This window comes from Pseudoalteromonas sp. SWXJZ10B (assembly GCF_015864475.1).
Taxonomy (GTDB): domain Bacteria; phylum Pseudomonadota; class Gammaproteobacteria; order Enterobacterales; family Alteromonadaceae; genus Pseudoalteromonas; species Pseudoalteromonas arctica.
Genome location: NZ_JADYXD010000024.1, coordinates 1 through 57671 on the forward strand (window position 1 = coordinate 1; position 57671 = coordinate 57671).

The following is a 57671-nucleotide window of genomic DNA, read 5'->3' on the forward strand; positions in this document are numbered from 1 at the left end:
CTGTGAAAGTGTTATGGCAAGGATGGCTTAAGTTACAAGCCATCCTGGAAGGCTACGATTTAGCAAAATCTCTTGAGCCAGACTTGTGATCAAGAGACAGCTTTATAGCGGCTTTTTATTTTCTGTATTTTCATGCAGTTCGAGTTTTGGTGCACTCATACCTTTGAGTAACCGACCAAATATATCAGCGCCGGTAATAATGCGCTTCACATCACTCCACACTAACACCACATCGTGATCAATGGCCCCATCAAACGATTTATCTAAAGAATGACTAGCCCGTATTTTTAAAATAACTTCACTCAGGCGCATCGCCTCATCAGCAACAATAATAGGTCTGTGACAATAATGATAAGGGTCGAACGTCTCTGGTTCAAACAAGGCTGAACGTAAAAAGCCGTCAGCATCTACCACTAATAAAGGCCAACCGTCTTCATTGGTAATGATCACCCAGTTATAACCTGACTTATGTAGTTTTCGTAAAAACTCATTATCAGTCGTTAATGTAAGGTCTGGGAAAATAGGCAAATCAAGCTTAGTAGGCAAAGCAATAATAGAGTCTGGATCAATTACCTCACCCTCTTTGGTTACGCTTATTTCATCTAAGCTAAAAAAGTTAAGCGCGCCTATTCCCTCAACGTGCTGAACATCAGCCTCTTCTGCTTCTATGTGTTTGCGAATAATACCTCTGAGCTCACTTTCAGCAAAGTACGTAATCCCCTCTTTACCTAACCATGCATCGAGAATTAAAGCCGTTGGCTTAGCAACTACATAAAACAGAATCTGATAAAACTTAATTAGCGGCGAAAGTAGGCTCGCCATTTTTAGCGCATTACGCGAAAAATAAGCCTGCGGTGTTATTTCACCAATAATAGTAATTGCGATAGTTGAGAATAAAAACGAACTTGCGCCCATTAATACCGAATCAGAAAGTAGTGTAAGTAGTACGTTAATACCTACGTTGCCCCACAAAATAGTCGATAATAAAAAGTTAGAGTCGTTTCGAAGGGCCATCACTTTTATGGCCGCCTCGTTCCCTTTTGCACTTTCCATTTCGAGCTGAAGCCTACTTAGTGAAAAAAACGCTAAGTTTAAGCCCGAAAATATTGCCGATTGTGAAATACACAAAGCAATTGCACACCAAATCATGACTTCAAAGGTCATTGTATTTTCCTGTTAGTAATACCAATTCACTTAATTAAGCGAATTGGTATAAGGCTTATAAAAGCAATAAACTGCCTAAACCTAAAAAGGTAACAAACCCAACAATATCGGTAACGGTAGTTAAAATTACCGAGCCAGATAACGCAGGATCAATTTTCATTTTGTCTAAAATAGACGGAATAACAACACCAGCTAGTGACGCGGCCACTAAATTCAATAATATGGCTACCGTAATCGTAATACTGAGCATTAAATCGTTAAACCATAAGAAGGTAAGCAGGCCTATTACAAACGCCCATACCAAGCCATTTACAGCGCCAACACGTAGCTCTTTTTTAAGTAACGCATTGCGGTTTGAATCTGTAACCTGTCCGAGCGCTAAACCACGCACAATAACGGTTAATGTTTGACTACCTGCGATCCCGCCCATAGAAGCAACCACTGGCATTAATACAGCGAGTGCTACAACCTGTTCTATAGTTGCGCCAAATAAACCGATGAACCAGGACGCTAAAAAGGCAGTAGCTAAGTTAATACCTAACCATATACCACGGTTTTTAGCACTTTTTCGCACACTTGCGAACAGGTCTTCGTCTTCACGTAAACCACCGGCTTTAGCGGCTGCTTCATCAGCAATTTCTTGTCGTAATTCATAAGCAGAGGCAATGGTTAATCGCCCAAGTAATTTGTTATCAGCATTAACCACTGGCAGTGCCATTTTTTCACTGTGAATCACCACCTCTGCCGCTTCATATAAATCATCATCAGCATGGAGTGATGAAAAGTCATGATTTGCCAATGTCATTAAGTTATCAGTGTCGCTGGCTTTTATTAAATCATTTACCGCAACCTCACCTATTAAACTACCCTTGCGGCTTACTAAATAAATAACTTCACTGTATTGCGGTAAACCTTTATGTAGCAATTTTTTAGCACCACCGGCTGTTAGCTTCTCCGATACTTTTAAAAAGTCAAAACCTAACCAGTGACCAAGTTGTTCTGGCGGGTATTGCTGCGCTAATTCATATTGTTTGGTTTGCGCTTCATCGAGTTGCTTTTTTGCATACTCAACAAATCGCTCTGGTATAACTTCTTCAAGTTCCAGTAGCTCTTCTACATTAACTTCATCAAGAAGTTTAAAAGCCTCAGTGTCTTCTAGTGTTTGCAGCAACCACAAGCAACTATCTTCACTTAAATTAACAAAAATTTCGTGTTGCGTGTCTTCGTCAAGCAACTGCCAAATTTCAAGTCGTTGTTCTTTTGGTATCGCCTCAAAAAGTAATGACAGGTGCTCTGTTGAAAGCGTTAACTGCGCATCTGCTAATAATTTATTTTTGCGTTCTGTTGTATCGCATTGCAATAAATCATTTATGAGCTGTGGAAGTTGGTCTACCGGATACTCAATCATCTTAAAACCTTAAATTTAAAAGCGTACATTATTCACAGTTTACTTGAACAATAAAAAATTGCAGAAAAAACGTGAACTTATTAAGCATGCGCAGGCTATTTTTGCGCATTGTATGGGCAAACTAAATGCAGTACTAATATTTATTTTAAAAAATTAAAAAAACAGTAAAAGGAATTGTTTTTAAGGAATTAAACGACAAGTAAGTAAACCAAACGGATTACTTATAATAAAAAAAATCCCATATTAGCCAGGCTAATATGGGCAAAATCACACAATGAATAAGGTGTTTTTAAATTACGGTTTATGCTTTTAATTAAAGTCTATCGGTAATATTTCGTACTAAGTCAGAATCTACAAATTGAGTAATAAGTGCAGCGCCCCACGCATAGCCACGCTGTATTGGGTAACCTTTAAAAATCCAGCGTTTACGCACGTGATTGAAGCGATCTAAATAGTCTTGCTTTTTTTTAGGCAGAGGTTGATCGCCCAATTTATTCCATGCTTTATATACACCTGACATGTCAGAGCCTCGCATAAAGCGTTGCAACCAACGCGGAAAACGCGAGAAGCTAATGGTTGACTGAAAATCAATAAAATAAGGTTTACCGTCTGCGCCGCATAAAATATTACCCATATTACGCAAGTCTAAATGCACGATGCCTTTACGATGCATTTTTGCTACTTGGCGCTCAAGCTCGCTAAAAAAGTTAACAGGTAGTGTTTTGTCTTCATGAATTAAAGAGCGCAGTGGCATGCCTTCAATATAGTTATAAGCCACAGCTATCGGCGATAACCTACAAAAGCGATTAGCAACAGCATCAAGCTCAGCTAATCGGCTCAACCCTTTATATTCTTGATTTACAGATAGTCGCGCAAATGTTTTACGAATAAGCCACGGGCTTTGGCTAAAATCTTTAACAATCAAATCAAATTCATTATCTTTATATCGATACACAATCGCGTTAGCAAAACGTCCCTTATGGACAACACTTAAGTGATGTTGCATAAAAGTATGTTCTGGATATTGCTGCTGTAATTGTACTAACAAATTATTTTCAATCATAACAAACCTAACAAGATGATAACTTTAATTGCCTAGGCAACTATATTATCAAAGTTAGATTCTACGCACAATCAGATCAACTAATTAGCACGCTAACTTTCTGTTGAAACAGTATCACTATTTTATTGATAATCTATTTGTGGGGGGAATTTCGGGTAATGTATCTAGATTATTTATAGCTTTAAATAATAAGTCTATTATTTGATTTTTTTCTGGCTCTGAAAAACCATTTAATGCTTGAGCATAGACTTCGTTTACTACAGGCATTATTTCTGGACAAAGAGCTTTACCCTTTTCACTTAAACACAAAATAGTTGAGCGCTTATCAAGCTCACATTGCGTTTTAATAATGAGTCCTTTTTCTTCAAGTCGGTTTAGTAAGCGGCTCATAGCGCCACGATCATAAACCATATACTCACAAAGTCCTGCAAGCGTATTAACCGACTCTCTCGCAAGTAGTACTACCACAATATATTGCGCTGAGGTTAAGTCCATAGGAAGTAACTTGGCATCAACATGAATGGCTAATCTCGAGCGTAAAAAAGACACTAAACGCCCCAAGTCTTGCTCTGGCGCTAACTCTTCTCGAGTACAACGTTTAATTGATGGCATGTTTTGCATGGTTATTCCACTGTATAGGTATATTTGCATGCTGATAGACCTTAACACATACAAAAAATTCAATAATTTTTATAAAAACTAAGCGGCTAAAACTAAGCCACAAAAATAAAGCCGCTATTAGCGGCTTTTACTGTAAAGTTTTAAACTTTGTTAAATTTTAAACTGGCCAACGAGTTGTCCTAAGTTTTCACCACGCGCAGCTAAATGCTGGCCTACCGAAGAGGTAGTTTTGCTTGAAATAGTTAGTTCATTAACGATTTCTTGAATGGCAAATACATTACGGTTTATTTCTTCTGTAACGCTACTTTGCTCCAGCGCCGCTGTCGCAATTTGCGTACTCATGTCGTTAATTGATCTAACTGAGGTTGTTACCGCACCTAAACTTTCTGAAATAGCACGAGACGATTCTACTGAGCGATTACAACTATTCTGACTCGCTTGCATTGCGGCTACAGCATCCGATACTAAATTATGTAACTCACTCAACATTTCACTAATCTCTAATGTGCTAACTTGAGTACGACTTGCTAAGCTTCTTACCTCATCAGCAACAACAGCAAACCCTCGCCCTTGCTCACCTGCTCGTGCAGCTTCTATTGCAGCATTAAGTGCAAGTAAATTTGTTTGCTCGGCAATTCCACCAATTACGCTTAGTACACTATTAATCTTTTTAGATTGATCACTGAGTGAATCAACTTGTTCTGCGGCTAGGTTTATCTCGCCCATTAGGTTAGACACCTCACTGAGTGAAATATCAACACACTCTTGAGCTTTAGCAACTTCTTGCGTTGCCGCTTGGGTTGACTCTGCCACTTGGTTCGTATTTTGAGCCACCTCATGAGAAGTAGCCGACATTTCGGTAATAGCCGTCGCAACAAGGTCTGTTTCATGATTGTGATTAAGTAGCTTGTCTTCAATTAATCGTGTTTGTGTATTTATATCACTAGAGGCTGTTTTTACATCGTGTGTTACATCAACCACATTAGCAATAATGCCATGTAACTTACTTACAAACATATTAAATGCTTCGCCAAGTTGGCCTATTTCATCGTTAGTATCAATATCTAAACGTTTAGTTAAATCGCCCTCACCTTTGGCAATATCGTCAAGGCTTTGCGCCATACGCTGTATTGGTTTTACCATTGTATTTGCGGCAATTAACGCACATATAATAGTTAACACAACCCAAAATAAAGCAATTAGCAATAAGGTCACTACCTTATCATTCATGTGCTCTTGCATTGCTGTTTGATATTTAAGTAGTTCTGCGTCTATATCATCCATATATGCGCCAGTACCAATCATCCAGTTTGTACCTGGGATCATTGCTGCATAGCCCATTTTTTCAACTAAGCCTGTGGTATTTGGTTTTTGGAAATGATAGTTAAAAGCGCCACCGCCTTTTCTAGCTTGATCTAATAAGCCCACTATTATTTTTTTACCGTTAGGGTCAGTCATCCCTATTTTGTTTTGCCCTTCAATAGCATCACCTAATAATGCATGAAAAACACTAACGCCATTTGTGTCGTATATAAAAAAGTAACCACCTTGACCAAATGTTAAATCTCTTAAAGCATTTTTAGCATCTTGCTCAGAGCCATTTGCTATTTGATAGCGCACAATTTTACTGGCAATTTCTACCTCGGTGCTTAGCAACGTTTGTTTGTCACTTATTAGTTTAGTTTGAAATGCTTCAAAATTTTGTTGCTGATTTTTATTCTCTAAATAATAAGAACTCAGCATCAAGCTAATCAAAAGTAGCATTAAGGGCAATATAGCTAATAACAACAGTTTGTTTTTCAAGCTTAAATTACTCATTATTTCTCCGGGGTATATAAATGCATATATAGCGACAATAGCCAAAAATTAAATTACGGCTGTTTACATTGTTTTATTGGGTTTAAAAGCATAGTAAATAAAAAAAATTGGTGGGAGTAAACTCATACCATGCTCAATTAGCTGATATTATAGTCACAAGGAAGGTATTTGGACACTAAAAACACTGAGACCTTCGTATTAATTAATATATAATTTGCCACTCTTTCACTAGAGATTTAAAGTTCTAGCAGCTGCATTGATCTAAACTTAATTTTATAACGTACTAAGACGATTAATCACCAGCTATGTAATGAGTTAACGCACGACTCATGTTAGTATTAATTTTAGGTTCATATAAATAATGAACATATAGATATTAAACTTCCATTAACATATAATAACCCTATATTACTAATACCAAACAACTAGAAAATCGGAACGCATCACTTTGAGCCACAGTTATAATCTAATAAAAATGAATTATTAATGAAATATATTTTATACCTTGCACTTTTAGTGTCTGCTCATGCATTCTCAGCACCTGTAAATAATAGTATCGCTTTTTACTACTCAGCGCCGATGCCATTAGCCGAAATGACTTTTTATTCTCGCGTTGTCGTCCAGCCTGAACTCGTTACCGAGCACGAGCTTAATTGGTTTAAAAAACGAAACATTGCCGTTTACGCTTATTTAAGTGTGGGTGAATCGTTCAATAAAAGTGATTCTTCACTTTCAGTTAATCCTAATTGGAACAGCCACATTGCAGATTTAACATCTACGGATTGGCAACAACAAATGCAAGACAGCGCAGCTTCTTTAAAAGCGCGTGGTTTCAGTGGTTTATTTTTAGATACGCTAGACAGCTATCAACTTTTAGATGACAAACACAGTAAATCAGATCAACAAGATGGCTTAGTCGCGATTATAAAAAACCTCTCTGGTACGTTTAATAAGCATCTTATTCTTAATCGAGGCTTTGAGTTATTACCTAAACTTACTGGTTTAGCCAATGATTTAGTTGCTGAAGGTTTATATAGTCATTACAACCCAACTAATAATAGCTACAAATTAACCACAGAGAACGATCAAGCTTGGCTAAGCGCACAATTAAAAACAGCACAAAACTTAGGTTTTAAAGTACAAGTTATTGATTATGCGCAGCCTGATAACCGCCTTGCTATGGCGCAAAAAATAAAACAAGCTGGCTTTACTCCTTGGGTAACAGATGGGCACTTACAAACATGGGGTACATCAACCATATCGCCAGTACCAAGACGCATCCTAATTCCGTTCAACAGTAATGTAAGACCACTCATTTACACTACCGTACATTTAAAGCTTGCGACCATGATTGAGTATTTGGGATATATTCCTGATTATGTTGATGTAGCTAAACGAGATTTGCCATTAGTAGATCCAAGTTTACATGCTGGTATTATTTCATGGACAAACAGCGATGCTTTTTACACCCCAACTATTACTAATTGGTTGGAAAGTAACTTAGGCGTTGTACCTGAGCTAATTATGGGTGAGCTACCGCAATCAACTAAACTATTACTTAACCTTGGTATTGAAGCGCTTAGCGTATTGCCTCCAGCCCCTTATGAACTTAATCATTTTACTACATGGCTAAAAGGCGAAGCGACAACATCGCCTGCGATAATTAAGCCCTACTTACTGAAATTAGCAACTGATGCCACCCCGCTTATCAATATAAAAGCGGCTGATGGAACTATAATAGTGCAGAGTACTAAAACAAAATATGGCGCGGTTGTTGTTGCACCTTGGCTTATAGATACCTTGCCAATGGAAGGGAGTAAATGGGTTATTGACCCACGTACACTACTCACCAAAGCAATGGGACTACCTCCGATTCTAGTGCCTGATACCACAACTGAAAGCGGTAGGCGCATGCTAACGCTGCATATAGATGGCGATGGCTTCACAAGCCCGGCACATTATGCAGGTAAACCATATTCTGCAGAAGTGATTCGCGATGAAATAATTAAGCGCTATAAACTGCCTTTGACCTCATCGGTTATTCAAGCTGATATTGAAAAAAGTGGCTTACATTCAAAACAAAGTGCCAAACTTGAAGGTATAGCGCGCAGTATTTTTAATTTGCCTTATGTAGAAATTGCTTCGCATACTTATAGCCACCCTTATTTTTGGACTGCGTTATCTGGCCTTAGAATAGTAGATAAAGATGAAGTAGATTATGGTTTTCATCTTGATGTACCTGGCTACGACAAAATAAGCTTAAAAAAAGAAATCACCGATTCAATAAAGTATATTGATGAAAACCTGACACCAAAAAACAAAAAAACAGTGATGATGTTATGGTCAGGCGATGCAACTCCCGGCCCTAAAGCGCTTGAATTGGCTCGCGATGCTGGCGTATTAAACGTCAACGGTGGTAATACAGATGTAAATGCCGATAACCCAAGCCTTACGCATGTTTCACCAATAGGTAGACCAGAGCACGATTTGCTGTATCAAATTTATGCCCCCATATTAAATGAAAACGTATATACAAACTTATGGCACGGGCCTTATTATGGTTTTAGACGCTTAACCGAAACATTTGAAATAACAGAAAAACCATATAGATTAAAACCCTACACTATTTATTTTCATTTTTACTCAGGTGAAATCCCTGCGGGACTAGACGCACTAAAACACAATATAGATTATGTTTTAGCTAGGCCAAATACACCGGTACATTTGAGCCATTACGCAAAAGTAGCAAAAGACTTTTACTTTTCTGCGCTAGCAAAAAACAGTAATAATGAATGGTTATTTAGCTCAAAATACATTCGTACTTTACGAATTCCTACTGATTTTGATATGCCTAACATTGCCCAAAGTGAAGGTGTGTCAGGCGTTACTGAAAAAGGTGACTATATACACATTATTAATAACGTAGCTCGTCTTAGCTTTGATCACAGCCAAAATAGTAAAAAACCTTATTTAGCGTCTGCAAATGTTGTTATTGATAACTGGCAAGTTAACGGACCTGTTAGCTTTAAAGCGTGGGTGCCTGCTTCGCTTGATTTAATTAATGCACGTTCTTGCGAATTTGTATCTAGCTTAGGAGAGCACTTTAAAGGTATTACACGCGCTAATGTGACGCACTTTAATCTTCCAAAGGGTCAATTTTATGGTTATCTTAACTGCAATGGAGTCGCTCGATAATGAATGCTAAAAAGCGCCCTCAGTTAATTTCTGTAAAAACAATATTAGCAATATTAGCTGTAAGTTGTTTTGCACTTTATGCATTATTTCCTCACACCTTATTTTTTGAAGATGATGAACTTTCACAAGATTATACCTTTGAAAAATCGTACCTTAATGCAGCGCTCAACACTGAGCCTAACAACGAAAAGCTACGCGCAAAATTGGTTGAACTACATATAGGGCTTAGTGAGTATTCACAAGCCACTAACGAGCTTGAAAAACTACCAAGAGGTGAGCGCAAAGCAACTCTAGAAATAAAGCTGCTTTACTCATTATGGCTAGCAAGCGGGGCTAAAGTTGACGATCGCTTTGAAGATCTATCTTTAAAAATAGGTGTTCATAAGCATTGGGACGAACAAATACTAACTATTGCAAAAGCAGTTGGGTTAAACGCAAAAGTTGCTCTGTACTATCAAAAAAATAAACAACCACTACTTGCAGCTGATTACTGGTTGAGCGCTGGCGAACCAGCCAAAGCTCTCGCTATTTATAAAACAAATATAAATGCTGACATTGCAGCTAAAGCGATTGAGACTGCACTTGGCGCAAATAATCCGATACAAGCTTACGCCTGGTGGAAAACTTATGGCGACCAAGCTAATGTTAAACGCACCCTTTATTTAGCTAACTTAGCTGGCAATACAGAAGATTCAGCTCAAGCCATTGAAAGCTTATTAAAGAGCGATCCAAATAACACCGAGTACTTAACAAAAGCCATGCACCTGCGTTTAGCAAATGGGAATGCAAAAGGGGCTGAGCAATTACTCGCCAAGCTATTACTACAAACTCCAAATGACAAAGAGCTACGCTTACTAAATTGGAAAATAAAGCGCTGGCAGAACAAGCCTAAAGAAGCGCTTAAAGAGTTTAAATGGCTAATGTCGAACAGAGCTGTAACCCCAGCGATGCTTACTGACAGTGTTAATGACGCTGCGGCATTATATTTATACCAAGACGCCAACGATATATATGAATACAAAGCACAAAACCGACAATTAAAAGGCAATGGCTTTGCTAAGTGGATGCAAACAAACGAATTTATAGGCAACACAAAACAAGAACTCAGTAATATTGACCGTTTTGAACAAATAAATGGTAAGAGTGCATTATCGCAATATTGGAAAGCGAAAGTACTTCACGATTCCGGAAATTTAAAAGCACTAAGAGCTTTATGGCCTAAATATAAAGGGCCTAAAAATGAAGAAGACTTACTTTGGATAGCTCGTGCATTTTGGCTTGAGGATGACTTTAAAACAGCATTGTCTATTTTAAAAAACAAGCAACAAAGTACTAATGGAGAATTTTGGACTGCACGAGTAGATATGGCAATGCGTGTTCAAGATAAAAAAGATGAGCTTTATGCTTTTGAGCAACTAAAAGCAATCAGCACACTAAGTGTTGGCGACACGCTTTATTACCAACAGCTGCGCTTTGAAGGACGGCCTCAAGAGCTTCTCGATTATCTATGGGAAAATGAGTCACTTACAGACCGCCAACTGATACAAATTGCATTATTAAGCACGCAAGTAAACGATGCTAAATCGGTTGCCCGTATTCACACAGAGCTTGATAAACAACGTTATAATAAAGCTCTCTACCCTGCTTGGGTTATTCTTTCAAATTGGTATCAAAATCAAAGTGATTTAAATTCGGCTTATACAACTCTAAACCGCGCCGCTAAATTAAGTGAATACGACCCCGATGTTGTACTCGCACAAGGTTGGTTAGCGCTACAAATGCACGACACTATAATGATCAGCCGTATTTTAACTCGCTATTCGGACAGCGATCCTACCTACGCGTGGACGCAATTATTAGCTAGCCTATCTATTTATGAAAAATCATATAACAGTGCTTACTTTTATTTACGAAAACTAGCTGTTGCAGATCCAAGTGACTTAACAACACTGGTTAACTTAGCCGATGTAATGAAGCAGCTTGGTTATTATGCGAATGCTGCCGAGCTAAATCACTATTTATTACAGCATTTACCTAAAGATAAATACGCATACAGAGGCCTAATGTACCGCTGGGCAGGTGCAATGGCTGTTCCTCATTTAATGCAATTAAACACCATGGATGAGCTCGCGCCCGACACTATTGGTGAGCCTCAAGCAAACTGGTGGTTAGCACGTCGAGCTGCACAAAAGTTAGAACCTTGGCAAAAACTACAGCTTTATATGACCAACGGCGAGTTTAATAAAGCGAAACAGCTTATAGCTGAAGGTTCACTAAGCAAATTAGATGAGCTAAACGCCCTACTCTATTTAAAACAACCCTATGCCACCATGCAACGTTGGTACGAAGAACTTACTGGCGAGGCAAATGAATCGCAATTGAGTTTACTCAGAAATGCACGCGCATCCTATTTTAGAGCACTTGAAATAAACCTATCGCCAGAGGCTGGTTTAAACAGTAGCCAGTACGATGTAAACGTTTATTTTCCTTATGCTAATGGGCAATGGAAATTAAGTTTAAGTAATCAGCAAAATCTTGATAACAACGGATTACTGTTTGCGATAGAAGATAAGATGACATTTGGTCGTTGGTATTTTGATGCAAAAATAGATTCTCACCAAGGCAGCTTAGTTAGCCGCCAAGGTCTTAGCTTAGACTCTCGTTATCAATGGGATTCGCGTACTCAGGTAGGTTTAAAGCTTGAATATAATGTTGAAAACCGCCAATCAGAAGCGCTACTTAGCTATGCTCAGCTAGATAAAGCCACGGCCTATGTTAACTACAATATTGATGGTAGACAAAATGTACAGCTATCAGCAGCAGCGATGTCTTTTTCTCGAAGAAGCGATGGCAGCTCACTAATAAATGGCCAAGAATATAATGCACGTTACCAATACAGTATTTTAAAAGACCGCCCAATTTGGAACGCTTATTTTAGTGCACAGTGGCAAGACTTTGAACGTGTAAATGCATTAATAAATACAGAATCAAGACCTCTAAGAGTTGACCTTCAACCATTTAGACGTTTTGCACTAGGGACCTCATTTGCTTCAACTGGTTCTTTAGAACCTCCTTATTTAGGCGCAAGCCCTTCATGGTTATTTGATATAAGTACTGGCTATCAAACACTTAACGATACAGTAGATGTATCAGTTTCAAGTGGCGCTGGTTGGTCTGTACTGGGCGATGATTTATTTAAATTACAGCTGGGTTACCAAAGTAGTAATAAAGTGGGTAACTCAGATACACAATTACAATTAGGTTATTACGTACATTTTTAATGTTAGGAGAGAGTATGTTTCGTTTAATTATACCGTGTTTGGTATTACTATTATCAGCATGTACCACCAGCAGAGTTGCTGATGATGTAGAGCTTAGCCCTTCAAAAATTGTGGCATTAATGCCACTTGTTAATCATGCTCAAACACCGCTTGCTGGTGAGCGTGCTGAAGATATTTTGGCCAGTATTTGGCAGCAAAATAAATTGCCAACTCTTATACGCGCTCCTCGCGTAAACACTAAAGAGCTTCCACCACTGGACGATCAATACCGTTTAGACAATGCTATGCAATGGTTAAGCACTCAACAAGCTGACTATGTACTAACAGGTAGCATTGAAGAGTGGCGCTATAAAGCCGGTCTTGACGGAGAACCTGTTGTAGCACTGACCTTATCACTCACAGTTAACGGGCAAACAACGCCAATTTGGACGGGAACTATTGCTAAAAGTGGCTGGGGTCGCGATAGCATTGCAGCAACAGCACAAGATGTGATTGCCGATTTAATTTCTTATATAGAGGTTAGTGAGTGAAAACACATTTCCTTAGACCAAGAGACGTTCCTGAGCTACAAATATGGGCTGAGGTATTTATATTTACCGCGCTTGCTTTAGGGCTGCCTGTATTATTTAACGCAGAGGACCCATTTTGGACTGAGGGAGGGTTTTCGTGGCCTGTACTTGGCCCACTTTTAGTTTCTCTACGTTATGGCTTTTCAAAAGGCTTTATTAGTATTTTATGTTTGCTTGTTGGTCAACTTTGTTTACTTCAAGCAAATATTTTATCACCACAAAGCGACTTCAATATTAACGCCATGATTGGCTACATTATTGTAATTATGATCACTGGCGAATTTAGGGATGTGTGGGAACGTACTAATCAACAACAAAGTATTCAGCTTGAGTACGTAACCGATCGCCTTGAAACATTTACTCGTCAGTATCACTTAATTAATTCATCTCACGATAGAATAGAGCAGATGCTTGCTGGCCACACGTTAAGTTTGCGTGAATCGCTACAAGCAGTAAGAACCTCTATCGGGCTATTAAAAGAAAGAAGGCTTGATAGCGCAGCGCAAAAAATAATCGACCTATTCGTTGAATATGGCTTATTAGAAAGAGCGGGATTATATAAAGTTGAAAACGACACTGTTTTAGAGCCACCACTTGCCTCTATTAGCCAAATGGGTCAAATAGCTGAAAATGATCCTCTTATATTAGCGATGATTGAAGAAAAAGAATTAGTATCAGTAAAAGACGCAAAAACTGCATTAGGTATAAGTAAATACCATATGGCAATCCCACTTATCGACGTAAATAATACAATTTACGGCGTTATTTTAGTTGAAAGAGTACAATTTTTTGCACTTAAAAATACCACTCTTACACTACTTGCTGTTATGGCTGGGCATATTGGCGACCTGCTGCGCCATGAAATAACAAACCCAGTAATGACGTATGAAGAGTCTCCATACTTTATTCGCCAAGTTAAACGCGCGAATAAAGAAGCAAAACGATACAACATTCCATCGCAGCTGCTAAAAATAAAAGCCAATAATATTACTGATAAATCGACTCAACTTATGAGTTATTTAAGTGAAGCACGCCGTGGTTTAGACATTTATTTGTATGATAATCAAAATCAGGTATTACTGCTATTAATGCCATTAGCTGATGAACTTGAAAAAGCAGGCTTTATTGCCCGAATGAACACGTGGTGTAAAGAGCGCACTGGTAGCACTTTAGCTGAGCTTGATATTGTTATTGAGCAACAACTTGCACTACCAATAAGCTCAGATGATATAAAGAGATTGGTTTCACTTTCATGATTATAATTATTATAGCGGCTATTTTAGGGTGTATTTGTCAGTACTTTGCACTAATAGAAGTACTGGAAACACCTAATTGGTTTTTAGCTATACTATTGCATGCTATTGCTAGCATCCTTTTTGCTATTGTTAGTTATGTGTTTATACCTAAAAAATACAAAACGACTCCTTATAGCTCTTTTTTGCTCATGTTTTTATTATTGTTTACATTACCAGTACTTGGAATTATAGGTGTTGTAGTAGCGCTTACGTTTGCTCTGTGTAAACCTCTAAAAAACGATGATATAGAAATTGAAGAGCATAAAATACCTGAGCTTCCTTTTGAAGCCAGAGCTATATCAGCAAATCCAACCTATTCTATGGGCGGGCTTAAAGCAATTTTAAAGCACGCGAGTGAACCAAATAAACGTTTAAGTGCTGTAATGGCAGCTCGTCACATGAGTGACTCACAAGCTATTCCTATTTTAAAGCTAGCACTTAAAGATTTAGAAGATGATATTCGCCTACTCGCCTACTCAACCCTTGATGGTAAAGAAACCAAACTCAACGAAAAAATCAGTTTATATCAGCAAGAAATAGCCGTTACGACTAAGCAGCCTAAATTGAGTCATTTACAAAAACAACTAGCCGAACTTTATTGGGAACTTAGCTACTTAGGTTTAGCCCAAGGTGCACTGCGAAAATACGTTTTAGAAAAAGCCGAAACACTTGCACAGCAAAGTATTGAGCACGTAAAAACACCTGCAACCTTTATATTTTTAGGCCGTATATCTTTAGCCTTAGACAAATACGAAATAGCCCATGAGTACTTACTTAAAGCAACCGAATTTGGTATGGCAAGGCGTCATGTTCTCCCTTATAAAGCCGAAGTTGCCTTTTGTATGAACAAGTTTGACGACTGTAAACGCTACTTAAAAGAACTCCCAGAACAACCTAAAGGCAGTGAATTACGTCATTTGCAGGAGTATTGGCATGAGTAATAAAAATGCAGACATTTTACTGCTTTTGGAAGGTACCTACCCTTACATACGTGGTGGTGTATCTAGCTGGGTTCATCAAATAATTGAAGGGTTACCTCATTATAACTTTGAGCTTGTTTTTATAGGTGGAGCGCCAGAGCATTATGGCGAGATTCAATATACTTTACCTAAAAACGTTACCAAGCTGCATGTTCATTATTTAGTGGAAAATGACACTTCTGAAATAAAAGCTAAGCATGGCATTAAATATAAAAAAGAGCTCTTTGATTTTTGGCAGCAACTACAAAATTATTTTAGAGATTGTAACGAGCCTATTCCGAGTGAATTGTTAAAATTTGCATTTGAAACTTTGGCTAAAAAAGACGGTATTAACGAAGCCGACTTTTTATATAGTGAATCATCGTGGCAAGTGCTCATCAATTACTATTCAACTTTTTGTGATGAATCCTCTTTTATTGACTTTTTTTGGTCATACCGCAATTTATATAAACCGCTATTTAAAATAGCCGAAATTGCACGTGGACTTCCAAAAGTTAAACTTATTCACTCAATATCTACCGGGTATGCTGGTATTTTAGGATCTGGTGCCAGTGTAATAAGCGATACTCCCTTTTTGTTGACCGAGCATGGTATTTACACCAAAGAGAGAAAAATAGATCTTATTCAAGCCAGTTGGATCAAAGAGTCTGAACAAAGCCTAGGTAAAAACTTAAATACCGAGATGGGCTTTATTCGCCGAATGTGGATCAGCTTTTTTGAGCAAATAGGCCGAACAACATACCAAGAAGCAGATAAGATCATTTCGCTATACGATGGTAACAGACAGCGCCAAATAAAAGATGGTGCAGCGCCTGAAAAAGCATTTGTTGTACCTAATGGTATTAAAACAGTGCGCTTTATTGAAGCGCTTGAGCAGCGTCCAAAACAGATACCACCGGTTGTTGGATTAATTGGACGTGTAGTTCCTATAAAAGATATTAAAACCTTTATACGTGCGATTAAAGAAGCGCAATCGATATTACCAGAGGTCGAAGGCTGGATCATCGGCCCTTATGAAGAAGATCCGCAATATTACAAAGAGTGTGAACTACTTGTAGGCAGCCTTGATTTACAAAACAGTGTTAAGTTTTTAGGTATGCAAGATATTACCAAAATTTTACCTAAGCTCGGAATTGTTGCTTTAACCTCGATTTCCGAAGCGCAGCCTTTAGTGCTTTTAGAAGCAATGGCGGCCGGTGTGCCTGTACTTGCTAGTGATGTTGGCTCGTGCCGCGAAATAATCGAAGGCGGCACCGATGAAGATAAAGCATTAGGTAAAGCTGGTGAAGTTGTCTCAATTGCTTCACCTAGCGAAACAGCACAACAAATATCAAATATGCTAACAAATGAGCAAGCTTGGCTTGAGTATCAAAAAAGTGGTTTAGACCGCGTACAAAAATTTTATGACGAGAGCCACATGTTTGCCCGTTACGATAAACTTTATAAGGATACAATGGCATGGCCGGAATAGGTTTTGAGATACGAAAAATTCTCAAAAAAAATACCCTGCTCTCAGTTTTTGAAGCATACGGCTACGCAGGGTTAATAGGCTCAGGCCCCTGGCTGCTCTCTATTGTAGCGTTAATGCTAATTGGTATTTTAAGTTTAGGAATTGTATTACCTAAAGTACTTATTATTCAGTTTTTAACGCTTGTTACCTACATGATGGCAGCCTCACTTATTTTAACGGGTGGCTTGCAGTTATTACTAACTCGGTTTATTGCCGATTTGATTTTTCAAAAAGAAGAGGCAAAAGTACTCCCTAATTTACTTGGTGCGCAACTTGTAACAACAATAGCTGCGTTATTGGTGGGCTTAGCTGTATGGCCTATGCTCCCTATACCCGTTGTTACTAAGATTATAATTTTAGGTGCCTTTGTAAGCTTATGTAATCAGTGGCTTGGCGCTATTTTTCTATCAGGTATGAAAGAGTACCGGTTAATTTTAATAACTATGCTAAGTGGTTACGCCTTTATGGTATTGCTTGCATATTTATTAAGAGACTGGCAGCTAGACGGCTTATTTTTTGCGTTTTTTGCAGGCGAAGCACTGCTCTTTTTTAGCTTTTTATTTATGATTATTCGCCGCTACCCAGGTGAAAAACTTATAAGCTTTGACTTTTTAAGCAATAAAAAAGTGTATTACAGCCTATTCTTTTGTGGTCTGTTTTATAACATTGGTGTATGGGCTGATAAAATCATTTTTTGGTATTCTCCAAGCACATCAATTCAAATTATTGGTACATTAAGAGCCAGCCCAATTTATGACTTACCTATATTTTTGGCTTATTTGTCTATTATCCCCGGTATGGCGGTATTTTTAGTAAAAATGGAAACAGACTTTGTAGAAGAGTACGACCGTTTTTACACCGCTATTCGTGGTGGCTCATCTCTTGAAGAGATCTACATATTAAAAGACAGTATGATCCAAACTGCGCGTGCCGGTTTATACGATATATTTAAAATTCAGGGTATTACCGTTGCCTGCTTATTATTATGGGGTGAGCAAATACTTACCTTTATTGGCATTGATCCAAACTATAAAACGCTTTTATTTATTGATGTAGTAGGTGTAGGCGTACAAGTTATATTTTTATCTATTTTAAATATTTTGTTTTATTTAGATAAACGCTCAACAGTGCTATTTTTAGCGGGGTTATTTTTGGTAATAAACGTTGTTTTAACTTTGTTATCAATTGCTTTTGGACCGCAGTTTTATGGCTATGGCTTTGCATTAGCAACCATTATTACCTCGGTAGTAGGATTATTTTGGCTTTCAAAACAATTTGAAGATTTAGAATACGAAACGTTTATGCTGCAATAGCATAATATAAAAACTTAGCATAAAGGCTGTAAGCTACAGCCTTTATCGTTACGTTAAAAACTCTAATAAACCGCGCTCAAACCGACTAAGATACTTTGTTTTACGGGGTAATTTAAAATTGTCGCGCCAATGAGTTTGTTCTGATTCATTTTTCTTACAAAGCTCAATAACATCAGGATGAATATAAGAATTACGCGCTATTGTTGGCGTATTCCCAAGCTTTGAAGACACTTCATCAAGCATTTTTTTTAATGTAATAGCGCCTTTTGCTTCATACACTTCTTTAAAAGCAATCACACTTGCTCGCCATGTTCTAAAGTGTTTTGCGCTAAATTCTTCACCCATTATATTTTGAATATACTGATTGATTTCAGTAGAGGTAACGTTAGAGCGCTCCCCCTCTTCTATATATTGAAACAAGTGTTGCCCGGGTAAGTCCTGAAGCTCCTTAATAACACTACTCAATGCTTTATCCGTTATATTTACTTCCCTTTCTTTGCCTGACTTTGCACGGTATTTTAATCTAATATTTTTTCCTGTTAATTTTGCATGCCTTGATCTTAGGGTTGTCGGACCAAAACTTTTATTTTGTTTTACATTACGTTCATTCCCCACCCGTAAAGCACCTAAATCCATTAATCTAACAATGGCTGCTAAAGTACGTTCATAATCGAGCTCATCACCTTGCAATGCTTCCTTTAATTGAGCCCTAAGTAACGGCAGCTTATGTCCAAACACACTACAAGCTTGATACTTTTTAGCATCTTGTTGTTGTGTAAATAATGGATGATATCGGTACTGCTTTCGTCCTTTACTGTCGTAACCTGTTGCTAAAATATGCCCATTTTCTTCAGGGCAAAACCATACACTTTTATAAGCAGGCGGGAACGCGAGTGAATTTAAGCGCTCAATAACGGCCTTCTCTTTAATTATTTTTCCTATTGGGTCAAAATACTGCCAATGTTTGTTTTTTTTCTTTCGGGTAATTCAGGGCAAACTATCATCAACGTAAATCAATTCCATCATTCCTCCTCAAGCATTTAAAAGAGATATTGTTAACTCGCTTAAGCTTATATTTCAAAGCATAGAATGTACCACTTTAAAATAACCTTAAACTGAACGACTTTATTGATATATAATCAAAAATTGAGCAAAAACAAAAATACGATATATATAATGGTTATTATAACTACGCTTATATTCTCCCTTAATTGGGCATGCTGTTTAAAAGGAGCATTCAATGGCTTTTGATTATGGATCGATTGATCTTGGACTAAAAAACCCCTTCAAACTTGAAGGTAAAGTAACAGCTGTAAGAGGACTCATTGAGTCTATAGCGGGTATTAGTTTACTTGTTATTGCTGCGGGATCAGTAAAAGAAGATACAACCGCTGGATGGATTTTAATGGTGTTTGGCATGCTTATTTTAGCATTCGGCATTCGCTCACTTTCAAGTGGTATTTATGCAACTCTTAAGTATTTTGTAGGCAGAAACCACCCTACTTCACTTGCTTATAACTACAGCAAATCACAAGCATCAACCGCCCAAGAAGAACAAAAAGAAGTAGCCTACACCGCGCAATCACTCGAAGAAATGCTGGTTGGTCGTAAAAACAGTACGTTTAAAGAGCCTAATGGTTTTTTATCACGTTTACTTCACAGCTTAATCCCTAAGTTATTATTCCTACCTTATCCTATTCGTAATGTTGCTCAGCGCTTATTTGGCTCATGGGTAAGTACCCTTGTTGCACTTATTGCTTATGGCCTTGTAGCATTTGTATCTTTATCGGGTTTTACCGGTGAAGCAGGCGAATTAGCATTTCCTGTTTATAGTGCCATATTAATGTTCTACGTGCTTTTTTCGTGGCGCTCTACGGGTAAACCTATTTCTAGAAACGCTGAAAAAAATATTGAAGCACTTGGTACTGGTGCACTCGCTAAAATTATTTCTTTATCTTTTATTCTACCAATCGCTATTGGCCTTTCTATGTCATGGCTGATGAAAGAACAACACATTAGCAAACAAGAAATAGATGGCTGGATTGAGCAACTACCTAGTCTTCATGCTGGCATGTACTTAATTGCGATTATTGTATTAGCCACTCTGAGCTGCGCAATTGCTTTTATTATGATTAAAGCGCGTTTAAATGCAGTTACCCCTTCTGCTGAAGTATCAGAACTACGTGAAAACTGGCAAGAGTCTGTTCATCCAGACGAAATTTTTATAAACCTAGACAATCTAGTAATGGCTAACCGTCGTTATAAAGAAGTACCTAACAGAGTTTATCGCGAATTAGATCCTAAGCTTCAAGAACAAATTGAAGGTAAAGGCGGTTTTAAAGGTGAAATGATCCAAGAGATTCAACCTAAACTGCACTCAATAGACTTAGGTAAAAACTTTACGCTAGCAAGGTTACTTGCTTTAGTAAGTGGTAACTTGCTTTATATTATAGCCTTAGCGTTTACTGTGTTTTTAGCGTATTCGTTTATTAATATTTATCATTACGTTGACGCTGCAAATATTAGTAGCTTTAAACAAGCATTTAATAACCAACATGTTATTCAATTTAGTGAGCTATTAATGACAAGCTTTCACTTATTGCTAATAAGTATACTTATTAAAGCATTTGCGCAATTGCTTACAAATACAGCTCATCTATTTTTTGCTGAAATGCAATTTGAATCACTACTAGTGTACTTTAAATGCGAAGGCACATTTACTGAGTCTAAAATATCAACAGGTACTGGTATTCATGATAGTACCCGCTCAGAAAATACTTTAGTACGCAGTAGCATAACGCCTTGGATTATTGTTTCTCGTGTTATTTCTACTACGTTTGCAGCAACAGGGATGAAAAATCTTGAACATCCTCGCCATATTATGGAAATGCATAAAGACGAAGGACAATTACAAGCAATCAAAAAAGACGTTATCGCGTTCTTGAAAGACCGTGAATCTATCGCCTCAATCACCAGTGAGCGTGATTTAGGTAATGCTTCACAAATACATCAATTAAATCAGCAAACGCGTGCTATACCTACTCAGCAAGCGATAGCTAAAGATGACGAAGAAGCTGCCGGGTATTTAAGACAAGAAGAAAGCTTATCTCCCGAGCCAAAGGGTTAATTAACTTAAACTCTGGATTATTAGTATTAATGCCACCTTGTAAATTAGGTGGCATTTTTTTATCCTTTATTAACCTCTATTCAATACCTTTTAACTTTACTACCTCTTTTATACTCAACAACATGATTAATATTGGATTAGTCCACAAAGCCCTTGCTTTATGTGCCAAAACACAAATAATGAAGTATTAATTACAGGGTAAGAATGAGGACAATGAGCTATATACTAACCACCCAATGTGCTGACGACGTAGGCTTAATAGCTAAAATCACAGGGCTTTGTCATAAAAATAATTTAAATATTACGCGTAACAACGAGTTTGTAGATAAAGACGCACAGCGATTTTTTATGCGCACAGAGCTTACAGGCGAGCCACAAAGCGACTTTTTAGATCAACTACGCGCACTGTTGCCACAAGGCGCTAAACTTGCCCTACATTGCGGTGCAAAAACTAAAGTAGTTTTACTTGCAACTAAAGAAGCCCATTGTTTAGGTGGTATGTTGCTAAAGCAATTTGAACAAACTCTTAATATTGAAGTATTAGCAGTTATTGCTAACTACGCTGATTTAGAGCCTTTAGCAAAAGGGTTTGATGTGCCGTTTCATGTTGTATCGCACGAAGGACTAACTCGTAGCGAGCACGATCAAAAAGTAGGTGATTTAATTGCCAGCTACAACCCTGATATTATTGGTCTTGCCAAATACATGCGTATTTTAAGCCCTGAATTTGTGGGTCGCTTTGAAGGCAAAATAATTAATATTCATCATTCATTTTTACCCGCATTTATAGGTGCTAAACCTTATCATCAAGCATTTGAGCGCGGCGTAAAAATCATTGGTGCTACCGCTCACTTTGTGAATAATGAGCTTGATGAAGGACCTATCATTCTTCAAGACGTAACAAGCGTAACGCACGCTAATACTGCAGAAATGATGGCTAAAATGGGTAAAGATGTAGAGAAAACAGTGTTTTGTAAAGCACTCCAACTTGCATCAGAGCATAAGCTATTTATTAATGGTAATAAAACTGTAGTGTTTTCTTAGCATTGTACCAATTCGCTTAATTAAGTAGTTTATTTTGAGGTAATAAAACAGTGTTGATAACAAGGTATGCATTTTGTTATTAACCTGAATTCTGATTAACTATTCTACACATAAAAATATGCCAGCATTGTTGCTGGCATTTTTTTGCTCATAATTAAGCAAGTGACTTTTTAAATGTAAATTATGCCTGCTCTATTGGCTCGAGTTTTAATTTCGCGGCAATTAAAACGGCTTGGGTACGATTGTACACGCCGAGTTTTCTAAATATGGCTGTAATGTGTGCTTTTACTGTTGCTTCTGATATGTGCAGTTCATAAGCAATTTGCTTATTAAGTAAACCTTCGTGCAGATATTGCAGCACTCGGTATTGTTGAGGTGTTAATGAGGCAACTTGCGCTGCTATTTCTCGGTCTTCACCTTCAATTTCAGCTACTTTGTTTTTTAACTCTTTTGGTAGCCATGTATCGCCTTCAAGTATTTGGTTAATTGCACTGGCAATATCATCAGACGATGACGATTTAGGAATAAAACCCATAGCGCCGTAACCCATTACTTTAGAAACTATATTAGCGTCTTCACTACCCGAAACAACGGCAATAGGTAAGCTTGGGTATTCTTCTCTAATACGAATAAGACCATATAAATCACCATTACCTGGCATGTGAAGGTCTAGCAGTAATATATCAAGATCCTCTTGCTCGCTTAACACTTGCAGTGTGCTGTCAAAATCGGATGATTCAAAAACCTCTAAACCTTCAAATTTTGCGCTCAATGCGCCCTTTAGTGCTTCACGAAATAACGGATGGTCGTCCGCTATTAAAAACTGACTCATGGTTCACTCCTAATAAATTCGGCTGCCAGTTAGGTATAAAACCCTTACTGACAGCCGATATACTACGTTTAGAATCAACTTGTAATCAAGTTTTTAACGCACATTTAACGATTTAATCTGTTCTCGATTAGTTCATCGACTACAGATGGATCTGCAAGCGTTGACGTATCACCGAGTTGTTGGTGCTCATTTGCAGCGATTTTACGTAAAATACGACGCATAATCTTGCCTGAGCGCGTTTTAGGTAAACCTGGAGACCATTGAATCATATCTGGTGATGCTATTGGGCTAAGCTCTTTACGAACCCAGTTACGTACCTCTTTGGTTAACTCATCACTGACTGTTACGCCTTCATTTGGCGTAATGTAAACATAAATACCTTGGCCTTTAATGTCATGCGGGTAACCTACAACTGCAGCTTCTGCAACTGCTGGGTGTGATACAAGAGCACTTTCAATCTCTGCAGTACCTAATCGATGACCAGATACATTAAGCACATCATCTACACGACCTGTGATCCAGTAATAACCATCTTCATCACGACGACAACCATCACCTGTAAAATACACACCTGGGTAGGCACTAAAGTAAGTTTGCTCAAAACGCTCATGATCGTTATAAACCGTTCTCGCTTGTGATGGCCAGCTATCTAAAATAACTAAGTTACCATCTACAGCACCTTCAAGTGTATTACCTTCAGCATCAAATAATGCAGGAGCAATACCAAAAAATGGATGTGTTGCAGAACCTGGTTTTGTATCAGTAGCACCTGGTAATGGCGTGATCATAATGCCACCGGTTTCTGTTTGCCACCACGTATCAACAATCGGGCAATTAGATTTACCAATACTCTCGTAATACCACGTCCACGCTTCAGGATTAATTGGCTCACCAACCGAACCTAAAATACGTAAACTATCGCGATTTGACGAGGCAATTGGCTCATCACCTTTCGCCATTAATGCACGGATTGCTGTAGGCGCAGTATATAAAATAGTAACGCCGTGTTTATCAACAATTTCACCCATGCGCCCAGCTGTTGGGTACGTAGGTACACCTTCAAATAAAACTTGCGTACAACCGTTTACCAGTGGTCCGTATGCAATGTAGCTGTGGCCTGTGATCCAACCTACATCGGCACTACACCAATACACATCGTCTTCTTTTAAATCAAATACGTACTCGTGTGTCATTGATGAGTAAACTAAGTAACCACCTGTGGTATGCACAACACCTTTTGGCTGTCCGGTCGATCCTGACGTATATAAAATAAAGAGCGGATCTTCAGCATTCATTGGCTCTGGCTCACACTGCGCTGGTAAATCAGCAACTAGGTCATGCCACCAAATGTCATGTTCATTCCAATCAACTTCGCCGCCTGTTAATTGATGTACTATAACGTGTTCAATTGAAGTCACAGTATCTTGTGCAACAGCTTCATCAACGTTTGCTTTTAGTGGTACACAATTACCCGCTCTGCGCCCTTCATCTGACGTAATAACAACCTTAGCACCCGAATCTCTAATACGGTCGGCAATCGCTGAAGGTGAAAAGCCACCAAATACAACAGAATGAATAGCACCAATACGTGCACAGGCTTGCATTGCATACACAGCCTGTGGCGTCATAGGCATATAAATCGCTACGCGATCACCTTTTTGCACACCTAACTTTTTTAAGCCATTAGCAAACTTAGCAACTTCATCATGCAGCTGCTGATAAGTAATATTCTCGCTTTGAGATGGACTATCACCTTCCCAAATAAGCGCAACCTTATCGGCTTTGGTTTTTAGATGGCGGTCAATACAATTGTACGAAGCATTTAAATAGCCATCTTCATACCATTTAATATTTATGTGACCTTTGTCGAATGATGTGTTTTTAACTTTAGTGTAAGGAGTAGACCAATCGAGGCGTTTGCCATGCTCACCCCAAAAACCTTCAGGGTCATCAATAGATTGCTTATAAAGCGTATTATATTTATTTTTATCTACAAGAGTCGCATCTTTAATATGCGTCGGAACTGGATAGATACTTTGTGACATCTTCGTCTCCATTAAATTACTTGCCTTAGGCTCTTATCAAGGATTACTCAGCAGTGCCTTATTAAGTATTAGACCTTAGTTGTATTCCTCTTCATTTTGCTCATTTGTAGTTTATAATCCTTCTGCTTTCAATTTTTTTACATAAATAATACAACGCGTTAAATGTAAGTAAATACAAACTTATCTACTCTAAAACCTTAGTCTTATAGACCAATAGGTAATTGAGTAAATATTGCACATATTCAACAGTGTTCGGTACTGTAATAAACGTATTTACTGTAGTACTTACTAAAATCTTTATTTAACGAATGAAAACAATATGTGTATTGAAAAGCTAAATTAACACCCTTTTTATTCGTAAGTAATACTCGTAGCAAGTAATACAACCTTACATGAAAAAAAAAGTAACAAACAACAAGTAGCCTATAAAGGACACCACAATGAAATTTACCCCATTAAAAACATTGGCAGCAAGCGCTGTACTATGTGCACTATCAAGTACTGCATACGCGGCAACTGCTGCAAAAATTGGTGATACCGAATTTACTTACGGTGGATACATTAAACTCGACTCTATGTGGAGTGATTATTCAGCGGGTGCGCCTGCAGGCTCAAACGTAGGCCGCGACTTTTACGTACCAAGTACACTAACAGTTGGCGACGATAACAGCTCAGATGCTGTATTTGACATGCATGCACGTGAATCACGTTTTAACTTTGGTACTTCAACGTTAATGGATAACGGTAAGACCGTAAAAACTAAAATTGAAATTGACTTTCTAGCCTCTGCAACTGGCGGAAATGAACGTGTATCAAACTCTTATGCACCACGTATTCGCCACGCGTTTGTTACTTACGATGGTTGGTTATTTGGTCAAACGTGGTCTAACTTCCAAAATGTAGGCGCACTTGCTGAAACACTTGATTTTGTAGGCCCAGCTGAAGGCACTGTGTTTGTCCGTCAATCGCAAATTAAATATACCACTGGCGCATGGTCTTTCTCATTAGAAAATCCAGAAAGTACAATTTCTACGGCTGGCGGTATGGTAGTTACTGATGATGCATCATTACCTGATTTTACAGCTCGTTATACGCACAAAGCAGATTGGGGTAATGTTGTTGTTGCCGCACTTGCACGTCAACTTACTTATAAGGTAGGCGGTGTTGATGCCGATGAAACATCGTTTGGTGTAAGTGCTTCAGGTAAAATAAACCTTGGTGAAGACAACCTTAAATTTATGCTTACGCAAGGTAAAGGCTTAGGCCGTTACGTAGGCTTAAACGTTGCTCACGGCGCAGTACTTAATGGCGATGAACTAGATGCGATTGACTCAACTTCTGGTTTTGTTGCTTACCAGCACAAATGGACAAGCAAATGGCGCTCCACGTTCTTATACTCATTCTTTAGCGCTGATAACAACACTGATTTATTAGCTATTTCTGGCGATCCGACAGAATCAAGCCAAAGCTACAGCGCAAATATTCTATACTCACCCGTTAAACGTTTAACGTTTGGTGCTGAACTAAAGCATGCTGAACGTGAAACCGAAAATGGCGTAGATGGCGATTTAGACCGTTTACAATTTTCCATTAAATACTCTTTTTAATAGTAAAAACCTAATTAATTTATAAAGCGGCCTAGGCCGCTTTTTTTATAAGTGAAATTAAGCGCCGTTCTATATAATTCGTTAATCCGTACCTATAATCTTTATATATGACCTTAAAATTCAATAAAACAGAATAATTATGGATAAAAACCCAGAAACACGATTGCAAATCAATATCATTTAGATTAAATTGCGCACTTCTTTTTGAACTAACTGGAAAAACTTATGTCGTCCCCTCAAGTTTTGCGTTTATCTAAACTAAGCTTTGCTACTTCTTTAATTTTATCTGGCTATGCATTTGCCGATGAAGCAAATACAAAAGATGAACCTCTAGAAAAAATTGCAGTGTATGGTCAGCATCATAAAAACTACATAACAGAAGAAGCGCAATCAGCCACTAAATTAGGTTTAACAATTAAAGAAACACCACAGTCAATCTCTGTTGTATCACGCGCACTAATGGACGACTTTTCACTAGACGATATAAACTCAGTACTTGAAAGCACGCCAGGCGTAACAGTAGAGCAAATAGAAACCGACCGTACTTACTTTAAAGCTCGTGGTTTTGAAATTACTAACTTTCAAGTTGATGGATTAGGTATTCCACAAAGCTCAGGCTCTATTCAAGGAAGTCTTGATACATCAATTTACGACCGCGTTGAAATTGTGCGTGGCGCTAATGGCTTAATGACCGGCGCGGGTAATCCTTCTGCTACTGTAAATATGGTTTTAAAAAAACCAACATATAACACACAAGCTAATGCGTCTGTGTCATATGGTTCGTGGAATAAAAAACGATTAGATTTAGATGTATCGACCCCTATTAATGAAGAACACGCTGTAAGAGCTGTATTTACAAAACAAAAAGCGGATTCATACTTAGATCGTTACGAAACAGATAAAACAATTATTTACTTAGCCTACGAAGGCAAATTAACCGACAACACATTATTAAGCGTTAACTACGTTAACCAACAAAAAGATGCTGATAGCCCACTTTGGGGGGCACTACCTCTTTATTACACCGACGGCTCACCAACCGACTATGACGAATCAACCAGTACTGCTGCTGATTGGTCTTACTGGGATAACAGTGCAGAGCAAGTATATGTAACGCTTGAACAAAACTTATCAGCAACATGGGTGGCTAGAGCGCGCTATGCTCACATTGAAAACGAGCAAGACTCAGAGCTGTTCTACGTATACGGTACACCAAATAAAGACACTGAGCTTGGTTTAACCGGTTATGCAAGCCGTTATGATTACGAAGATAAGCATGATTTATTTGATCTATATGCCAGTGGTAAATTTGATTTATTTGGTCAAGAGCACGATCTATCATTTGGTGTTAGCCAAGCAAAAATGGATTACACCGAGCAGTCTCTTTACGATTACACCACAGGCAATGGCTTTCCGGCAATGCCATCACTTAAAACGTGGGATGGGGTAATGCCACAAGCAACACTTGCTGATGGCGTAAATGGAAGCAATATAACAAATGAGCAAAAATCAGCTTACATATCAACTCGTATCAGATTAAGTGAACCTTTAAGTGTACTTGCTGGCGTGCGTTATACAGATTGGGAAACAAAAGGTACAGCGTACGGTGTTGCTCAAACACGTAATGACTCTGAGCTAATACCGTACATTGGTACAGTGTACGACTTTAACGAATCTCTATCGGCTTATGCAAGCTATACAGAAACATTTGTACCGCAAAAAGAACTAGATATAAATGCCAATCAACTACCTGCTGTTACTGGTAAAAGTAGCGAAATAGGTGTCAAAGCACAGCTTCTAGACGACCAGTTATTTGTAACGTTTGCTTATTTTGATGCAAAACAAGATGGCCTTGCTGTTGCTATAGCTAACTCATTACCAAGTGATACGCGTTATTATGCAGCTGATGGCATTAGTAGTAATGGTTTTGAAGTAGAGTTAAGTGGTAAATTTACAGATGATTTAAGTGCAAGTATTAGCTTTAGTAATTTAAATATTGATGGTGATGATTTAGTAAAAGATTACACACCAGAAAACCAACTTAAAGTGGCCGCAACCTACCAAGTGCCTTTAGTTGATGGCTTATCATTTGGTGCAAATTACCGCTGGCAGGATTCAACTAGTCGAGTACAAGTTAGCGATGCTAATGGTATTGCAAGTGTTACTACCAACCAAGATGCATACGGGTTACTTGATTTAATGGCCACTTACAAAATTACAGATAACGTAGGAGTCACTTTCAACGTTAATAACACCACAGGTGAAAAATATTTGCACAGCCTATACTGGGAACAAGGTTACTACGGTGCACCGCGTAACTACGCTCTATCTGTAAATTGGCAGTTATAAATATATTTGATTAATTAAAGGCTGTAGATTTTTGCAGGTTAAATTAAAAAACGACACATTTTTAATGTGTCGTTTTTATTTTTATCTAACCTAAACTCTGGTTAAGAGATTTACTAACGTATTGAATCATAGTGGTATTTAAATTTATTTTCTCTAGCCAGAGATTTTCAGTGGAAACAAGGCGAATTTACGCGTCAATAGCTGGCCTATTGTAAGTAAATTCAACGCAGTTAGCGCTGAAAATAGCTGCTCGAGATAGATTTATTATCCAGAGATCAGGTTATCTACTTTAAGTTTTTAATAACAAAAAAACGCTAATCATTACTGATTAACGCTTTTTAAAGCTCGGGTCAAATCAAGCTTAAAAACTCATTTTGAGGCTGTTAAAGATCAGCGTCATCGCCCAACTTATCTTCACCATCATCTGGTTCAATAGTTGCTTTTAATAAAAGCATTTCGCGTAACTTGCCTTCAATCTCATCTGCAATTTCTGGGTTTTCTTTCAAAAACTTAATTGAGTTAGATTTACCTTGGCCAACCTTGTTGCCACAGTAGCTATACCAAGCACCTGCTTTTTCAACAATTTTATGCTTAACGCCTAGGTCAATTAGCTCGCCTTGCTTAGAAATACCTTCACCATACATGATGATAAATTCAGCTTGTTTAAACGGCGGCGCTACTTTGTTTTTAACAATTTTAACGCGAGTTTCGTTACCAACAACTTCATCGCCTTCTTTAACAGAACCAATACGACGAATATCAATACGTACCGATGCGTAAAACTTAAGTGCATTACCACCCGTTGTTGTTTCTGGGTTACCAAACATAACACCAATTTTCATACGGATTTGGTTAATGAAAATACACAACGTGTTAGAGCGTTTAATGTTACCAGTAAGCTTGCGTAATGCTTGCGACATTAAACGTGCTTGTAAGCCCATGTGCGAATCGCCCATATCGCCTTCAATTTCAGCTTTTGGTGTTAGTGCAGCAACCGAGTCAATTACAACAACATCTACTGCGCTTGAGCGTACTAACATGTCACAAATTTCTAGTGCTTGCTCACCTGTATCTGGTTGAGATACAAATAATTCATCTATATTTACACCCAATTTTTGGGCATATACTGGATCTAGAGCATGCTCAGCATCAATAAAGGCACATGTTTTGCCTTCTTTTTGTGCTTCTGCGATAACTTGTAAAGTAAGCGTTGTTTTACCAGATGACTCAGGTCCGTATACTTCAACAATACGTCCCATAGGTAAACCACCTATGCCTAAAGCAATATCAATACCTAATGAGCCTGTAGATACAGATTCAATGTTTAACGCTTTGTTATCACCCAATTTCATAATTGAGCCTTTACCAAATTGACGTTCAATTTGTGATAGTGCTGCGTCCAACGCTTTTTGTTTGTTATCGTTCATTTTATTCTCCAAATCCAGCTAATGGAATCAAGTATACTGTATGAAATCACAGTATCAAGCTAATTTTTTTATTTTATCTCATCTATTACACTTTTCAATGCAAATACAATAGCTTGCAGTCTAACTTGAGCCCTATCGCCAGAGAATACTTGTTTAAAGGTCAGTACTTTGTCATTAATTTGTATGCCAAACCACACAAGTCCCACAGGTTTGCCATCAGTTGCCCCGCCAGGTCCTGCAATACCCGATACAGCTATAGATATATTTGCATTTGTTGCTTTAATAGCACCTAATGCCATTTCACGCACTGTTTGTTCGCTCACAGCACCGTACTTTGCTAATGTGCTTGCACTTACATTTAGCAAATCTTGCTTTGCTTGGTTGCTGTAAGTCACAAATGCGCGGTCAATATAAGCAGAGCTTCCGGGCGTATCTGTAAGGGCATAACTCACTCCGCCACCAGTACATGACTCAGCACTAGTGATCCATAAGCATTTATCCGTTAAAATAGCGCCTAATTGCGCAGCAAGTGTTTTAATCTCTTGATGTAATTCCATATTCAGCCTTTGGGTAAATACATGTCGTTTGATCTTTATGCACCACACACTATAAAACAACAAACCCCTATGATGCAGCAGTATCTAAAAATAAAATCAGAGCATCGCGATATTTTATTGTTTTATCGTATGGGCGATTTTTACGAACTCTTTTTTGATGACGCTAAACGCGCCGCTCAATTACTCGATATTTCGCAAACTCATCGCGGTAAAGCCGGTGGCGATCCTATCCCTATGGCGGGCGTACCTTATCATGCAGTAGAAAACTACCTAGCACGCCTAGTCCAAATGGGTGAATCAGTCGCTATTTGTGAACAAGTGGGTGACCCTGCAACCAGTAAAGGCCCTGTCGATCGAAAAGTTGTTCGTATAGTTACACCTGGTACAATTTCTGATGAAGCGCTTTTACAAGAACGACAAGACAATCTTCTTACTAGCGTTTGGCAAAGTAAAAAAGGTCTGTACGGTATCGCGTACCTTGATATTAACTCTGGTCGCTTTAACGTTGTAGAGGTTAACACCGACGAAGCCTTTAGCTCAACTATTCAGCGCTTAGCTCCGGCAGAACTTCTGTATAGCGAAAGCTTTGAAAACTTTCATTTAATTGAGCATATAAAAGGTGCCCGCCGCCGCCCAGAGTGGGAGTTCGACTTAGATACGGCTCAGCACTTATTATGCGATCAGTTTGGTACTAAAGATTTAGTTGGTTTTGGTGTTGATAAAGCCCACAGCGCGCTTGTTGCTGCCGGTTGTTTAATGCAATACGTAAAAGATACACAACGTATTGCACTGCCACATATTCGTGCAATTACGCTTGAGCACAACGAACACGCTGTTATTTTAGATGCCGCAACCCGTAAAAATTTAGAACTTACCGTTAATTTATCAGGTGGGTTTGAAAATACACTTGCCCAGGTACTTGATAAAACAGCAACACCTATGGGCTCTCGTTTACTTAAGCGCCGTATTCATACACCTGTACGTAATAAAGACGAGCTAAATTCACGCTTAAATGCAATTAGCGCTATTTTAGATGTACAACTGTGCGGTGAATTACACGAATCATTAAAAGAGATTGGTGATGTAGAGCGTGTTATTGCACGCTTAGCTTTATGTACTGCTCGCCCGCGCGATTTAACTCGCCTTCGCAGCGCATTACAAGCACTTGCGCCACTACACACTTTGTTAGGCGATGCTAACGATCCTCGTATAGCGGGTATTATCAAGCACTCGCCTGAGCTCCCTGATTTACAAGAGTTATTAGAACGTGCAGTGATAGAAAATCCACCGGTACTTATTCGTGACGGTGGCGTTATTGCTCCTGGTTACAACAGCGAACTAGATGAGTGGCGTAACTTAAGTAAAGGTGCAACCGATGTACTTGATCAACTAGAGTTACGTGAACGCGAACGCACGGGTATTAGTACGCTTAAAATTGGTTATAACCGAGTACATGGCTTTTTTATTGAAGTAAGCCGCGCCAATGCCCACTTAGTGCCAGCCGACTACATTCGTCGCCAAACGCTCAAAAATAACGAACGCTATATTATTCCTGAGCTTAAAGAGCACGAAGATAAAGTACTTGGTAGCCAATCAAAAGCCTTAGCGCTTGAAAAGCAACTATACGAAGAGCTGTTCAGATTTATCGCTCCACATATTGAACAGCTGCAAATGATGGCAGCAGCACTGGCCGATTTAGACGTGTTAAATAACTTGGCCGAACGTGCATTTGCACTCAATTATGCAAAACCAGAACTGTGCGATAACGACAATATAAGCATTAAGCAAGGTCGTCACCCTGTTGTTGAACAAGTAATGAAAGAACCGTTTATTGCTAACCCTGTTGAATTAAACAGCCAACGTAAAATGTTGATTATTACGGGTCCAAACATGGGCGGTAAATCAACCTATATGCGCCAAACAGCACTTATTGTACTAATGGCTCACATTGGCAGTTATGTACCTGCAGACAGCGCTAAAATAGGTAATATTGATCGCATATTTACACGTATTGGTGCTAGCGATGATTTAGCATCAGGTCGCTCAACCTTCATGGTAGAAATGACCGAAACAGCGACTATTTTAAATAATGCCACGGCGCAGTCTTTGGTATTAATGGATGAAATTGGTCGTGGTACAAGTACCTATGATGGGCTCTCGCTTGCGTATGCAACAGCCGATCATTTAGCGTCAAAAATATCAGCTAAAACATTGTTTGCAACGCACTACTTTGAGTTAACAGAACTTGCTGAACAAACAACAGGTCTGGTAAACGTGCACCTTGATGCAATAGAGCATAACGATACAATCGCCTTTATGCATACAGTTCTCGACGGCGCTGCAAGTAAAAGCTTTGGCTTACAAGTAGCTGCCCTTGCAGGAGTTCCTAAAGCTGTGATTGCACAAGCAAAGCAAAAACTTAAGTTGCTTGAAAATCATCAAAGCGTTACTGCACCAAATACAGAGCAACAAGCCTTTACTTTTAATAACGAAATTGCACAAAGTGCCCCTTCTGAAGTAGAAGAACAATTAAGCGCAATTGACCCTGATAATTTATCGCCACGCCAAGCGCACGATTTATTATATAAACTAAAAGCATTGTTGTAATTTATATCATCTAATTTACAAGCATAAAAAAAGCCGAAGAATAAATTCTTCGGCTTTTTAACACACATAGTCTTTTAAACTATTTAACCAGTTACGAAAACTGATTAAACAAGCTATCTGTACTTAAACCTTCTTGTTGCAAAATGTCTTTTAAGCGACGTAATGCTTCTACCTGAATTTGTCTTACACGTTCACGTGTTAAGCCTATTTCGCGGCCTACATCTTCAAGTGTAGATGGCTCGTAGCCAAGCAATCCAAATCGACGTGCTAACACTTCGCGTTGTTTAGGGTTCAATTCACCTAACCAATCTACAATGTGCTTATTAATATCATTGTTTTGTACTTCGCCTTCAGGGCCAGCACTTTTTTCATCAGGAATGATATCAAGTAAAACACTGTCGTTTTCACCACCAATCGGCATGTCTACTGATGCAATTCTTTCGTTTAAACGTAGCATTTTAGTTACGTCTTCAACGGGTCTATCTAGGCAAGCTGCAATTTCGTCAGCTGTTGGCTCATGGTCAAGTTTTTGAGTTAATTCTCGAGCTGTACGTAAATAAACATTAAGTTCTTTAACTACATGAATAGGTAAGCGAATGGTGCGAGTTTGATTCATAATGGCACGTTCAATTGTTTGACGTATCCACCATGTAGCGTAAGTTGAAAATCTAAAGCCACGCTCAGGGTCAAATTTTTCAACTGCGCGGATTAAACCTAAGTTCCCTTCTTCAATTAAATCGAGTAAAGCCAGGCCGCGGTTGTTGTAACGGCGTGCTATTTTAACAACTAAACGTAGGTTACTTTCAATCATACGTTTGCGTGAGGCTTCACAACCTCTAAGTGATTTACGAGAAAAAAACACTTCTTCTTCTGCACTAAGCAAAGGAGAAAAACCAATTTCGCCTAAATAAAGTTGGGTTGCATCAAGATTTTTAGTGACTTCTTCTTTAGCAAAAATTTCATCATCTTCTACTTTATCTAGTAGAGTTGTGCTTTCATCAGCAGCGATGTCATCGAATTTTTCGTCAGTCGTAGTGTGTGTGTCAAGTTTTGCTGCGCTAGCCATAAGCCTTCTCCCGAGCAATTATCAATACCTAAAAATTAGGGTAGGTATTTAGCAGGATTGACAGCTTGCCCTCGGTAGCGAATTTCAAAACGAAGCGCGGTGACCGGAGACTCTGAATTACCAATTTCTGCTATTTTTTGTCCTGCCTTAACCTTCTGCTTTTCTTTAACAAGTAATTTCGAGTTATGTGCATAAGCACTTAGGTAATCATCATTATGTTTCAATATGATTAAACTACCGTATCCTCGAAGAGCGTTACCCGCGTATACCACTGTTCCTTGTGCCGCAGCTAAGACTGAAGCCCCTTTGCGATTAGTAATCTGTAAACCTTTATAACCGTTTTCCTTATTAGAAAAGCGTTTGGTAATTTTGCCCTTTGCAGGCCAAGACCATTTAACTTTACTGCTCGACAAACGTTTAGTATTACTAACTTTGTTACTGGCTTGTTTCTGAACATACTCTCGTTGTTTTGGGGGATCAAGCTCTTTCTTTAATATTATGTTATTTTTTTGTGTGTTTTTTATAGACTTTTTACTCAAGTTCGTATATTTTTCATCCCTTTTAATTTTTTCAGGCTTAGGGATTAAGGAGATATTTTGCCCAGGAAAAATGGTGTAAGGTGATGGAATTGAGTTGTTTTTTGCTAGTAACCTAAAATCCTGCCCGGCACTAAAAGCGATAGAATAAAGCGTATCTCCTCTTTGCACTTTATAACTACTTCCATTAATGTTAATAGTATGACCTAAATCATTAACATTATTATTTAGGCTGCTAACAGGTGCTGGAATATGGCGAGAAGAACAACCAAAGAGAAAAATACTAATAAATATAGTCACATACAGTAAAAACTGTTTATTCATTGTATTTTTCTCCCAAATTAGACAATTGATATTTTTAACGCTTAACGCAATAAAAAGTACGCTAGTACAATTAATACCACTAATCCCCAACCAAGTATTTCAATATACTGACGTAATTTTGCTTCCATTTTAGCCCCGCCCCACTTCATTAAAGCTGAAACTAAAAAGAAACGTGCACCGCGCCCAATAGCTGATGCGAGTAAAAATGGCAAAAATGCCATTTGCAAAACACCTGCGCCAATTGTAAATACTTTATATGGTATCGGCGAAAAACCAGCTAAAAACACAACCCAAACACCGTAATCTTTAAACCAATTTAACGCGATATCAAACTTTTCTTGCCAGTGCATTTGTGCAATTAATGGCTCAACAACAGGTTCGAATAACCAAAAACCGAGTAAGTAGCCAATTATGCCACCAAAAACCGACGCTATTGTGGCAAAGCTTGCAAAGCGCCATGCTTTTTTAGGTTGCGCAAGCGACATAGGTGCAAGCATTACATCGGGTGGTATTGGAAAAAAAACTGACTCTGCAAAGCTCATTGCAGCTAAATAACGTTCCGCATGACGGTGTTTTGCCCACACTAGGGCCATATCGTATAACTTGGTAAACAACTTCAAAATGAATTCCTATTCAATATCGCCAGGTACTAGCGGCACAAATCTAACGGGAGCAATAACATGCTCTTTATAATTATCGCCTTTGCGGATAACCATTATTAATTTTTGATCACTCTCACCAATTGGGGCTAATAACACGCCGCCATCGGCTAACTGATCAAGTAAGTCTTGCGGTACTTTAGAGGCCGCAGCAGTCACTATAATACCATCAAACGGTGCTTGTGATTGCCAGCCTTGCCAACCATCGCCATGCTTCATGGTTACATTATATAAATCGAGTTGCTGCAACCTGCGTTTTGCCTGCCACTGAAGTGTTTTAATACGCTCTACCGAGTAAACCTTAGTAAACGTTTTAGCTAATATTGCAGTTTGATAGCCAGAGCCAGTGCCAATTTCTAATACTTTATCGCGTACACCAGCTAAGCGGAGCAACTCTGTCATGCGCGCTACTATATAAGGCTGAGAAATAGTTTGCCCTTGCCCAATAGGTAACGCTGTATTTTCATAGGCTTTATGTTTTAGCACATCATCTATAAAAATATGGCGAGGAATGTCAGCTATAGCACTGAGTACTTGTGTATCTTCAACGCCTTCACGCTTTAGTAAGTCAGATAACGCTTTTGCACTGCGTGTATAATTAGCGAGCACGATTAATCTCCAAATCGGCTAACCAGTCTCCTACGGCTTTTAAGCTATCTTTTGCTGTCATATCAACACTCAATGGCGTCACCGATGCATAGCCATTGTTAATAGCGTGAAAATCGGTCCCCTCTCCTGCATCGCTTTCAGTCCCTAGCGATCCATACCAATAAATATCACGACCCCAAGGATCGGTTTGTTTGGTCATGGTTTCGGCTTTGTGGCGAGCGCCTAGGCGTGTTACTTGCACCCCTTTTAATTCACTTAATGGAATATCTGGCACATTAATATTTATTATTTGATCTTTTGGCAGCGGGTGCGAAGCCAAGCCTTTAATAATATTTACGGTAACCGCGGCGGCTGTTTCAAAATGCTCGCCCTTATGTGAGCAAAGCGATACCGCAATTGCAGGTAAGCCTAAATGGCGACCTTCAGTTGCAGCGGCAACGGTACCAGAATAAAGCGTATCGTCGCCTAAATTGGCACCATGGTTAATGCCTGCAACAACTAGATCTGGTTTTTCACCAGCTAACTGGTTTACACCTAAATGTACGCAATCAGTAGGCGTGCCATTAACCGACATAAAACCATTTTCGAGCGTTGTAGCTCGCAGCGGGTTCATTAATGTTAAAGAATTACTAGCGCCACTACAGTTGCGGTCAGGTGCAACCAGAGTTACATCAGCAATTTGTATAAGCGCCTGATATAAAACTGCAATGCCTTTAGCATTTACGCCATCGTCGTTACTTAACAGTATCTTCATTTATGCCATTATCCTTTTCTTTGCGCTCTCGTGGGCTTGCATCTGTGTAATCCACCAGCTCACGTAATAATGCGGTTGCAAAACACCCTTTAGGCAAACCAAAACTCAGTTTTAAACTGGTTTCATCTATGGTCTCAACCGTTAAGTTTTGCGGAATTAAACGCAGCATTCTGCGCTCATTTTTAAGACCTAGCTCACCTAAACCATCACACCATGCTTGATATGGTTCGAGCCATACTTTCTCTTGCTCGGTTAAGCCTTTTTCACTTTTACCTACCATAGGTGCCGACATCATAATATCGCCAGTGGCTAGTCGTTCTATGTTTTCGTCGTTAATTGCATCTTCAAAAAATGCGTTACTGCCGCTAAGCATAAATACTTCACGGTGCATTGTTTTAGCTAAACCATGCTCTTTAACACGCAGGCTTACTAACTGATTAAACACATGTGAGCGTGCTGCTGAAATAATGATACCGCGTAACTTTTTATCGCGAATACGCTCACCAGCAAACATTTTTTCTGCCATTACTAAGTTATGACCGCCATGCCCAAAACGTTGTTCGCCAAAGTAATTTGGCACACCTGCACGCACGGCATTAATACGGCATAGAATATCAAGGGGCTTGGTTACATTACGCAGCGTAATAGTAAATTTATTCCCCTTGTGGCAACCCGTACGTAATTTACGGTCGTGGCGCTGTTGCGACACAATAAAAATACTCTCGCTATTTAAATCACTAAAATCGATAGGCTTTTTAATCGGTACTTTTACGCTAAACCACTGCGAGCACACACCGTGGCGATCTTTCATACCTGCGTAGCTTACGTCTCGTGGTGACACACCCGCACGTTGTGCAATTAGCTTTGCAACGTATTGCGTATTTTCGCCTTTTTTAACCACCTGCAAACACACGTGTTCGCCACTGCCGGTAAATTCTATACCTAGGTCTTCATCAACCATAAAATCTTCAGCGGTGGTTTTAAAATCAGCTTTAGAAAGCGGTGCACCGTATAAATAATTTAAATCGCTCATGCGCTTTTTGTACTCGTAAACTCTTTACTCATAATAACCACAGCATGGCTCGAAATACCTTCCCTGCGCCCTTCAAAGCCTAGCTTTTCGGTAGTAGTGGCTTTAACGTTAATTTGCGAAAGGTCACAATTTAAATCGCTGGCTAAATTAGCGCGCATAGCTTGAATGTGTGGCAGCATTTTAGGCGCCTGTGCAACAATAGTTACATCGCCATTGCCAAGTACATAACCTTGCTCTTTAGCTAAGCCAACTACATGGCGAAGTAAAATACGGCTGTCGATATTTTCATACTCGCTTGCCGTATCGGGGAAGTGCTTGCCAATATCGCCCATTGCAAGCGAGCCTAAAATAGCATCGCATAATGCATGAATAGCCACATCGCCATCTGAGTGCGCTAAAAAGCCCTGTGGATAATCAATTTTTTCACCACAAATAGTCAAAGGGCCTTCGCCACCAAATTTATGTACGTCAAAACCATGGCCAATTCGAATCATAATGCACTCTCGTTTTGTTGTTTATGTAGTAAAAACCCAGCCAGGTCTAAATCCTCTGGCGTGGTTATTTTAATATTATCGCTGCGACCCGCTACAAGCTTTACTGGTTTGCCTGCCCATTCAATTGCGCTGGCTTCATCGGTAATAGTTACTCCACTCGCTAATGCGTTTTGAAGTGCACTTTTAAGCTCGTCATATTTAAAAAACTGCGGGGTAAGTGCTTGCCATAAGTCATCGCGAGGTACAGTTTGTTCGCTGTACTCGTGTCCGCGTTTTATGGTGTCTTTTACTTTACTCGCTAAAATACCGCCTTCATCAGCGCGTATACATTCATCAATTAAACGCTCTATATCACTAATATTAACTAATGGGCGCGCAGCATCATGTACTAATACCCACGTAGGCGGGTTAGGTGCTAAAAAAAGTAAGCTATTGAGTACTGAATCTGCTCGCTCTTTTCCACCACTGGCTCGCACAATGCGATTATCAAGCAGTGGGAGTTCGTCAAAATAGGGGTCGCTGTCGCTGAGGGCAACAACAATAGAGCTTAATTGGGGTAATTGAGAAAGTTTAGCTAAGGTATGCTCTAAAATAGTTTTACCAGCTAATTGTATGTATTGCTTAGGCGCATTGTGCTGCATTCTACTGCCAACACCCGCTGCAGGAACAATTGCAGCAATAGTCTGTTTATTTGTCATATTGTTTGCCCGGTAAAACACGAATAAATGTTTCGTCCGGTTTAATCATTCCCAATTCGTTGCGTGCACGCTCTTCAATGCCTTCTTGGCCAAGCTTTAAATCTTCAATATCTGCTTTAAGCACTTTATTTCGTTTAATGAGCTTTTCGTTGGTTTGTTGATGCGATGCAACAGCACCTTTTAGCCGTGTGTAGTCTTGTAAACCATTATGACCAAACCATAATCTGTATTGTACAAACAGTGCTAAGCACAGTAAGCCAACTTGAAAAATACGCATTTAACACTCCTTATTTTAAATTCCAAATACCTTAACTTTCATACGCTAAGGGGCGCTTTAGATTGCGCCAATTAATACTACCCGCTAAAAGCATTTCACGTAGTGATAAAACCCGTGGCATACAACGCTTCGAAAATTGCCACTGGTGCCCACAACATGCCCCCGTTAAACTCACTTTACTTGGCTTTATTAGCTGAGCATTTTGTTGCTCGAGCCCATTACCTAAAAAATCAAACCAACCGAGCTCATTGCAATGCAGCTTATTTTCACCTAACTGATCAATGCTATCTATTCTAAGGCGCACCTGATCGTAACCATGCAATATAACGGGCACTATAAGCCCCACTTTGGCATACGTTTGATAAAAAAGTTCATTAGCGTGAACATTCACATCGGGTGGAGTCGGTTTTTGCTTTTCAAGCCACGTCCCGTTTTGCGCATCCAGCGTAAAAGGCGTGTCGCCATTAGCTACTAACGTTGCCGCTCGCTCAATATAATAAGGTAGGCTTTTTAACTGGCGGCGCAATTTCTCGGCATTAGGCTCTGCAACTAATCGCTGAACCTCACGCTGATAAAACGCATTACACAATTGTGCATACAACACTTTTTGTGCATCAGTTTGCCAAATTTCAACTTGCTGCTGAGCACCAAGTGACTGATTTTTAGCGACCAATAGCTATACTCAAAAATATTCAGGTAAATGTTTTATAACACAGTATTGAGTATTTTTTAAGCGCAGCGCACTATTTAAGCGCTTGGCTTTTCACCTAATTTTGCTTTACCTGATTCTAAAAATTGCACAACCGTATTACGCTTTTTACCGATCAATAAACTGCCATCGGCTAAAAACATAAAGTTTTGCCAATTGCGTTTAAATACATCAAACGTCGTTTCGATAATATTATCGCGCGCCATACAAAAATAAACCGTGGTATTAGCTTCCCAATCTAAAAAAGTTAAGATTGCTTCTGGTGGTTGCGCATCACCATTTTCCCATGCATCTTGCCAATCTACTTCTTGGCTAAAGCTTTTTTCTTGTCCGCACCAATCGGTGTCTTCAAAAAAATCTGGGTGGTCAAACTCACGGCTCACCATGGTTGTCCAAAGTACGGCTGCACGCTCATCGCCCATAGGCTTTATTTTTGCTGCGTCTTCATCAGATACAGGTAAGTCTTTATGACGAAAAACCCATGCTTTTTTGTAATCATCTAGCGAAATATAGTTCATAGTGTTGGCAAATTAGTTAACATTAAAAGTGCAAAGCCAAATTATACAAGAGATCAAAACATGACTACAGCAATAAAACCACTTTCCCTCAAACCAGGTATGTACCAACACTACAAAGGGCCGCAATACAAAGTTATTCACGTTGCCACCCATAGCGAAACCGAGGAACAACTTGTGATTTACCAAGCACTCTATGGTGAATTTGGAATCTGGGCGCGCCCACTTAGTATGTTTTTAGAAACTATTGAAAAAGACGGTGAGGTCATACCGCGTTTTGCCTACCTTGGACCTGCCGTTTAACTATGGCATTATAACAAAATAACTTACTCCTCAGACCAGACAAGGGTACACCGTGCAATTTAATTCTACTGACAATTACATCGCAAGCAGCTCGCTAAAACAGGCAGTAAATGCCGCCATTATGCTCGAAAAACCACTTTTAATTAAAGGCGAACCCGGCACAGGTAAAACCATGCTGGCTGAGGAGTTAGCTAAAAGTTTAGATACAGTACTTATTCAGTGGCACATTAAATCGACTACTAAAGCGCAGCAAGGCTTGTACGAGTACGATGCGGTTTCGCGCCTGCGCGACAGCCAATTAGGTGACGAGCGTGTACACAATATTGGTAACTACATTGTTAAAGGTAAGCTTTGGCAAGCATTTACTCATGCAGAACTACACGGTAAACGCCCAGTACTATTAATTGATGAAATAGATAAAGCCGACATAGAGTTTCCAAACGACTTATTACTTGAGCTTGATAAAATGGAGTTTCATGTTTACGAAACTAATGAGCGCATTGTAGCCAAAGAGCGCCCTATTGTGATCATTACCTCTAATAATGAAAAAGAATTGCCGGATGCATTTTTACGCCGCTGCTTTTTTCACTATATTGATTTTCCTAGCAGCGATGAAATGCAGCAGATTATTGACGTGCACTACCCTAACGTTAAACAAGATTTAGTACGCCAAGCACTCGAAGTGTTTTTTAACCTACGCGATGCAAACGGCCTTAAAAAGAAGCCATCCACTAGCGAATTACTCGACTGGCTTAAACTGCTTATGGCAGAAGACATAGACGCTAAAACACTGCACGACAAAGCTAAAAAAGGCGGATTAATGCCCATGTTTGGCGCACTGCTTAAAAACGAGCAGGACATAAGCCTAATCGAAAAATTAGCCTTTATGAGCCGCCGTTAAGATGTTGATTGCGTTTTTCTTCAAACTGCGTGAATACCGCTTACCTGTAAGCCTGCGCGAGCTACTCGATTTAATAAATGCCTTAAAAAAAGGCGTTATATTTGCCGACGTAGACGCCTTTTACCATTTAGCACGCACCATAATGGTAAAAGACGAAACCCACTTTGACCGATTTGACAAAGCCTTTAGCGACTATTTTAGTGGTATTGCTGACCTCGATTTACTCGAGAGCTTAAAGCAACAGCACAACTTACCTGAAGACTGGCTACGTAAAGAATTCGAAAAAAACCTAAGCGATGAAGAAAAAGCCCAACTTAAAGCTATGGGCGGACTCGACGAGCTTATGAAAACCCTAAAAGAGCGTTTAGAAGAGCAACAAAAACGCCACGCTGGCGGCAATAAATGGGTGGGCACTGGCGGCACATCACCTTTTGGTGCATACGGCTATAACCCAGAAGGTGTGCGTATAGGGCAAGACGGCAACCGTAACCGCCAAGCGGTAAAAGTGTGGGATAAACGAGAATACAAAAACCTCGACACCGACAGAGAAATTAGTTCGCGCACAGTTAAACTCGCCCTTAAAAAGTTACGAAAGTTTGCCCGCACTGGCGCAAGCGACACGCTTGATTTAAACGAGACTATTCGCGCTACTGCAAAACAAGGCGGCATGCTTGATGTAAAAATGGCACCCGAGCGCCATAATGCCGTAAAAGTGTTGATGCTATTTGATATTGGCGGCTCAATGGATGACTACATTCATACCTGCGAAGAGCTATTTAGCGCCGCCCACAGTGAGTTTAAGCACTTAGAGTTTTACTACTTTCATAACTGTTTATACGAGCACGTTTGGCAAGACAATGCGCGGCGCCACTCAAACGTAATAGACACCATGACGCTGATTAATAAATTTACCAGCGACTATAAAGTAATATTTGTTGGCGATGCCACTATGGGCCCTTACGAAATAGCTTATGCGGGCGGCTCGGTAGAACACTACAATGAAGAGCCCGGCAGTGCCTGGTTATCAAGAATCACAAACCACTTTGATAAAGTCGCCTGGCTCAACCCACAACCCGTTGAACACTGGCCATACTATCAATCGATTAGCTTTATAAAAGAGTTAATGAACAATCGCATGTATGCACTGAGCTTAGATGGAATAAGCAGAGCGATAAAAGAACTGAGTTAAATTTATATTTAAAAAGGAGTTTAATATGTCGAATACTTTTTCCACTTCAAAAAATACAACTTTCTATGAGTTACTTGTCAGTATTAAAGTTGGTAATGACGAATTTAAAAATATTCCTTGTAAAATTTATGCTTCCAATGACTATAGCGAAAGGCCTTTTGCTGTAATGAACCTTCTTGAAGTAAATAGTTTTAGTATTGCTGAGCATTTAGAAGGCGAGTATAGCTTTGACCAATTTCAAACTTATAAGATTAAAGCAAAAACAATTGTAAGAGTAAATTCAGATTCATTATTACCTCAAATAAGCGACTTCAAGCACCCAGTAACATTTGAACTGTATGAACTAGAAATCATAAATTTAATAGAACAAAAGATAAAACATGACTACCAAAGTTATATATTTATGATAAGTAATAATACCCACCTTTCCCCTATAGTAATTTCAAATACGAATAATGATGGAAGTGTAAGTATAAAAAAAAGTAAGCTAAAAGAGTTTGTACTTACCGACAAATTTAGAATGATTTTTGACTCAAAGTTTAAATTTATTAATTGTAATAACGGTAATTTACTTAGAAAAAGTTATTTAGTAGCTTTGTCTGATGTTGATTTGAAAGCTAGCAATTTAGAAACAATAAAAAATACTCTACTACAATCACTCGATGAAATATTACTACTTAGCTCTTTCTTCTCTAGGCAAAGAACTATTTGTTACGGTTTGGAAGTAACATCTAAATACCTTCAATTAAAGTATTATCGGGGGAATATTACCAAACCTGATACTGAGAATAGTTTAATGGCTTATTCAGGTATAATACATAACCAAGACTTTGAGGGATTTGTACAGGAAGCATATACTCAGCTCCAAACTTCCGATTCAAAGCAGAACATTATATCGGCATTACATGCCACGTTACCCACAGAATATCCGTCTATTGAAAGTCGATTCCTATATCTTTTCTCTAGCTTTGAAGCTCTTGTAACATCAACTAAAAGTAATTTGAATTTATCTAGAAGTAAATTTCGCCCATTAAAGAAAATACTTACTAACGAAATAGATAAGTTTTTTCCAGAGCAGGATAATCAGAAAAAAATCCACATAAAAAATAAAATACTTGAACTAAATAAAATATCTTTTAATGATGCTTTAACTCAATTTATACAAGAAAACTCTATTTTAATAAATGACCTTTGGCCAATTACACAAAATGAGACTACTCCAGTCGACTATCCCTTATCAAAAATTAGGAATAAATTGGCTCATGGTGAGTCACTACCAATAGAGGCTATACAGCCACTAACTTTAGCCATTGAGCACCTTGAGAAAATACTGCAAAGAACTCTAGTCATACTGTTAAAGTGTGATTTAGAGTTAACAAGTTTGACTAGAGTTAATATTAATATCAGAAATCCCGAGTTTTATTCATTTAATGAAGCAGAGAAAAAACTAACATGTATATGGAAATAGATATTACTTATCTTTGAAATAACGAAATAGTGCCTTTCTTTTTCATTTTATTAGCCCGATCTAAATAATAAGCACTCCAACATAGTAAGTCATTAAATAAACGAACGACTAACTCTGTCATCTAAGTTAGATCCGTGATGGCTTGCCAATTAATTCTACTGCACCATTGTTCCCAATTTTCGATCGCTCTTGCTGATGTATGTAGGATTTTTCTCGAATATTTACTATTTCACTAGGTGAGATAGCAAGGTCGTTGATATCATTTACCGTATGAGAACGTAACGTAGGCTCTCCTTGTGAATGCGTTTTCGCATCATCAAGTGCTGTAGTTAATTCTGAAAATAAATCACGTTTGCTCATTACATCATCTCCTAAAACTCTTTATATTGCTTTTTTGTTCTTCTGTAAATGGTGAACGCATACAACTCAAAGCGCTTTACTCATAAACAAGCTGTACGGGTCTAGCTCATAATCACCAAACGGTTCGCATTTTTTAAAACCAAATTGAGCATAAAGCTTTTGTGCGGGTAAAAATGCCTCTGCGGTGCCGGTTTCTAGACTTAGCTTTTTATAACCACGCAGTGTGAATTGCTCAATTATATGGGTGAGCAATTTAGCTGCTATGCCTTGGCGTAAATAGCGGCTTGATGTGCGCATTGACTTAATTTCGCCATGCGTTGTATTTAGTGCTTTTAAAGCACCAACACCCGCTAAATTATTATCAATCCATAAGCTATAAAAGGTTATATTGGGCTGAGTAAGTTTAGTTACATCCAGTGCATGTACGCTCTCCGCAGGTGAGTGTTTTAGCATATCGTTATGATGCCCTTGTAGTAGCTTTATAACGTGTGGGTTTGAAAGTTCACCTGTTCTAATATCCATTTATACCTCGTTTAATCCTAGAATTTAATGCTTGAGGGCTTTAGGGCTTTAATTAAAACCCTAAAGTAAGGGGTTATATTTAGGCTGCTAGCTCCCACACTATAAACGCTACTGCAAAACCTACTAAATACACTAGTCCTAACCACGTTAAGCTACGTAATAACACGCTGTGTTTTATTGCTAAATCAAACTAGACATCCACCTTAATTAAACAAACAAAGCTATCTCAATTAAGATAGGTGTTGTCTTAATTTTTTTACCTCGCGAGTAGTAAAAAAAAAACCAAAAACGCGGCTTAAAGCCGCGCCTACAAATATAACCCCAATCCTGTAGGCGCGAGTTTACCTCGCGAACATGCTTAATAAAACATACTTAACAACAAAATTTAGGGTGGGTGTTTTGTTGGTGTCTTGTTTATTTTTGTTTTATGAGCGACCTGATAAAAAGCGGATCGTTACCCAAATCAGAGGGCGAGTATTTTTTTGTTCGCACTACTGAATAACTTATTTACACGTGGTTTTCAATTGTGAGTAAGGGTAATCTTTACCAAATTGAACTTTTGATTAAAACCGTTATAATTCACGCACTTTTGATTAAAGCTGTTGTAATTCATCCATTATGAAAAATATTTTTATTGTTATTTCACTCATTTTAGCCGTTTTTTTTGGCTACAACTATTTCACTTCCAACTCGACAAAAGTTGTATTAGATAGCGCATCCGAAACTTCAACACAAAAACTTGCTAACAATTGGGATGATATCACTCTTCCAAAAGAGATTGAAAATCATTCAAATATTGAAGCTTGTGATACAACAGAGGCAAACATTTGTTTTGGCTCAGGAAGTATATTTTACAAAGAAACCAAAGATGTGACTGTAGCAAGCTTAGTATCAACTGCAGAAACATCGCGTTACGGTGTCCAGGTTAAAAAAACAGGTGAGCTGTTTGTGTTTTCTATAGAGAATGACATTTCTGACGACGAACTGGATTTTGGTAATATTGCTTGTTACAAATATGAGGGTAGTGAAGAAGGCTTTACCGAAACGCGTGAATTAAAATTAGATATTTACGGTACAAAAGTAACAGGGACAAAGTTAGGTTACTCCCAATCAGTTGAATACAGCGTTGGGTATGAAGGTATTGTTGAAGGAGTACTAAACAGCCTTGGAGGAAATACTGTAAATGCTATCACTACACTTACTATTGCAGATGGAGCGGAGATCCGCCAAGAAGAAATATACATTTTAGGTGAAAACTCAATGACTGAAATGCGATATCGTTTAGTCGATGATTTTAAAAATAGTATTTTACGTATCGATAAGAGTATAAAAAAATCCGCAGAAGGTCAGATTTTCCCTATTGAGTATAAATATAACAAAGTAGAGTGCCCGTTATAGGGCTTCGATCTTTAATTAGGCTGCCAACTTCCAAATTATAAAAGCTAAAGCAAAACCAACCAAGTACACTAAGCCTAACCAAGTTAAACTACGTAATAGCACGCTGTGCTTAATAGCTGGCTCTGAGCGTACAAGACTAAAGTTAAGCCATGCAAAAATAGGCGTTGTAACAAATGAAAGCGTCATCGCAAAGGTAAGCATGGGGCCAAGGGCTGATTTAAAAAATAAAATAACGGCCATACCGGCAAGTGCTTGTAGTATTAACCAAATATTTAGACTGTGTTTTGATTGCTTAAAGCCAAGTAGTTTATGAGATTCGTTAAGCGTACGGGCGTAGCCATCTAGCACGGTGAGTGTAGTGCCAAACATACATAAAAAGGCGATTGCTGATACAAGCGGCCTTGCCCACTCGCCTATTGTTAATGCGTACATATCAATAAGCTGCTTGGCAAACGCGACACCGCCGAGTTCTATACTACTGGTTTGCCCGTACTGCACTAATACACCTAAGCTAAAAAATACCAAGGCTAAGCCAGCTGTAAGCCAGTAACCTACGTTAAAATCGAACAAGCCTTGGCTTTTAGAAACTGTTTGCTGCGCTTGTTTTTCTTTTAGCCATAAAGAACTTAATGCAGATATTTCGATAGGGGCTGGCATCCAGCCCATTAAAGCCACCATAAAGCTAAGCATGGCAAGTTCATACGGTGAAGGTCCCACATAATCAGCAGGTGCCATTGGGCCGTTACTAAATGCAATGGCAAGGGCAATCAAAGTAGCGAGCGTAAGCAGCCCCATAATGCCTTTGGCAACGTTATCAAGCGCTTTAAAGTGCCCAAGTAGTAATATAACTAAACATACCCCCAGCAGCATCCAGCAAAGTAAGGTTACTTCAATAACAATAGGTAGAGCGTAATGCAGTAAGCTTGCGGTAAGCAGTAATACGCCGGCGGTATTAACAACGGCGGCTACAATGTTTAAACCAATAAAGCTGTAAAAATAAAATGGACCTTTGCTTTTGTAACCCTCCACCAAGCTATTTTTAGTGGCGAGTGTGTACTCCATACCAAAGCGAAAAAACGGATACTTTAAAACATTAACAACAAGTATTAGCCAAAATAATTGCCAGCCAAATATTGCTCCAGCTTGTGTAGAGGCAACTAAGTGAGAACCACCAATAGCGGCCGTTGCCATTAAGATCCCAGGTCCAAGCGCACCTATTTTAGATTTCCATACTGCTTTTGTTTTCTGCATTAATTTCTCAAAATATGTGTGTTGTGTGTTCTTTTTATTAACTTTTATAATTAATAAACTGCAAGAACGCATAACTTACCTAAATTACAGGCAATAAAAAAGAGCCATGCGGCTCTTTTTTACAATACTTTGTGACTAATTCTTATTTAAGATCCATCTCTTGGATGATCTCGTGTGCGATTTCAGGTGTCGTGCTTACAGGCTTTTCGTGTAAGTTAGCTTTTATTTGCCCTTTTCGATGTTTTAGTGCCGCATCGAGTTTTTTAGCTGCGCTTGCAATGGCAGGGTACATAACTTCGTTTTCCCCTTTTACCGATATGCGCGTGCCTTCGTAATTTGTGCTAATTTCAGCTTGGATCTTATGATGCTCTTTAGACAAAATAATATCGAGCGCAATAAGCGATGGGAAATGGCTCTCGATTTTTGAAAATTTTTCGTTGATGTGCTCTCTAATAGAGTCAGTAACTTCAACATGGTGACCAGAAAGATTAATTTTCATAGGGTATCCTTTTATTTGTTACCTACAATTAGTATTGGGGGCTATTTAGATTAACACAAGGAAAAAAGAGAGATATTTGAGGATTATTTACGGCTTTTGGTGATTTAAATCATGTGTTGCGCAAAGTTTATGCAAAGCCCACATTGCATGGGCTTTCAGACGTCTACTTAACTTAAGCTCTGATTGATTAATCTGTGTACGAACAACAGTAGTCAGCAAAATCAGATACTTTTACTTTAAAGCTTACATTTGCATCAACATTAAACGATTCACCCGCGTTAAATGTTTTCCACTCACTTGCACCTGGTAATAAAATATCCCATTGGCCAGCTAAAAGCTCCATGCACTCTTTTTGGTTTGTATCAAAAACAAACTCACCTGGTTGCATAAAGCCTAACGTTTTTGCTTCGCCATCGCCTAAAATAACGGTACGGCTCGACACTTTTCCGTCAAAATATACATTGGCTTTTTTTACTACACTCACGTTATCGAACTTTGGCATTTTTAGCTCCTGCTATTAATTTAAGATTTTTATTTATAAATTTTATCGCACTACCTTGCCTGATAGCTTACTTTCTTGCAAGGAAAGCTGCATTGATCAAGGTGAAGTTGCTTCATGTAAGGGCATAAAAAAACCCGCAACATGTGCGGGTTTTTCAATTACTTACTTTATTTAATCAAAGCGATTAAAAAAGCTCGTTTGCTTTGCTTACAATGTTTGCCACTGTAAAACCAAAGTGCTCAAACAGCTCGCCTGCAGGTGCTGACTCACCAAAGGTAGTCATACCTACTACTGCGCCGTTTAGGCCTACGTACTTGTACCAGTAGTCAGCAATACCAGCTTCTACTGCTACGCGGCGTGAAACAGATGCCGGTAATACGCTTTCTTTATATGCTGCGCTTTGATCTTCAAAGGCATCAGTACATGGCATAGATACAACACGTACCTTTTTACCTTGGCTGCGTAGCTCGCTTGCTGAATCTTGTGCTAGTTGCACTTCAGAGCCCGTCGCAATAAAGATAATCTCTGGATTGCCGTCACAGCTAAGGATGTAACCACCCTTTTTAACATCTGCTAATTGCTGTGCGTCACGTGCTTGTTGCTCAAGACCTTGGCGAGTAAAGATTAACGATGTAGGACCATCTTTACGCTCAATAGCTTGTTGCCATGCAATTGCCGACTCTACTTGGTCACATGGACGCCAGTTGTATAAGTTAGGCGTTAAACGCATGCTTGCAATTTGCTCTACTGGTTGGTGAGTTGGACCATCTTCACCTAGACCAATTGAATCGTGCGTGTATACAAAAATGCTTGGTTGCTTCATTAATGCAGCCATACGTACAGCATTTTTTGCATATTCAACAAACATTAAGAACGTAGCACCGTAAGGAATAAAGCCTTTATGAAGCGCAATACCATTCATAATTGCCGACATACCAAACTCACGTACACCGTAGTAAATGTAGTTACCGCTTGCATCATCGCGTGTTAAACCTTTAGAGCCATCCCAAATTGTTAAGTTTGAGCCAGCTAAATCGGCTGAGCCACCCATAAATTCGGGTAATAACGGACCAAACGCATTTAATGCATTTTGCGATGCTTTACGAGACGCTGGGTTTGCTGGGTTTGCTTGTAATTGCTCAATATACGCTTGAGATTTTTCAGCCCAATCGCCAGGAAGTTCGTTGTTAATACGACGCTTGTATTCAGCTGCAAGCTCTGGGTATGCTTTTGCGTATGCTGCAAATTTTTCGTCCCAGCTTGATTCAAGCTGTTGACCTTTTTCTTTGCTATCCCATTGTGCGTAAATATCATCAGGAATTTCGAACGCATCGCCAGTCCAACCTAAAAATTCGCGAGACGCTTTAATTTCGTCATCACCTAGTGGAGCACCATGACAATCGTGGCTACCTGATTTGTTAGGTGAACCATAACCAATAATTGTTTTACAACAAATTAGTGATGGCTTGTCGGTTACACTTTTAGCCTCTGCAATTGCAGCACTTACAGCATCGCTGTCGTGGCCATCAACACCACTAATCACATGCCAACCGTACGCTTTAAAGCGCGCTGGTGTATCATCGGTAAACCAACCTTCTACTTCACCATCGATTGAAATGCCGTTGTCATCCCAAAACGCAACAAGTTTACCAAGGCCTAATGTGCCTGCAAGTGAACCTGCTTCATGTGAAATACCTTCCATAAGGCAACCGTCGCCCATAAATGCATAGGTAAAGTGATCAACAATATCGTGACCTTCACGGTTAAACTGTGCAGCTAGCGCTTTTTCAGCAATTGCCATACCTACGGCATTTGTGATCCCTTGACCTAAAGGACCCGTAGTAGTTTCGATTCCTGGTGCATAGCCATACTCAGGGTGACCTGGTGTTTTAGAATGCATTTGACGGAAGTTTTTAATTTCGTCTAGCGGTAAGTCGTAACCACTTAGGTGCAATAGAGAATATATAAGCATTGAACCGTGGCCGTTTGAAAGAATAAATCTGTCACGGTCAGCCCACTCTGGATTCGTTGGGTTATGTTTTAGATAATCGCGCCATAGTACTTCTGCGATATCAGCCATGCCCATAGGGGCTCCAGGGTGACCAGATTTGGCCTTTTGTACTGCGTCCATTGACAAGACGCGAATAGCATTTGCAAGTTCTTTGCGAGATGGCATGAATTCTCCTACCTTTATTTGTATTTGCGCGGGTATTTATGTAATCGTTTATGCTCATAAGTCACTTAAGAGCTTTTATGGCACCATTCTTACTTATTGTGGGGGCGGTGTGCAATTAAAAACCCCATAAAAATGAGGCATTATGAATATTTTTTAAGACCAAAAAGTTATTATACATTTTATTTAGACGTCTAGGCGTAAAAACACTATGCAAGATGTTTTGTTTTCGATAAAATACGCCCCTTAATTTTTTAGCGCTAATACCGACGTTTGTGAAGCGCAATATTTGTGAGCAGAATTACAATGGCAAAACATTTATTTACTTCTGAATCAGTTTCTGAAGGTCATCCGGATAAAATCGCCGATCAAATCTCTGATGCGGTACTTGATGCTATCCTAGAGCAAGACTCTCATGCCCGTGTTGCATGCGAAACTTACGTAAAAACCGGTATGGTTATGGTTGGTGGTGAAATCACTACTAGCGCATGGGTTGATATCGAAGAAATTACACGTAAAACAATTCGTGACATTGGCTACACAAATTCAGACATGGGCTTTGATGCCGATTCATGTGCAATTTTAAACACTATTGGTAAACAGTCTCCAGACATTAACCAAGGTGTTGACCGTACTAGCCCAGAAGAGCAAGGCGCTGGCGACCAAGGCTTAATGTTTGGTTACGCATGTAACGAAACAGAAGTACTAATGCCTGCTCCAATTACTTACTCACACCGTTTAGTTCAGCGCCAAGCGCAAGTACGCAAAAGCGGCGAGCTTAACTGGTTACGTCCAGATGCAAAATCTCAAGTGACTTTTGCATACGAAAACGGTAAGCCAGTAGGTATTGATGCTGTTGTACTTTCTACTCAGCACAGCGAAGACATTTCGCAAAAAGATTTAGTAGAAGCGGTGATGGAAACAATCATCAAGCCGGTACTTCCTGCAGAACTTATTACAAGTGCAACTAAGTTTTTCATTAACCCAACAGGTCGCTTTGTAATTGGCGGACCAATGGGTGACTGTGGTTTAACTGGTCGTAAAATTATTGTAGATACATACGGTGGTATGGCTCGTCACGGTGGTGGTGCTTTCTCTGGTAAAGATCCATCAAAAGTTGACCGTTCAGCAGCATACGCTGCACGTTACGTTGCTAAAAACATTGTTGCTGCTGGTCTTGCTGACAAGTGTGAGCTACAAGTTTCTTACGCAATTGGTGTTGCAGAGCCTACTTCTATCAGCGTTGAAACGTTTGGTACAAGCAAGCTAGAAGAAAGCCGTTTAATCGAGCTTATTCGTGAACATTTTGACCTGCGCCCTTACGGCTTAATTCAAATGCTTGATTTAGAGCGCCCTATCTACCTTCCTACAGCGGCTTACGGCCACTTTGGTCGTGACGAATTCCCTTGGGAACGTACAGATAAAGCAGACGCACTTCGCGCAGCTGCTGGCCTTTAAGTCAAAATTGTTGTAGTAAATTAAAAACGGCCCTTTTAAGGGCCGTTTTTGCATCTAAAACTTATTCGCTATATTGTTTGTAGAGCGTCTACAAAATAACTATTAAATCGACCTCGAATTCTTTTGTACTTTAGGTATATACTCATTTCATTATAAAAGCTTTAGGGACAGTTAAATGGCCGATAACTTTCGCGTTATATTTGCAGGACTTGCCGATAACGTTGACATAAAAATAGCATGTACAAATTTAGCTGCAAAATTAAAAACATCAGATGAAAAAGTAGCTCTTTTTTTTAAAGGTAAGCCACTGTTTGCACCAAGCGATAAAGACAAAGCGTTAAAACAGGCTAAGTTACTAGCAGGCTTAGGCATTAAAAGTAAGCTTCAAGCTGTTTCAAACATCATTCAAAATGGCTCAAACCCTGCTGCAAATAACAACCAACGTGACGAACGTATTTTTGATGCACTCGATTACATCACTAGCAGCTTAATTCGCCTTGAAGAAAAGCTAGACGAGTTAGAGCAACGACTTCCTGAAGCTCAATTAAAAGCACCAGACGAAAGTATTGACGAATGGCAAGGTGACGATCTAATGCTAGATGATGATTTAGCGCCTCCTAAAAAACGCAGTAACTTACTTTTATATTCATTGATTGCAACTGCCACAATTTTGCTAGTCGTACTGGCTGTTTTTTTAATTTTTCCCGATTTATTCTCTTTTTAAGAATGGCTAATTAATTTAATGAGTAATAAACGCGCAAAAATAAGAGCAGAAATTCGTAATACCCGTAAAAACTTGTCAAATAATCAGCAAATAATTGCTGCGCAATCGCTAAAAATGAATTTTATTCAACATTTAAAAAGCGAAAAAACAACGAATTCAAAGCATATTGCCATTTACTTAAGTAACGATGGGGAACTAGACACTTCATTGTTAATTAAAGAATTATGGAGTTTAAACCATGCCGTTTACCTACCTATAATACACCCATTCAATGGCGCTAATTTACTATTTCAGCGCTATGAGAAAAACTCACCCATGAGAGCAAATCGCTATGGTATCTTGGAGCCTAAGCTGAACTGCTCTCAAATATGCCCATTACCAGTGCTTGATTACCTCCTTATGCCATTAGTTGCATTTGATAAACAAGGTAATCGCCTAGGAATGGGAGGTGGGTTTTACGACCGGACATTGGCACGTTTACACGAACAAAATTGGCAAAAACCACAACTAATTGGCCTTGCACATGAATGCCAAAAAGTTGAGGCTCTACCAATCGAGTCGTGGGATGTACCACTTAAAACCATTATCACCCCAGATAAAACATACTGTTGGTAACAATTAAATTTGATTACTAACCGCATATTTCTGACATACATGAGCACAAAGCAATGACACAAGACGAATTAAAAAAAGCAGCTGCTTGGGCAGCACTCGAGTTTGTAAAAGAAAACACTATTGTAGGTGTGGGTACAGGCTCTACTGTTAATCACTTTATTGATGCCCTTGGCTCAGTAAAGGACACTATTGTAGGCGCTGTATCAAGCTCAGAAGCCTCAACCGCGCGCTTACAAGCGTTAGGTATTGAAGTATTTGAGCTTAATAACGTTGCTGCTTTAGATGTATACGTTGACGGCGCTGACGAAATAAACGCCCAAAACGAAATGATTAAAGGTGGCGGTGCAGCCCTCACTCGCGAAAAAATAGTAGCCGCTGTAGCTAAACAATTTGTGTGCATTGTAGATGACACCAAATTAGTAAAAACATTAGGCGACTTCCCGCTTCCGGTAGAAGTTATTCCAATGGCTCGCAGCTACGTTGCACGAGAATTATTAAAGCTTGGTGGTGACCCCGTTTATCGCCAAGGCGTAGTTACCGATAACGGTAACGTTATATTAGATGTATTTAACTTAAAAATTACCAATGCTAAACAACTTGAAGCACAAATAAATTCAATTGTTGGCGTAGTTACCAACGGCCTATTTGCAATGCGTGGTGCTGATAAAGTGATTATCGGTACTAAAAATGGGCCACAAATTAAATAGGATGAGGTTATGAGTAAGGTATCGTTAGCAAAAGACAAAATTAAAATTCTCTTGCTTGAAGGTGTTCACCAAAGCGCTGTTGAAACGCTAAAACGTAACGGTTACAGCAATATCGACTACGTTAAAACATCCTTACCTGAGGACGAATTAAAAGAGCGCATTAAAGATGTTCACTTTGTAGGACTTCGTTCTCGTACTCATATTAACCAAGCCGTATTAGACTCAGCTGACAAGCTAGTTGCTGTTGGGTGTTTTTGTATTGGTACAAACCAAGTTGATTTAGATGCAGCACGCGAACGCGGTATTGCTGTATTTAACGCACCATTTTCTAATACTCGTTCAGTTGCTGAACTTGTACTTGGTGAAATCCTACTTTTATTACGCGGTATTCCAGAGCGTAATGCAGCGGCTCATCGTGGTGGCTGGTTAAAAACAGCAAATGGTTCGTTTGAAGCACGTGGTAAAACTTTAGGTATTATTGGCTACGGTCACATTGGTACTCAGCTAGGTATTATGGCTGAAAACATCGGTATGAACGTTGAATATTACGATATCGAAGATAAGTTATCACTGGGTAATGCAAAGCAAGTGCATAACCTAACTCAGCTGTTACAACGCTCTGATATTATTAGCTTACACGTACCAGAAACACCGCAAACTAAAAACCTTATTGGCAGTGCTGAGCTTGCTGTTATGAAGCAGGGATCTATTTTGATCAATGCTTCACGCGGAACTGTTGTTGATATTGATGCACTTGCAGAAGCACTAACAGAGAAAAAACTAAGTGGTGCAGCAATCGATGTGTTCCCTACTGAGCCAAAATCTAACGATGAAGAATTTGTATCGCCACTGCGTCAATTCGACAATGTTATTTTAACGCCGCACATTGGTGGCTCAACACAAGAAGCACAAGAAAACATTGGTATTGAAGTAGCGGGTAAACTGGCTAAATATTCAGATAATGGCTCAACTATTACCGCGGTTAACTTCCCTGAAGTATCGCTGCCTGAGCTTGCTAATCGTAGCCGTTTATTACACGTGCACCACAACCGCCCTGGTGTACTAACGCAAATTAACCAAGCGTTTGCACAGCACGGTATTAACATTGCTGCGCAATACCTACAAACAGACGCATCTATTGGTTATGTAGTTATTGATGTAGATACAGATCAATCTGAAGTAGCACTTAAAGAACTAAGCGCTGTTGAGGGTACAATTAGAGCACGTATTCTGCATTAGTAATTTAATCAGCTATTCTAATATCAAAAAGGGTCACTTCATTAAGTGACCCTTTTTTGTATTTAGATTACATATACTTTCTTAAGTATTTTTTGAATACCGGATCTGTTGCTGCCAACTCTTTTTGCTCAGCTAATATCTCTTTTAAAATAGCACCTGAAGTAAGCGGGTTAGCTAGTACCACCCTAAATACAACTGTTGGTTGATTGTCGTATTTAGAAGGCGTTAAACGAGTACGTGATACAAATGAGCGACCAGACTCTCGCTGACGTTTTTGCATACTGGCAGTAAAACGGTTCAGTGAAGCAAAAATATCTAACCGAGTTGCTGCATCAGCATCGGCTATTGCTTGTTTAATTTGCTTAGGTACATAACGATACGTTAATAAGCACAACTCAGGCTCCGAAATAAGCTCAAAGTCTTCATCAGCCTTAATTAAATCAGCAAAGTAATGTGCTTTTTTGATGCTTCGATCAATCAGCATTTCGTAACCTTTGCGACCAATAACACGTAAGCAAGCGTGTACTAACATTGCCATACCAGGTCGGCTGCCTTCAAGCGTGTGGCTACCTAAGTCTTTTGAACCTTTACGTAATATGTACTCAGCGTGATGCTCTATTGCATCAGTTGCAGCGGGATCTTTAAATAAAACTAAGCCCGCTCCCATTGGTACATACATTTGTTTATGTGCATCGATGGTAATTGAATCTGCTCGCTCAATCCCTTTTAATAAAGGGCGATGCGTGTTCGATAAAAGGGTTGCTCCTCCCCATGCAGCATCTACATGAAAATGGCAGTTAATGTCTTGTGCTAAGTCGGCCATTTCATCAAGTGGGTCAATATTACCGGTTTCGGTTGTACCCGCTACCCCAATAA

At 39.1% G+C, this 57671-nt stretch carries 50 protein-coding genes (1 of these 50 running past the window's edge); 22 read left to right on the forward strand and 28 right to left on the reverse strand.

Features of this window, described 5'->3' with window-relative positions; genetic code table 11:
- Nucleotides 1-102 precede the first annotated feature (102 nt).
- From I6F54_RS16870 to I6F54_RS16890, 5 genes are all read right to left on the reverse strand, one after another.
- A complete protein-coding gene (locus I6F54_RS16870; protein WP_007584829.1) occupies nucleotides 103-1164 on the reverse strand; it encodes a DUF21 domain-containing protein in 1062 nt (353 codons plus the stop codon).
- A 55-nt stretch (nucleotides 1165-1219) separates the two neighbouring features.
- Complete coding sequence (locus tag I6F54_RS16875) at nucleotides 1220-2572, reverse strand: magnesium transporter (protein ID WP_165728468.1); 1353 nt, start codon at nucleotides 2570-2572, stop codon at nucleotides 1220-1222.
- Nucleotides 2573-2885: 313 nt separating this feature from the next.
- Nucleotides 2886-3635: a serine/threonine protein kinase gene (locus I6F54_RS16880; RefSeq protein ID WP_165728467.1), complete on the reverse strand. Its 750-nt coding sequence runs from the start codon at nucleotides 3633-3635 to the stop codon at nucleotides 2886-2888.
- 117 nt (nucleotides 3636-3752) lie between these two features.
- On the reverse strand, nucleotides 3753-4286 hold the full coding sequence (locus I6F54_RS16885) for a MarR family winged helix-turn-helix transcriptional regulator (protein ID WP_231611873.1): 534 nt from the start codon (nucleotides 4284-4286) through the stop codon (nucleotides 3753-3755).
- 120 nt (nucleotides 4287-4406) lie between these two features.
- Nucleotides 4407-6074 (reverse strand): methyl-accepting chemotaxis protein, encoded by a 1668-nt coding sequence (locus tag I6F54_RS16890; RefSeq protein ID WP_165728466.1) that lies wholly within the window; start codon nucleotides 6072-6074, stop codon nucleotides 4407-4409.
- A 486-nt stretch (nucleotides 6075-6560) separates the two neighbouring features.
- Between I6F54_RS16890 and I6F54_RS16895 the strand changes: the two genes are divergently transcribed.
- The 7 genes from I6F54_RS16895 to pelG are packed head-to-tail and all read left to right on the forward strand — an operon-like array spanning nucleotide 6561 to nucleotide 18217.
- Complete coding sequence (locus tag I6F54_RS16895) at nucleotides 6561-9269, forward strand: endo alpha-1,4 polygalactosaminidase (RefSeq protein ID WP_165728465.1); 2709 nt, start codon at nucleotides 6561-6563, stop codon at nucleotides 9267-9269.
- Complete coding sequence (locus tag I6F54_RS16900; protein ID WP_197142415.1) at nucleotides 9269-12550, forward strand: tetratricopeptide repeat protein; 3282 nt, start codon at nucleotides 9269-9271, stop codon at nucleotides 12548-12550. Before I6F54_RS16895 ends, I6F54_RS16900 begins: the two co-directional genes overlap by 1 nt.
- A gap of 14 nt (nucleotides 12551-12564) precedes the next feature.
- Nucleotides 12565-13080 carry a protein PelC gene (locus I6F54_RS16905; protein ID WP_165728463.1) on the forward strand — a complete coding sequence of 172 codons (516 nt, stop codon included), beginning with the start codon at nucleotides 12565-12567 and terminating at the stop codon, nucleotides 13078-13080.
- Nucleotides 13077-14375, forward strand: coding sequence for a PelD GGDEF domain-containing protein (locus I6F54_RS16910; protein ID WP_165728462.1), 1299 nt, complete (start codon nucleotides 13077-13079; stop codon nucleotides 14373-14375). The genes I6F54_RS16905 and I6F54_RS16910 overlap by 4 nt, the downstream gene beginning before the upstream one ends.
- On the forward strand, nucleotides 14372-15355 hold the full coding sequence (locus tag I6F54_RS16915; RefSeq protein ID WP_165728461.1) for a HEAT repeat domain-containing protein: 984 nt from the start codon (nucleotides 14372-14374) through the stop codon (nucleotides 15353-15355). Before I6F54_RS16910 ends, I6F54_RS16915 begins: the two co-directional genes overlap by 4 nt.
- A complete protein-coding gene (gene pelF, locus I6F54_RS16920) occupies nucleotides 15348-16865 on the forward strand; it encodes a GT4 family glycosyltransferase PelF (protein WP_165728460.1) in 1518 nt (505 codons plus the stop codon). The genes I6F54_RS16915 and pelF overlap by 8 nt, the downstream gene beginning before the upstream one ends.
- A complete protein-coding gene (gene pelG, locus I6F54_RS16925) occupies nucleotides 16853-18217 on the forward strand; it encodes an exopolysaccharide Pel transporter PelG (protein WP_197142417.1) in 1365 nt (454 codons plus the stop codon). The genes pelF and pelG overlap by 13 nt, the downstream gene beginning before the upstream one ends.
- Before the next feature lie 48 nt (nucleotides 18218-18265).
- On the opposite strand, the gene I6F54_RS16930 is transcribed toward pelG, so the two are convergent.
- Nucleotides 18266-19204 carry a DNA topoisomerase IB gene (locus tag I6F54_RS16930; protein ID WP_331461810.1) on the reverse strand — a complete coding sequence of 313 codons (939 nt, stop codon included), beginning with the start codon at nucleotides 19202-19204 and terminating at the stop codon, nucleotides 18266-18268.
- 253 nt (nucleotides 19205-19457) lie between these two features.
- Here I6F54_RS16930 and I6F54_RS16935 point away from each other — a divergent pair, with 253 nt between their 5' ends.
- On the forward strand, nucleotides 19458-21344 hold the full coding sequence (locus I6F54_RS16935; protein ID WP_165728458.1) for a hypothetical protein: 1887 nt from the start codon (nucleotides 19458-19460) through the stop codon (nucleotides 21342-21344).
- Nucleotides 21345-21557: 213 nt separating this feature from the next.
- Entirely contained in the window at nucleotides 21558-22388 is an 831-nt protein-coding gene (purU, locus tag I6F54_RS16940; protein WP_007584800.1) for a formyltetrahydrofolate deformylase, read from the forward strand.
- 181 nt (nucleotides 22389-22569) lie between these two features.
- Here purU and I6F54_RS16945 read toward each other — a convergent pair whose 3' ends face one another.
- Nucleotides 22570-23220 carry a response regulator transcription factor gene (locus tag I6F54_RS16945; RefSeq protein ID WP_007584799.1) on the reverse strand — a complete coding sequence of 217 codons (651 nt, stop codon included), beginning with the start codon at nucleotides 23218-23220 and terminating at the stop codon, nucleotides 22570-22572.
- A 104-nt stretch (nucleotides 23221-23324) separates the two neighbouring features.
- Complete coding sequence (gene acs, locus I6F54_RS16950) at nucleotides 23325-25265, reverse strand: acetate--CoA ligase (RefSeq protein WP_166420165.1); 1941 nt, start codon at nucleotides 25263-25265, stop codon at nucleotides 23325-23327.
- Nucleotides 25266-25705: 440 nt separating this feature from the next.
- Between acs and I6F54_RS16955 the strand changes: the two genes are divergently transcribed.
- A complete protein-coding gene (locus I6F54_RS16955; RefSeq protein WP_197142419.1) occupies nucleotides 25706-26872 on the forward strand; it encodes a DcaP family trimeric outer membrane transporter in 1167 nt (388 codons plus the stop codon).
- A 225-nt stretch (nucleotides 26873-27097) separates the two neighbouring features.
- Complete coding sequence (locus tag I6F54_RS16960; RefSeq protein ID WP_165728455.1) at nucleotides 27098-29221, forward strand: TonB-dependent siderophore receptor; 2124 nt, start codon at nucleotides 27098-27100, stop codon at nucleotides 29219-29221.
- Nucleotides 29222-29604: 383 nt separating this feature from the next.
- On the opposite strand, the gene recA is transcribed toward I6F54_RS16960, so the two are convergent.
- The gene (gene recA, locus I6F54_RS16965; RefSeq protein WP_024591486.1) at nucleotides 29605-30648 is read right to left on the reverse strand and encodes a recombinase RecA; all 1044 of its coding nucleotides are present in this window, start codon (nucleotides 30646-30648) and stop codon (nucleotides 29605-29607) included.
- Between the two features lie 68 nt (nucleotides 30649-30716).
- A complete protein-coding gene (locus tag I6F54_RS16970; RefSeq protein WP_101217726.1) occupies nucleotides 30717-31205 on the reverse strand; it encodes a CinA family protein in 489 nt (162 codons plus the stop codon).
- Nucleotides 31206-31226: 21 nt separating this feature from the next.
- Here I6F54_RS16970 and mutS point away from each other — a divergent pair, with 21 nt between their 5' ends.
- Nucleotides 31227-33812: a DNA mismatch repair protein MutS gene (gene mutS, locus I6F54_RS16975; RefSeq protein ID WP_165728454.1), complete on the forward strand. Its 2586-nt coding sequence runs from the start codon at nucleotides 31227-31229 to the stop codon at nucleotides 33810-33812.
- Between the two features lie 91 nt (nucleotides 33813-33903).
- On the opposite strand, the gene rpoS is transcribed toward mutS, so the two are convergent.
- From rpoS to I6F54_RS17030, 11 genes are all read right to left on the reverse strand, one after another.
- A complete protein-coding gene (rpoS, locus tag I6F54_RS16980) occupies nucleotides 33904-34878 on the reverse strand; it encodes an RNA polymerase sigma factor RpoS (RefSeq protein ID WP_149594147.1) in 975 nt (324 codons plus the stop codon).
- Nucleotides 34879-34913: 35 nt separating this feature from the next.
- On the reverse strand, nucleotides 34914-35738 hold the full coding sequence (locus I6F54_RS16985; protein ID WP_165728453.1) for a peptidoglycan DD-metalloendopeptidase family protein: 825 nt from the start codon (nucleotides 35736-35738) through the stop codon (nucleotides 34914-34916).
- Between the two features lie 41 nt (nucleotides 35739-35779).
- Nucleotides 35780-36358, reverse strand: a complete 579-nt coding sequence (locus I6F54_RS16990; RefSeq protein ID WP_165740814.1) for a YqaA family protein — start codon at nucleotides 36356-36358, stop codon at nucleotides 35780-35782.
- A 9-nt stretch (nucleotides 36359-36367) separates the two neighbouring features.
- Nucleotides 36368-37006, reverse strand: coding sequence for a protein-L-isoaspartate(D-aspartate) O-methyltransferase (locus I6F54_RS16995; protein WP_165728451.1), 639 nt, complete (start codon nucleotides 37004-37006; stop codon nucleotides 36368-36370).
- Nucleotides 36996-37760, reverse strand: coding sequence for a 5'/3'-nucleotidase SurE (gene surE, locus I6F54_RS17000; RefSeq protein ID WP_197119073.1), 765 nt, complete (start codon nucleotides 37758-37760; stop codon nucleotides 36996-36998). Before surE ends, I6F54_RS16995 begins: the two co-directional genes overlap by 11 nt.
- Complete coding sequence (gene truD, locus I6F54_RS17005; RefSeq protein WP_165728449.1) at nucleotides 37741-38793, reverse strand: tRNA pseudouridine(13) synthase TruD; 1053 nt, start codon at nucleotides 38791-38793, stop codon at nucleotides 37741-37743. Before truD ends, surE begins: the two co-directional genes overlap by 20 nt.
- Nucleotides 38790-39287, reverse strand: a complete 498-nt coding sequence (gene ispF, locus I6F54_RS17010) for a 2-C-methyl-D-erythritol 2,4-cyclodiphosphate synthase (protein WP_197142421.1) — start codon at nucleotides 39285-39287, stop codon at nucleotides 38790-38792. Before ispF ends, truD begins: the two co-directional genes overlap by 4 nt.
- The gene (ispD, locus tag I6F54_RS17015; protein ID WP_197142423.1) at nucleotides 39284-39985 is read right to left on the reverse strand and encodes a 2-C-methyl-D-erythritol 4-phosphate cytidylyltransferase; all 702 of its coding nucleotides are present in this window, start codon (nucleotides 39983-39985) and stop codon (nucleotides 39284-39286) included. Before ispD ends, ispF begins: the two co-directional genes overlap by 4 nt.
- The gene (gene ftsB, locus I6F54_RS17020) at nucleotides 39975-40262 is read right to left on the reverse strand and encodes a cell division protein FtsB (RefSeq protein WP_165728446.1); all 288 of its coding nucleotides are present in this window, start codon (nucleotides 40260-40262) and stop codon (nucleotides 39975-39977) included. The genes ispD and ftsB overlap by 11 nt, the downstream gene beginning before the upstream one ends.
- A gap of 31 nt (nucleotides 40263-40293) precedes the next feature.
- Nucleotides 40294-40935 carry a hypothetical protein gene (locus I6F54_RS17025; protein WP_197119069.1) on the reverse strand — a complete coding sequence of 214 codons (642 nt, stop codon included), beginning with the start codon at nucleotides 40933-40935 and terminating at the stop codon, nucleotides 40294-40296.
- Nucleotides 40936-41009: 74 nt separating this feature from the next.
- Nucleotides 41010-41489, reverse strand: a complete 480-nt coding sequence (locus I6F54_RS17030) for a DUF2947 domain-containing protein (protein WP_165740820.1) — start codon at nucleotides 41487-41489, stop codon at nucleotides 41010-41012.
- 60 nt (nucleotides 41490-41549) lie between these two features.
- Between I6F54_RS17030 and I6F54_RS17035 the strand changes: the two genes are divergently transcribed.
- The 4 genes from I6F54_RS17035 to I6F54_RS17050 are packed head-to-tail and all read left to right on the forward strand — an operon-like array spanning nucleotide 41550 to nucleotide 45347.
- Entirely contained in the window at nucleotides 41550-41789 is a 240-nt protein-coding gene (locus I6F54_RS17035) for a DUF1653 domain-containing protein (protein ID WP_165728443.1), read from the forward strand.
- Nucleotides 41790-41841: 52 nt separating this feature from the next.
- The gene (locus tag I6F54_RS17040; protein WP_165740821.1) at nucleotides 41842-42690 is read left to right on the forward strand and encodes an AAA family ATPase; all 849 of its coding nucleotides are present in this window, start codon (nucleotides 41842-41844) and stop codon (nucleotides 42688-42690) included.
- 1 nt (nucleotide 42691) lies between these two features.
- Nucleotides 42692-43879, forward strand: coding sequence for a vWA domain-containing protein (locus tag I6F54_RS17045; protein WP_197142425.1), 1188 nt, complete (start codon nucleotides 42692-42694; stop codon nucleotides 43877-43879).
- 25 nt (nucleotides 43880-43904) lie between these two features.
- Complete coding sequence (locus I6F54_RS17050) at nucleotides 43905-45347, forward strand: hypothetical protein (RefSeq protein ID WP_197142427.1); 1443 nt, start codon at nucleotides 43905-43907, stop codon at nucleotides 45345-45347.
- Nucleotides 45348-45473: 126 nt separating this feature from the next.
- Here the strand turns inward: I6F54_RS17050 and I6F54_RS17055 are convergent, their stop codons facing one another.
- Both I6F54_RS17055 and I6F54_RS17060 read right to left on the reverse strand, forming a co-directional pair.
- Entirely contained in the window at nucleotides 45474-45707 is a 234-nt protein-coding gene (locus tag I6F54_RS17055; protein ID WP_231611874.1) for a hypothetical protein, read from the reverse strand.
- A 66-nt stretch (nucleotides 45708-45773) separates the two neighbouring features.
- On the reverse strand, nucleotides 45774-46229 hold the full coding sequence (locus I6F54_RS17060; protein WP_166377786.1) for a GNAT family N-acetyltransferase: 456 nt from the start codon (nucleotides 46227-46229) through the stop codon (nucleotides 45774-45776).
- 618 nt (nucleotides 46230-46847) lie between these two features.
- On the opposite strand from I6F54_RS17060, the gene I6F54_RS17065 reads away from it, so the two are divergent.
- Entirely contained in the window at nucleotides 46848-47627 is a 780-nt protein-coding gene (locus tag I6F54_RS17065) for a hypothetical protein (protein ID WP_197142429.1), read from the forward strand.
- A gap of 15 nt (nucleotides 47628-47642) precedes the next feature.
- On the opposite strand, the gene I6F54_RS17070 is transcribed toward I6F54_RS17065, so the two are convergent.
- From I6F54_RS17070 to tkt, 4 genes are all read right to left on the reverse strand, one after another.
- Complete coding sequence (locus I6F54_RS17070) at nucleotides 47643-48878, reverse strand: NRAMP family divalent metal transporter (RefSeq protein WP_197142431.1); 1236 nt, start codon at nucleotides 48876-48878, stop codon at nucleotides 47643-47645.
- 142 nt (nucleotides 48879-49020) lie between these two features.
- Entirely contained in the window at nucleotides 49021-49377 is a 357-nt protein-coding gene (gene hpf, locus I6F54_RS17075) for a ribosome hibernation-promoting factor, HPF/YfiA family (protein ID WP_007376058.1), read from the reverse strand.
- Between the two features lie 187 nt (nucleotides 49378-49564).
- Nucleotides 49565-49879 carry a pyrimidine/purine nucleoside phosphorylase gene (gene ppnP / locus I6F54_RS17080; protein WP_002958974.1) on the reverse strand — a complete coding sequence of 105 codons (315 nt, stop codon included), beginning with the start codon at nucleotides 49877-49879 and terminating at the stop codon, nucleotides 49565-49567.
- A gap of 184 nt (nucleotides 49880-50063) precedes the next feature.
- Nucleotides 50064-52055, reverse strand: a complete 1992-nt coding sequence (tkt, locus tag I6F54_RS17085) for a transketolase (protein ID WP_165728435.1) — start codon at nucleotides 52053-52055, stop codon at nucleotides 50064-50066.
- A 303-nt stretch (nucleotides 52056-52358) separates the two neighbouring features.
- Between tkt and metK the strand changes: the two genes are divergently transcribed.
- From metK to serA, 5 genes are all read left to right on the forward strand, one after another.
- The gene (gene metK, locus I6F54_RS17090; RefSeq protein WP_007584761.1) at nucleotides 52359-53510 is read left to right on the forward strand and encodes a methionine adenosyltransferase; all 1152 of its coding nucleotides are present in this window, start codon (nucleotides 52359-52361) and stop codon (nucleotides 53508-53510) included.
- Between the two features lie 175 nt (nucleotides 53511-53685).
- Nucleotides 53686-54234: a hypothetical protein gene (locus tag I6F54_RS17095; protein WP_197142433.1), complete on the forward strand. Its 549-nt coding sequence runs from the start codon at nucleotides 53686-53688 to the stop codon at nucleotides 54232-54234.
- Between the two features lie 18 nt (nucleotides 54235-54252).
- Nucleotides 54253-54849, forward strand: coding sequence for a 5-formyltetrahydrofolate cyclo-ligase (locus tag I6F54_RS17100; RefSeq protein WP_197142435.1), 597 nt, complete (start codon nucleotides 54253-54255; stop codon nucleotides 54847-54849).
- A 53-nt stretch (nucleotides 54850-54902) separates the two neighbouring features.
- Nucleotides 54903-55556, forward strand: coding sequence for a ribose-5-phosphate isomerase RpiA (gene rpiA, locus I6F54_RS17105; protein WP_007584757.1), 654 nt, complete (start codon nucleotides 54903-54905; stop codon nucleotides 55554-55556).
- Nucleotides 55557-55565: 9 nt separating this feature from the next.
- Nucleotides 55566-56795 (forward strand): phosphoglycerate dehydrogenase, encoded by a 1230-nt coding sequence (gene serA, locus I6F54_RS17110; protein WP_024594074.1) that lies wholly within the window; start codon nucleotides 55566-55568, stop codon nucleotides 56793-56795.
- Between the two features lie 67 nt (nucleotides 56796-56862).
- On the opposite strand, the gene panP is transcribed toward serA, so the two are convergent.
- Nucleotides 56863-57671 carry the 3' portion of a pyridoxal-dependent aspartate 1-decarboxylase PanP gene (panP, locus tag I6F54_RS17115; protein ID WP_024594075.1) on the reverse strand. It continues 817 nt past the right edge of the window, so only the last 809 of its 1626 coding nucleotides appear in the window; the start codon falls outside the window, past its right edge; its stop codon occupies nucleotides 56863-56865.

Coding starts and splice junctions, on each gene's coding strand:
- I6F54_RS16985 (WP_165728453.1), bottom strand. CDS start 35,738: ATGAATAAACAGTTTTTACTGTATGTGACTATATTTATTAGTATTTTT.
- I6F54_RS16905 (WP_165728463.1), top strand. CDS start 12,565: ATGTTTCGTTTAATTATACCGTGTTTGGTATTACTATTATCAGCATGT.
- hpf (WP_007376058.1), bottom strand. CDS start 49,377: ATGAAAATTAATCTTTCTGGTCACCATGTTGAAGTTACTGACTCTATT.
- I6F54_RS17065 (WP_197142429.1), top strand. CDS start 46,848: ATGAAAAATATTTTTATTGTTATTTCACTCATTTTAGCCGTTTTTTTT.
- I6F54_RS16915 (WP_165728461.1), top strand. CDS start 14,372: ATGATTATAATTATTATAGCGGCTATTTTAGGGTGTATTTGTCAGTAC.
- I6F54_RS16935 (WP_165728458.1), top strand. CDS start 19,458: ATGGCTTTTGATTATGGATCGATTGATCTTGGACTAAAAAACCCCTTC.
- I6F54_RS17035 (WP_165728443.1), top strand. CDS start 41,550: ATGACTACAGCAATAAAACCACTTTCCCTCAAACCAGGTATGTACCAA.
- ispF (WP_197142421.1), bottom strand. CDS start 39,287: ATGATTCGAATTGGCCATGGTTTTGACGTACATAAATTTGGTGGCGAA.
- I6F54_RS17030 (WP_165740820.1), bottom strand. CDS start 41,489: ATGAACTATATTTCGCTAGATGATTACAAAAAAGCATGGGTTTTTCGT.
- ppnP (WP_002958974.1), bottom strand. CDS start 49,879: ATGCCAAAGTTCGATAACGTGAGTGTAGTAAAAAAAGCCAATGTATAT.
- pelG (WP_197142417.1), top strand. CDS start 16,853: ATGGCCGGAATAGGTTTTGAGATACGAAAAATTCTCAAAAAAAATACC.
- I6F54_RS16960 (WP_165728455.1), top strand. CDS start 27,098: ATGTCGTCCCCTCAAGTTTTGCGTTTATCTAAACTAAGCTTTGCTACT.
- I6F54_RS17060 (WP_166377786.1), bottom strand. CDS start 46,229: ATGGATATTAGAACAGGTGAACTTTCAAACCCACACGTTATAAAGCTA.
- I6F54_RS16870 (WP_007584829.1), bottom strand. CDS start 1,164: ATGACCTTTGAAGTCATGATTTGGTGTGCAATTGCTTTGTGTATTTCA.
- I6F54_RS16875 (WP_165728468.1), bottom strand. CDS start 2,572: ATGATTGAGTATCCGGTAGACCAACTTCCACAGCTCATAAATGATTTA.
- purU (WP_007584800.1), top strand. CDS start 21,558: ATGAGCTATATACTAACCACCCAATGTGCTGACGACGTAGGCTTAATA.
- I6F54_RS17045 (WP_197142425.1), top strand. CDS start 42,692: ATGTTGATTGCGTTTTTCTTCAAACTGCGTGAATACCGCTTACCTGTA.
- I6F54_RS17070 (WP_197142431.1), bottom strand. CDS start 48,878: ATGCAGAAAACAAAAGCAGTATGGAAATCTAAAATAGGTGCGCTTGGA.
- I6F54_RS16890 (WP_165728466.1), bottom strand. CDS start 6,074: ATGAGTAATTTAAGCTTGAAAAACAAACTGTTGTTATTAGCTATATTG.
- truD (WP_165728449.1), bottom strand. CDS start 38,793: ATGAGCGATTTAAATTATTTATACGGTGCACCGCTTTCTAAAGCTGAT.
- I6F54_RS16945 (WP_007584799.1), bottom strand. CDS start 23,220: ATGAGTCAGTTTTTAATAGCGGACGACCATCCGTTATTTCGTGAAGCA.
- I6F54_RS16900 (WP_197142415.1), top strand. CDS start 9,269: ATGAATGCTAAAAAGCGCCCTCAGTTAATTTCTGTAAAAACAATATTA.
- rpoS (WP_149594147.1), bottom strand. CDS start 34,878: ATGGCTAGCGCAGCAAAACTTGACACACACACTACGACTGACGAAAAA.
- surE (WP_197119073.1), bottom strand. CDS start 37,760: ATGAAGATACTGTTAAGTAACGACGATGGCGTAAATGCTAAAGGCATT.
- acs (WP_166420165.1), bottom strand. CDS start 25,265: ATGTCACAAAGTATCTATCCAGTTCCGACGCATATTAAAGATGCGACT.
- ftsB (WP_165728446.1), bottom strand. CDS start 40,262: ATGCGTATTTTTCAAGTTGGCTTACTGTGCTTAGCACTGTTTGTACAA.
- I6F54_RS16895 (WP_165728465.1), top strand. CDS start 6,561: ATGAAATATATTTTATACCTTGCACTTTTAGTGTCTGCTCATGCATTC.
- recA (WP_024591486.1), bottom strand. CDS start 30,648: ATGAACGATAACAAACAAAAAGCGTTGGACGCAGCACTATCACAAATT.
- serA (WP_024594074.1), top strand. CDS start 55,566: ATGAGTAAGGTATCGTTAGCAAAAGACAAAATTAAAATTCTCTTGCTT.
- I6F54_RS17050 (WP_197142427.1), top strand. CDS start 43,905: ATGTCGAATACTTTTTCCACTTCAAAAAATACAACTTTCTATGAGTTA.
- I6F54_RS17095 (WP_197142433.1), top strand. CDS start 53,686: ATGGCCGATAACTTTCGCGTTATATTTGCAGGACTTGCCGATAACGTT.
- I6F54_RS16880 (WP_165728467.1), bottom strand. CDS start 3,635: ATGATTGAAAATAATTTGTTAGTACAATTACAGCAGCAATATCCAGAA.
- tkt (WP_165728435.1), bottom strand. CDS start 52,055: ATGCCATCTCGCAAAGAACTTGCAAATGCTATTCGCGTCTTGTCAATG.
- pelF (WP_165728460.1), top strand. CDS start 15,348: ATGAGTAATAAAAATGCAGACATTTTACTGCTTTTGGAAGGTACCTAC.
- metK (WP_007584761.1), top strand. CDS start 52,359: ATGGCAAAACATTTATTTACTTCTGAATCAGTTTCTGAAGGTCATCCG.
- rpiA (WP_007584757.1), top strand. CDS start 54,903: ATGACACAAGACGAATTAAAAAAAGCAGCTGCTTGGGCAGCACTCGAG.
- ispD (WP_197142423.1), bottom strand. CDS start 39,985: ATGACAAATAAACAGACTATTGCTGCAATTGTTCCTGCAGCGGGTGTT.
- I6F54_RS16970 (WP_101217726.1), bottom strand. CDS start 31,205: ATGGAATTACATCAAGAGATTAAAACACTTGCTGCGCAATTAGGCGCT.
- I6F54_RS17055 (WP_231611874.1), bottom strand. CDS start 45,707: ATGAGCAAACGTGATTTATTTTCAGAATTAACTACAGCACTTGATGAT.
- mutS (WP_165728454.1), top strand. CDS start 31,227: ATGTCGTTTGATCTTTATGCACCACACACTATAAAACAACAAACCCCT.
- I6F54_RS16955 (WP_197142419.1), top strand. CDS start 25,706: ATGAAATTTACCCCATTAAAAACATTGGCAGCAAGCGCTGTACTATGT.
- I6F54_RS16885 (WP_231611873.1), bottom strand. CDS start 4,286: ATGCAAATATACCTATACAGTGGAATAACCATGCAAAACATGCCATCA.
- I6F54_RS17100 (WP_197142435.1), top strand. CDS start 54,253: ATGAGTAATAAACGCGCAAAAATAAGAGCAGAAATTCGTAATACCCGT.